General features: G+C 58.6%; 54 protein-coding genes (2 of these 54 cut by a window edge). 27 read left to right on the top strand and 27 right to left on the bottom strand.

The features are described 5' to 3' along the window. Positions 1-340: the 5' portion of a peroxiredoxin gene (locus K1W69_RS21735; protein WP_220230534.1), read on the bottom strand. It extends 323 nt beyond the left edge of the window; only the first 340 of its 663 coding nucleotides appear in the window; its start codon is at positions 338-340; its stop codon lies beyond the left edge, outside the window. Between the two features lie 346 nt (positions 341-686). Between K1W69_RS21735 and K1W69_RS21730 the strand changes: the two genes are divergently transcribed. The 9 genes from K1W69_RS21730 to K1W69_RS21690 all read left to right on the top strand — a co-directional run bounded on the left by K1W69_RS21730 (position 687) and on the right by K1W69_RS21690 (position 9,822). Then, complete coding sequence (locus K1W69_RS21730; RefSeq protein WP_220230533.1) at positions 687-1,313, top strand: VOC family protein; 627 nt, start codon at positions 687-689, stop codon at positions 1,311-1,313. Positions 1,314-1,455: 142 nt separating this feature from the next. After that, positions 1,456-2,805 (top strand): ABC transporter substrate-binding protein, encoded by a 1,350-nt coding sequence (locus tag K1W69_RS21725; RefSeq protein WP_220230532.1) that lies wholly within the window; start codon positions 1,456-1,458, stop codon positions 2,803-2,805. 73 nt (positions 2,806-2,878) lie between these two features. Next, on the top strand, positions 2,879-3,778 hold the full coding sequence (locus tag K1W69_RS21720; RefSeq protein ID WP_220230531.1) for a carbohydrate ABC transporter permease: 900 nt from the start codon (positions 2,879-2,881) through the stop codon (positions 3,776-3,778). Next, a complete protein-coding gene (locus K1W69_RS21715) occupies positions 3,775-4,596 on the top strand; it encodes a carbohydrate ABC transporter permease (protein ID WP_220230530.1) in 822 nt (273 codons plus the stop codon). Before K1W69_RS21720 ends, K1W69_RS21715 begins: the two co-directional genes overlap by 4 nt. 12 nt (positions 4,597-4,608) lie before the next feature. Then, the gene (locus K1W69_RS21710; protein WP_220230529.1) at positions 4,609-5,739 is read left to right on the top strand and encodes an ABC transporter ATP-binding protein; all 1,131 of its coding nucleotides are present in this window, start codon (positions 4,609-4,611) and stop codon (positions 5,737-5,739) included. Positions 5,740-5,753: 14 nt separating this feature from the next. Next, positions 5,754-6,764 (top strand): quinone oxidoreductase family protein, encoded by a 1,011-nt coding sequence (locus K1W69_RS21705; RefSeq protein ID WP_220230528.1) that lies wholly within the window; start codon positions 5,754-5,756, stop codon positions 6,762-6,764. Positions 6,765-6,782: 18 nt separating this feature from the next. Further along, positions 6,783-8,273 carry a class I adenylate-forming enzyme family protein gene (locus tag K1W69_RS21700; RefSeq protein ID WP_220230527.1) on the top strand — a complete coding sequence of 497 codons (1,491 nt, stop codon included), beginning with the start codon at positions 6,783-6,785 and terminating at the stop codon, positions 8,271-8,273. Positions 8,274-8,304: 31 nt separating this feature from the next. Next, positions 8,305-9,282, top strand: a complete 978-nt coding sequence (locus tag K1W69_RS21695) for a TetR/AcrR family transcriptional regulator (RefSeq protein WP_220230526.1) — start codon at positions 8,305-8,307, stop codon at positions 9,280-9,282. 54 nt (positions 9,283-9,336) lie between these two features. Continuing rightward, complete coding sequence (locus K1W69_RS21690) at positions 9,337-9,822, top strand: GNAT family N-acetyltransferase (protein WP_220230525.1); 486 nt, start codon at positions 9,337-9,339, stop codon at positions 9,820-9,822. 9 nt (positions 9,823-9,831) lie between these two features. Here the strand turns inward: K1W69_RS21690 and K1W69_RS21685 are convergent, their stop codons facing one another. Further along, on the bottom strand, positions 9,832-11,058 hold the full coding sequence (locus K1W69_RS21685) for an MFS transporter (protein WP_220230524.1): 1,227 nt from the start codon (positions 11,056-11,058) through the stop codon (positions 9,832-9,834). 59 nt (positions 11,059-11,117) lie between these two features. Then, entirely contained in the window at positions 11,118-11,885 is a 768-nt protein-coding gene (locus K1W69_RS21680; RefSeq protein WP_220230523.1) for an SDR family oxidoreductase, read from the bottom strand. Between the two features lie 132 nt (positions 11,886-12,017). Between K1W69_RS21680 and K1W69_RS21675 the strand changes: the two genes are divergently transcribed. The 3 genes from K1W69_RS21675 (at position 12,018) to K1W69_RS21665 (ending at position 15,125) form a co-directional block, all read left to right on the top strand. After that, positions 12,018-12,914 carry a LysR family transcriptional regulator gene (locus K1W69_RS21675; protein WP_220230522.1) on the top strand — a complete coding sequence of 299 codons (897 nt, stop codon included), beginning with the start codon at positions 12,018-12,020 and terminating at the stop codon, positions 12,912-12,914. Positions 12,915-12,988: 74 nt separating this feature from the next. Further along, positions 12,989-13,624 (top strand): phosphoribosyltransferase family protein, encoded by a 636-nt coding sequence (locus tag K1W69_RS21670; RefSeq protein ID WP_220230521.1) that lies wholly within the window; start codon positions 12,989-12,991, stop codon positions 13,622-13,624. Between the two features lie 115 nt (positions 13,625-13,739). Then, on the top strand, positions 13,740-15,125 hold the full coding sequence (locus tag K1W69_RS21665) for an aminotransferase family protein (RefSeq protein ID WP_220230520.1): 1,386 nt from the start codon (positions 13,740-13,742) through the stop codon (positions 15,123-15,125). A gap of 325 nt (positions 15,126-15,450) precedes the next feature. Here the strand turns inward: K1W69_RS21665 and K1W69_RS21660 are convergent, their stop codons facing one another. From K1W69_RS21660 to K1W69_RS21635, 6 genes are all read right to left on the bottom strand, one after another. Then, the gene (locus tag K1W69_RS21660; protein ID WP_220230519.1) at positions 15,451-16,233 is read right to left on the bottom strand and encodes a 3-hydroxybutyrate dehydrogenase; all 783 of its coding nucleotides are present in this window, start codon (positions 16,231-16,233) and stop codon (positions 15,451-15,453) included. Positions 16,234-16,278: 45 nt separating this feature from the next. Beyond that, positions 16,279-17,016, bottom strand: a complete 738-nt coding sequence (locus K1W69_RS21655; RefSeq protein ID WP_220230518.1) for an acetoacetate decarboxylase — start codon at positions 17,014-17,016, stop codon at positions 16,279-16,281. 44 nt (positions 17,017-17,060) lie between these two features. Next, the gene (locus tag K1W69_RS21650) at positions 17,061-18,239 is read right to left on the bottom strand and encodes a patatin-like phospholipase family protein (RefSeq protein WP_220230517.1); all 1,179 of its coding nucleotides are present in this window, start codon (positions 18,237-18,239) and stop codon (positions 17,061-17,063) included. A 161-nt stretch (positions 18,240-18,400) separates the two neighbouring features. Further along, a complete protein-coding gene (locus K1W69_RS21645) occupies positions 18,401-19,189 on the bottom strand; it encodes an ATP-binding cassette domain-containing protein (protein WP_220230516.1) in 789 nt (262 codons plus the stop codon). A 2-nt stretch (positions 19,190-19,191) separates the two neighbouring features. Further along, a complete protein-coding gene (locus tag K1W69_RS21640) occupies positions 19,192-20,163 on the bottom strand; it encodes an ABC transporter permease (protein WP_220230515.1) in 972 nt (323 codons plus the stop codon). 126 nt (positions 20,164-20,289) lie between these two features. Then, positions 20,290-21,321, bottom strand: coding sequence for a sugar ABC transporter substrate-binding protein (locus tag K1W69_RS21635; RefSeq protein WP_220230514.1), 1,032 nt, complete (start codon positions 21,319-21,321; stop codon positions 20,290-20,292). Positions 21,322-21,642: 321 nt separating this feature from the next. On the opposite strand from K1W69_RS21635, the gene K1W69_RS21630 reads away from it, so the two are divergent. Continuing rightward, entirely contained in the window at positions 21,643-22,293 is a 651-nt protein-coding gene (locus K1W69_RS21630; RefSeq protein WP_220230513.1) for an SGNH/GDSL hydrolase family protein, read from the top strand. 82 nt (positions 22,294-22,375) lie between these two features. Beyond that, on the top strand, positions 22,376-23,530 hold the full coding sequence (locus tag K1W69_RS21625) for an ROK family transcriptional regulator (protein ID WP_220230512.1): 1,155 nt from the start codon (positions 22,376-22,378) through the stop codon (positions 23,528-23,530). A gap of 6 nt (positions 23,531-23,536) precedes the next feature. On the opposite strand, the gene K1W69_RS21620 is transcribed toward K1W69_RS21625, so the two are convergent. The 5 genes from K1W69_RS21620 to K1W69_RS21600 are packed head-to-tail and all read right to left on the bottom strand — an operon-like array spanning position 23,537 to position 27,968. After that, complete coding sequence (locus K1W69_RS21620; protein ID WP_220230511.1) at positions 23,537-24,061, bottom strand: DUF6790 family protein; 525 nt, start codon at positions 24,059-24,061, stop codon at positions 23,537-23,539. A gap of 9 nt (positions 24,062-24,070) precedes the next feature. Next, positions 24,071-24,808, bottom strand: a complete 738-nt coding sequence (locus tag K1W69_RS21615) for a proteasome-type protease (protein ID WP_220230510.1) — start codon at positions 24,806-24,808, stop codon at positions 24,071-24,073. 15 nt (positions 24,809-24,823) lie between these two features. After that, positions 24,824-25,636, bottom strand: a complete 813-nt coding sequence (locus tag K1W69_RS21610; protein WP_220230509.1) for a transglutaminase domain-containing protein — start codon at positions 25,634-25,636, stop codon at positions 24,824-24,826. Between the two features lie 12 nt (positions 25,637-25,648). Beyond that, positions 25,649-26,572: an alpha-E domain-containing protein gene (locus K1W69_RS21605; RefSeq protein ID WP_220230508.1), complete on the bottom strand. Its 924-nt coding sequence runs from the start codon at positions 26,570-26,572 to the stop codon at positions 25,649-25,651. A gap of 4 nt (positions 26,573-26,576) precedes the next feature. Continuing rightward, positions 26,577-27,968 carry a circularly permuted type 2 ATP-grasp protein gene (locus K1W69_RS21600; RefSeq protein ID WP_220230609.1) on the bottom strand — a complete coding sequence of 464 codons (1,392 nt, stop codon included), beginning with the start codon at positions 27,966-27,968 and terminating at the stop codon, positions 26,577-26,579. Between the two features lie 221 nt (positions 27,969-28,189). Here K1W69_RS21600 and K1W69_RS21595 point away from each other — a divergent pair, with 221 nt between their 5' ends. Next, positions 28,190-28,648, top strand: a complete 459-nt coding sequence (locus K1W69_RS21595) for a hypothetical protein (protein WP_220230507.1) — start codon at positions 28,190-28,192, stop codon at positions 28,646-28,648. A 4-nt stretch (positions 28,649-28,652) separates the two neighbouring features. Here the strand turns inward: K1W69_RS21595 and K1W69_RS21590 are convergent, their stop codons facing one another. After that, a complete protein-coding gene (locus tag K1W69_RS21590) occupies positions 28,653-29,285 on the bottom strand; it encodes a LysE family translocator (RefSeq protein WP_220230506.1) in 633 nt (210 codons plus the stop codon). A gap of 144 nt (positions 29,286-29,429) precedes the next feature. Between K1W69_RS21590 and K1W69_RS21585 the strand changes: the two genes are divergently transcribed. After that, complete coding sequence (locus tag K1W69_RS21585; RefSeq protein WP_220230505.1) at positions 29,430-30,413, top strand: 2-hydroxyacid dehydrogenase; 984 nt, start codon at positions 29,430-29,432, stop codon at positions 30,411-30,413. A gap of 437 nt (positions 30,414-30,850) precedes the next feature. On the opposite strand, the gene K1W69_RS21580 is transcribed toward K1W69_RS21585, so the two are convergent. The 4 genes from K1W69_RS21580 to K1W69_RS21565 form a co-directional block, all read right to left on the bottom strand. Further along, positions 30,851-31,489 carry a hypothetical protein gene (locus tag K1W69_RS21580; protein WP_220230504.1) on the bottom strand — a complete coding sequence of 213 codons (639 nt, stop codon included), beginning with the start codon at positions 31,487-31,489 and terminating at the stop codon, positions 30,851-30,853. A 1-nt stretch (position 31,490) separates the two neighbouring features. Continuing rightward, positions 31,491-32,075 carry a hypothetical protein gene (locus K1W69_RS21575; protein WP_220230503.1) on the bottom strand — a complete coding sequence of 195 codons (585 nt, stop codon included), beginning with the start codon at positions 32,073-32,075 and terminating at the stop codon, positions 31,491-31,493. Between the two features lie 127 nt (positions 32,076-32,202). After that, positions 32,203-33,003 carry an inositol monophosphatase family protein gene (locus K1W69_RS21570; RefSeq protein WP_220230502.1) on the bottom strand — a complete coding sequence of 267 codons (801 nt, stop codon included), beginning with the start codon at positions 33,001-33,003 and terminating at the stop codon, positions 32,203-32,205. A gap of 1 nt (position 33,004) precedes the next feature. After that, positions 33,005-33,805, bottom strand: a complete 801-nt coding sequence (locus K1W69_RS21565) for a DeoR/GlpR family DNA-binding transcription regulator (RefSeq protein WP_258571253.1) — start codon at positions 33,803-33,805, stop codon at positions 33,005-33,007. 177 nt (positions 33,806-33,982) lie between these two features. On the opposite strand from K1W69_RS21565, the gene K1W69_RS21560 reads away from it, so the two are divergent. The 6 genes from K1W69_RS21560 to K1W69_RS21535 all read left to right on the top strand — a co-directional run bounded on the left by K1W69_RS21560 (position 33,983) and on the right by K1W69_RS21535 (position 43,694). Then, positions 33,983-34,933, top strand: coding sequence for an ABC transporter substrate-binding protein (locus tag K1W69_RS21560; RefSeq protein WP_220230501.1), 951 nt, complete (start codon positions 33,983-33,985; stop codon positions 34,931-34,933). 102 nt (positions 34,934-35,035) lie between these two features. Beyond that, positions 35,036-36,061: a quaternary amine ABC transporter ATP-binding protein gene (locus K1W69_RS21555; protein WP_220230500.1), complete on the top strand. Its 1,026-nt coding sequence runs from the start codon at positions 35,036-35,038 to the stop codon at positions 36,059-36,061. 3 nt (positions 36,062-36,064) lie between these two features. After that, the gene (locus K1W69_RS21550) at positions 36,065-38,071 is read left to right on the top strand and encodes an ABC transporter permease (RefSeq protein ID WP_220230499.1); all 2,007 of its coding nucleotides are present in this window, start codon (positions 36,065-36,067) and stop codon (positions 38,069-38,071) included. Further along, positions 38,071-38,943, top strand: a complete 873-nt coding sequence (locus K1W69_RS21545; RefSeq protein WP_220230607.1) for a phosphotransferase — start codon at positions 38,071-38,073, stop codon at positions 38,941-38,943. Before K1W69_RS21550 ends, K1W69_RS21545 begins: the two co-directional genes overlap by 1 nt. Positions 38,944-38,956: 13 nt before the next feature. Then, positions 38,957-41,407 carry a GcvT family protein gene (locus K1W69_RS21540; protein ID WP_220230498.1) on the top strand — a complete coding sequence of 817 codons (2,451 nt, stop codon included), beginning with the start codon at positions 38,957-38,959 and terminating at the stop codon, positions 41,405-41,407. 556 nt (positions 41,408-41,963) lie between these two features. Beyond that, positions 41,964-43,694: a sensor histidine kinase gene (locus K1W69_RS21535; RefSeq protein WP_220230497.1), complete on the top strand. Its 1,731-nt coding sequence runs from the start codon at positions 41,964-41,966 to the stop codon at positions 43,692-43,694. 12 nt (positions 43,695-43,706) lie between these two features. Here K1W69_RS21535 and K1W69_RS21530 read toward each other — a convergent pair whose 3' ends face one another. Both K1W69_RS21530 and K1W69_RS21525 read right to left on the bottom strand, forming a co-directional pair. After that, entirely contained in the window at positions 43,707-44,363 is a 657-nt protein-coding gene (locus tag K1W69_RS21530; RefSeq protein ID WP_220230496.1) for a response regulator transcription factor, read from the bottom strand. A gap of 73 nt (positions 44,364-44,436) precedes the next feature. Continuing rightward, positions 44,437-46,014 (bottom strand): FMN-binding glutamate synthase family protein, encoded by a 1,578-nt coding sequence (locus K1W69_RS21525; protein ID WP_220230495.1) that lies wholly within the window; start codon positions 46,012-46,014, stop codon positions 44,437-44,439. 378 nt (positions 46,015-46,392) lie between these two features. On the opposite strand from K1W69_RS21525, the gene K1W69_RS21520 reads away from it, so the two are divergent. From K1W69_RS21520 to K1W69_RS21505, 4 genes are all read left to right on the top strand, one after another. Beyond that, complete coding sequence (locus tag K1W69_RS21520; RefSeq protein WP_220230494.1) at positions 46,393-46,830, top strand: DUF992 domain-containing protein; 438 nt, start codon at positions 46,393-46,395, stop codon at positions 46,828-46,830. Between the two features lie 317 nt (positions 46,831-47,147). After that, on the top strand, positions 47,148-47,579 hold the full coding sequence (locus K1W69_RS21515) for a hypothetical protein (protein ID WP_220230493.1): 432 nt from the start codon (positions 47,148-47,150) through the stop codon (positions 47,577-47,579). Positions 47,580-47,744: 165 nt separating this feature from the next. Continuing rightward, the gene (locus K1W69_RS21510; protein WP_220230492.1) at positions 47,745-49,778 is read left to right on the top strand and encodes an NADPH-dependent 2,4-dienoyl-CoA reductase; all 2,034 of its coding nucleotides are present in this window, start codon (positions 47,745-47,747) and stop codon (positions 49,776-49,778) included. Positions 49,779-49,854: 76 nt separating this feature from the next. After that, a complete protein-coding gene (locus K1W69_RS21505; protein WP_220230491.1) occupies positions 49,855-51,129 on the top strand; it encodes a glycosyltransferase in 1,275 nt (424 codons plus the stop codon). Between the two features lie 10 nt (positions 51,130-51,139). On the opposite strand, the gene K1W69_RS21500 is transcribed toward K1W69_RS21505, so the two are convergent. The 6 genes from K1W69_RS21500 to K1W69_RS21475 form a co-directional block, all read right to left on the bottom strand. Continuing rightward, the gene (locus K1W69_RS21500) at positions 51,140-52,894 is read right to left on the bottom strand and encodes an acyl-CoA thioesterase (protein ID WP_220230490.1); all 1,755 of its coding nucleotides are present in this window, start codon (positions 52,892-52,894) and stop codon (positions 51,140-51,142) included. A gap of 244 nt (positions 52,895-53,138) precedes the next feature. Next, complete coding sequence (locus K1W69_RS21495) at positions 53,139-53,501, bottom strand: VOC family protein (RefSeq protein ID WP_220230489.1); 363 nt, start codon at positions 53,499-53,501, stop codon at positions 53,139-53,141. A 76-nt stretch (positions 53,502-53,577) separates the two neighbouring features. Beyond that, positions 53,578-54,201 carry a TetR/AcrR family transcriptional regulator gene (locus K1W69_RS21490; RefSeq protein ID WP_220230488.1) on the bottom strand — a complete coding sequence of 208 codons (624 nt, stop codon included), beginning with the start codon at positions 54,199-54,201 and terminating at the stop codon, positions 53,578-53,580. 269 nt (positions 54,202-54,470) lie between these two features. Next, on the bottom strand, positions 54,471-54,914 hold the full coding sequence (locus tag K1W69_RS21485) for a hypothetical protein (protein WP_220230487.1): 444 nt from the start codon (positions 54,912-54,914) through the stop codon (positions 54,471-54,473). A 142-nt stretch (positions 54,915-55,056) separates the two neighbouring features. After that, positions 55,057-56,493 carry an ATP-binding protein gene (locus K1W69_RS21480; RefSeq protein WP_220230486.1) on the bottom strand — a complete coding sequence of 479 codons (1,437 nt, stop codon included), beginning with the start codon at positions 56,491-56,493 and terminating at the stop codon, positions 55,057-55,059. Then, positions 56,490-57,218: a response regulator gene (locus K1W69_RS21475; RefSeq protein WP_220230485.1), complete on the bottom strand. Its 729-nt coding sequence runs from the start codon at positions 57,216-57,218 to the stop codon at positions 56,490-56,492. The genes K1W69_RS21480 and K1W69_RS21475 overlap by 4 nt, the downstream gene beginning before the upstream one ends. Before the next feature lie 197 nt (positions 57,219-57,415). On the opposite strand from K1W69_RS21475, the gene K1W69_RS21470 reads away from it, so the two are divergent. After that, positions 57,416-57,671 carry the beginning of an EF-hand domain-containing protein gene (locus K1W69_RS21470; protein ID WP_220230484.1) on the top strand. The gene runs 803 nt beyond the window's last position, so only the first 256 of its 1,059 coding nucleotides appear in the window; the start codon lies at positions 57,416-57,418; its stop codon lies beyond the right edge, outside the window.

The raw sequence follows: 57,671 nt of genomic DNA, 5'->3' as shown, positions 1-57,671 counted from the left end.
CCGGCAACATGCCGTAGAGTTTTGCGACCTTCAGTTCCGGATCTCCGATCATCGGAAACTGCGGCATGAAGCCTTGCGTTTCCTCGATGTCTTCCGCCCATTTCGCATGGTTGTCGACCGGATCGACGCTGAGGCCGATCACCTTGACGTTGCGCTTTTCGAATTCCGGCGCGATACGCGCCATCTGGCCGAGTTCGGTCGTGCAGACCGGCGTAAAATCCTTTGGGTGCGAGAAAAGAACGCCCCAGGAATCTCCAAGCCATTCGTGAAACCGGATCGCGCCTTTTGTGGTCTGGGCCTCGAAATCGGGGGCTTCTTCGCCAATTTTCAAATTCGTCATACTCGTTGCTCCTCTTTCAGAATGCTGGACCTTGCGGACAGGCCGACGTTTCGCCGTCCGGGTCTTGGCAAAGCCATAGTCGCACACTCGTGTGAATGCGAGTAGGAAAGCGCTGCCTCTTGCGACCCCGATTGCGAAATTCTTTTTCTGTCACCGTTGTTCCGACGCGCCTTATGGCTGTTTTCCGTACCGGATGGACGCTTCGATTTACAGTGGAATCCGACCGCTTGCACAATATTTAGCCACCGCCAGTGGCGATAGCGCAAATTAGGCACTTGACACGTTTAGCTCAAAAATGACACCGTACTGAACGTTCAGTAATACGACGTTTACGGAAAGCGTATCTTTGCTCCACCACCCTCTAGACCATGTCCTGTGGGCTTGCGCCGACATTGACAGCGGCAACGAGACTTTCGAACACGCCACTGGCGTCAAGCCGGGCAATGGCGGCAGCCACGACGGAAACGGCACCCGCAATACGCTGGTTTCTCTTGGCGTGAATTGCTACTTTGAAATAATCTCGATCGATCCGGCTCAAGGCACGCTTGGCCCGCGGGCGAAACATATTTCCGCGATCACGACACCCGCCCTGCACGCGTTTGGCGTATCGGGAAACGATCTCGACGCCTATTTCGAAACCGCAAGCGAACTCGGACTTTCGGTATCCGCGCCGACATCGATGCAACGCGTCAGAAAAGACGGCGTGCTCGTGCGCTGGCGCGCAATCTATATCGAAGATCCGACCTGGGGTTACATGATCCCGTTTCTCATCGACTGGATGGACAGCGAGCATCCCTGGAAAACCACGCCGACCGGATGTTCGCTGGTCGAATTTCAGGCGCTTCACCCCGAGGCGGAGCGGCTTCGGCATATCTATGAGGCCCTGGGCGTCGACGTCCCCGTCATCCGTTCGAACACCGCCGGCTTTCTCTGTCGGCTGAACACGCCCAAAGGCGAGGTGTTGCTCACGTGAACGCCTCCGTCGCGCCCGCAATCGACATCGAAGCCCATGACCTGTCCGGGAAGCCGGTCGCAACGGGCCGCAGCGCGCGCAAATTTTCTTCCCCGATCAAATCCGTTCGAAATTCCAGCAACCACGTACAGGAGAAAATGCGATGACCAAGAAGACAGAATTACCGGGAGTTTTTCGCCAATTGAAAACGTCGCGTCGCAGCGTCTTGCGCAGCAGCGCCTATCTTGGGCTGGGTTTGGCAGCGCCCTCGATCATATCGCGGGCGGCCTGGGCGCAGGATGCGAAGAAAATCACGTTTGTCAGCGAGGAATCCAATCCGAAGGCGCAGGCCGTCTACGACAAGATCAACGCCGACTTCGAAGCCGAAACCGGCATATCAGTCACCATGGAGTATCCGGGATTTGAGAACATCGCCCAGCGCGTTGCGACGCTGATCGCCTCGGGAACGCCAGCCGAACTTGTCTGGTACGGCGCCGGTTCGGCAATGGAGGTCGCGCTTCAGGGTCAGCTTGCGGATGTCAGCGATCTCGTGACGGATCTTGGAATTCCCGACAATCTGCGCCTCGTGGTCGACGGCGCCGATCGATCCGTCGCCACCAGCCAGCAATTCGTCTACGGCTGGTATCGTTCCGACCTTTACGACGAGGCTGGTCTGGACCCCTATGCTGATTGGGACAGCTACCTCGCGGTCAGCGAAAAACTGAACAATCCGCCCGCCATGTACGGCAATATCGTCCCCTCCGCCCAGAGCGGCGCGTCTCACCTGCTCATGGAGACCATGATGCAGAAGAACGACGCTCACTGGTTCAAAATGGGCGATGACGGCGAGTATGAAGTCTACCTCGACCAGGGCGACAATATGGGCAAGGTGGTCGAGACGCTTGAGTTCCTGAACAAGGCTCACAAGTTTGCGCCGGAAGGCTCGAACTACAGCTGGGGCGACCTGATGAGTCAGTATTTCACCGGACGCGTCGCCAACAGCTACTACGTCGGCGCGCGCCTGCTGGAGCAGACCATGTCGAACGCGCCTGATCTCGCGCCGTTGACGAAGCCGATTTCGCTGCCCGCGAAGGCGACGGACAACTACTATCTGTCGGTTCAGGGTTTCCACGTCGGCAAAGGCTCGAACGAAGACGGCGCAAAGCAGTATGTGAAGTTCTTCATGAACCACCCCGCCTATATCGAGTGGCTGCACTCCGTGCCGCTGCACATCATCCCCGCCAAGCAGGAAGTGCTGAATTCGGAAGCCTATATGGATAACGACGTCATCCAGCAGCGAATGGACGTGCTCGAGTTCCTCGACAGCATCTGGGGCAAAGGCCGGGCGCCATACTACTGGGATGGCGACAAGCTGAACAAATATGTCGGTCTTTACCAGAATGACAGTCTCGGCGGCTGGATGCTCGCGGCGATGAATATCGGCGGTCAGGATGCTGAATCCGTCGTCAAGGAAGCAGCCGACAAGATTCGTGAAAAGATGAGCGACCTCTGATCGCGACACGACGCAACGGGATGGCGGGTCACAAGCCGCCGTCCCCATTATTCAGACAATGCAGGCAGCCCAAATGTCGACTTCAGATAGCCCCCGCGAAGGTGGATGGGTCGCCGCCGCGATCGGCCCGGCGCTTATACTGCTTCTGCTGACGGCCTATATTCCGATCATCTACGCACTGACGCTCGCGTTTTACAACAAGACCGCCTTCAACCCGGATATGGATTTCGTCGGCCTGAAGAATTTCTTTTGGCTGCTCAAGCGCGACGATCTCTGGGCGGCGCTTGGCAAATCCATCGTGTTCACCCTTGGCTCCGTCGGGTTCCAGCTCGCCTTCGGTCTGTTCTTCGGGCTTTTGCTCAACGAAGCGATACGCGGCCGGGCGATCATGCGCAGCCTGGTCATACTGCCCTATCTTCTTCCGACGATCGTCATCGGGCTGGTATTTCGCTGGATCCTCAATCCGGAATTCGGGGTCGTGAACCAGATCCTGCTTTCCTGGGGCGTCGTGGAGCGTCCCATCAACTTCTTCGGCGGCCTGGACGTGGCGATGACATCGATCATCGTGACCACCGGATGGCAGTACGGATCCTTCGCCGTCCTGCTGATCCTCGCCAGGCTGCAGTCCATCAATCCGCGCCTTTACGAAGCAGCCCGAAGCTGCGGCGCCGGAACCTGGCGCTGTTTCGTGGACGTCACCCTGCCAAATCTTCGGACCACGCTGCTGCTTATCGCGTTGTTGCGCGGCATCTGGATGTTCAACAAGTTCGACCTGATCTGGATCATCACCAAGGGCGGCCCCCTGCAGGCGACGGAAACCCTTCCGATCTACGTCTACAAGATCGCGTTCCAGGATTTCAATTTCGGGCGGGCGGCGGCTGGCTGCTTCGTCATGTTTGTCATTCTGCTGGTCGTATCGTTGATCTACTTCAAGTATTTCAATCCGACGAAGGAAATCGAGGTGAACCGATGACAGCGCATTTTGTCGTGCGATGGATGCGGTTCATGTGGCTGTCCGTCGGCATGATATTCGTCGTCTTTCCGCTCTACTGGATGGCGACGACGGCCCTGACGCCGCGGGCGGAACTGTTCAAGCCGCCCTACCCGTTGCTTCGCACGAGCTACTCGCTCGAGAACCTGATCGAACTGCTTTCCGCAACGCAGTTTCTGACGTTTCTCAAAAACAGCCTGATCGTGGCCGCCGGCGCTGTCTGCATCAATGTCGTGGCGGCGACGCTGGCGGGCTATGCGCTCAGTCGTTTTGCCTTCAGAGGCAAGAACCTGTTCGCCGCGGCGACCTTGTGGACCTACATGTTCCCGCCGATCCTGCTCGCCATCCCGCTCTATCTGATGTTCTCGACGCTCGGGATGAGAAACTCCTATTCCGGGCTGATACTCGCGCACGTCTCGATATCACTGCCTCTCAATATCTGGATCATGTGGCAGTACTTCCAGGTCGTGCCGCGTTCCCTGGAAGAAGCAGCCTGGACATCCGGCGCCAGCCGGTTTCGGGCGCTGTGTGAAGTTCTCCTGCCAAGCGCGATGCCCGGAATCATATCGGCTGCAATTTTCGCCTTCGCGCTGTCGTGGAACGACTTCGCATTCGCGTTCATCCTGCAAACCGATATCAGCATGTTCACGCTTCCGGTGGGCCTCGCCACGTTCGTCGAGCAATCGGCCATCCACTGGGGCTTGATCATGGCCTCTTCGCTGATCGTGTCGCTTCCCACCTTTGCCCTCGTGTTCCTGATGCAGCGCTACCTGATGCGCGGCTTCGCAATCGGCAAATAACAAAGGTTAGAAATGTCTGTCGGACTTACCCTTGAACATGTAACCAAGACCTTCTCCCAAGGCGCAAAGTCGATAAACGCCGTCGATGACCTGTCCCTCGAGATCGGCCCTGGCGAATTTTTCACATTTGTCGGGGCGTCGGGATGCGGCAAGACGACGACGCTCCGCATGATCGCCGGCCTTGAAAGCGTCAGCAGCGGTCGAATCCTTTTCGACAAGGAGGACGTCACCGGAATTCCGACGCAAGGCCGCGATATCGGCATGGTCTTCCAGGACATCGCGCTGTTTCCCTATATGTCGATCCGGGAGAATATCGGATATTCACTCAAGGTCGCGCGCGTGCCCAAAAAGGAAATCGACGAGAGGGTCGAACGCACGGCGGAATTGCTGTCCATCAGCGACAAGCTGGCGATGAAGCCGGTGCAACTGTCCGGCGGGCAGCAGCAACGCGTCGCCATCGGCCGCGCAATCGTGCGGGAACCGAAGGTTCTGCTGCTTGACGAGCCGCTTTCGGCGCTCGACGCACGGCTTCGCACCGAGATGCGCAGCGAGATATTGCGCCTTCACCGCAGGATCAACTCGACGATCATTTACGTGACGCACGACCAGGTCGAAGCAATGACGATGTCGTCGCGCATCGCCGTCATGGAAGGCGGAAAAGCCGTCCAAGTCGACCAGCCAAGGAGCGTATTTCGCTATCCGGCGCGCGAAAGCGTGGCGACCTTTATCGGCACGCCGGCGATGAACGTATGGGACGCCAGCCTCGAGGGGCCGACCGACGCGCCGCGTCTGAGCTGGTCGGGAGTATCCGTTCCGATCTCACGGGAAGACGCACAGGCTCTGTCAGGACTGACAACGGTGAGACTGGGCGCACGACCTCAGGCCTTGAAGCTCGTTCCGGCCGATGAAGCGCTGCTGGAAGCCACACTCAGCTTGAAGGAACCACTGGGGCTCGAAGACGAATGCCATCTGCAGGTGGCGGACGGGCTTGAGCTCAGGCTGGTCGGACGGGTCCCGGACAGCGTCGCTGAAGGCAGCCTCGTCCATGTCAATATCGACCCGTCGGATTTCTGCGTGTTTCACCCGGAAACCGGGGAAGTCTTGAGACACGGCCTGAACAAAGAACAAATCAAAACCATTTAGGGAGAAGATAAACCATGCGCGCAATTGTCTTCAACGAACACGGACCGTTCGAAAACCTTCAGGAAGCCGAAATTCCGCAGCCCGAAGCCGGTCCGGGACAATTGCTGCTTCGCGTCAAGGCGGTTTCCCTCAATGGATTCGATCCGATGGTGATGCGCGGGATTCCGGGACTTCGCACCCCTCTTCCGATGATTCCGGGCGCAGACATATCAGCGGAAGTCGTCGAATTCGGACCGGACGTCGATCAAAGCAAATTCTCTCTCGGGCAGCGCGTGGCGATCAATCCAAGCAATGATCGCGGCATGATGGGCGAAACGCTGAGAGGCGGAATGTGCGAGTTCATCGCCGTCGACCAGAGCCAGATCCTGCCGATACCCGACGACGTGACCGACGTTCAGGCGGCATGCCTGCCAACGGCCTATGCGACCGCCTATCGCATGCTGTTTTCAAGGGGCGGCGTCAAAAGCGGGGAGAGCATACTGATACTCGGCGCAAGCGGCGGCGTCGGCACGTGCTGCATCCAGTTGGCCAAGGCGGCTGGTTGCCACGTGATCGCGGTGACGAGCAGCAAGGACAAGGCGGAAAAGCTCAAAGCCATAGGCGCGGACGACGTGGTGGACGCCAGCGAGACCAGCTATGTCGACTTTGTAATAGACAAGTTCGGGAAACCGCGCACCAAAGGACCGACAGGCGGCGTAGACGTGTGCGTCAACTATTCCGGCGGCGACAGTTGGGCGGAGTGTTTCAAGGTCGTTAAGCGCGATGGACGCATTCTCACCTGCGGCGCGACGGCGGGCTATGATCCCAAAACAGATATTCGCTATATCTGGTCTTTCGAGCAAACGATCATCGGGTCGAATGGCTGGCGGCAATCCGATCATGAAAGGATGCTGGACATGATCGCCAAAGGGGAACTGGATCCGGTGATCGATCGCGTCGTTCCGATGTCCGACGTTCAATCCGCCATGCGCGACCTGCACGATCGCAAGGTGACGGGCAAGGTCGTCCTCACGGTACCACAGTAAGTAGAAAGGCATTCAGCTATGTCGTCCGGGAATCTTGGAAAATGCTTTGACGCCGGCGCGTTCGGCGAGAAGATTGCCTTGATAGAACCTGCAAAACCTGCCGGGCAACGCGAAACCAGCTACATCGAGCTCGATCGCGAGGCCGACGCCGTAGCCCGGGGCCTGATCAAGAAAGGTCTGGTCGCCGGAGACAGCGTCGGTCTGATCGGCCAGAACAGCCGGGAATTCCTGAGCGCGTATTTCGGCGTGATGCGCGCCGGAATGATCGCAGTTCCAATGTCATTCAAGCTTGCGCAGAGAGTGATTGACCACATTTTCCAGGATTCGGAGATAAAGGCGGCCTTTGTCCAGGCCGATTTCGCAGGGATGGTTCCCGAAGGCGTTCAGGCGTTCAGCCTTCACCGGGATGATGGCTTCGAGACGTTGCTCGACCACGGACCGTTCGAAACGTTCGAACCCCAGGGGCGGGAACTGGCCATGATCCTGTACACGTCCGGCTCCACAGGGTTGCCCAAGGGCGTGTTGCTGTCGCACGCCTCACAGCGGTGGTCAATCGACCACGTCGCAAAGGCCGGCGACGACAAACAGCATCATCGTTACATTGTGGCCGCGCCGATGTTCCACATGAACGCCACCATCAGCGCCAAATCGGCTCTGGCGGTGGGCGCCAGCGTCGTCCTTCTGCCGACTTTCGATGCTCTCGAATATGCCAAAGCGATCGGCGATCATCGCGTGACCTGGCTGACCTCCGTTCCGACGATGCTGGCGATGGTGGCCAGGGAATCCGAACGATTGGGCAATATCGATCTCAGCAGCGTCACCAATGTAACGATGGGGTCCGCCCCGCTGACGCAAGCGTTAATCGACAAAGTGCAGGCAATGTTTCCGGCTTCAGTAATCAACAACAGCTACGGCACGACCGAAGGAGGCCCTTCTCCATTCGGCCCGCATCCTGACGGCGTCCCGCGCCCGGCGCTTTCGCTTGGATACCCTTTAAGCGGCGTGGAAACGAAACTCCTCGAAAGCGACGAACCCAACCAGGGCGTGTTTTACGTAAGAAGCCCCATGGTGATGGAAGGGTATCGCAATCTTTCCGAAAAAACCGGCGAAGTTCTGCAGGACGGCTGGTACAGAAGCGGCGACCTGATGCGCCGCGACGATGACGGCTTTTACTACTTTCTCGGTCGCGCGGACGACATGTTCAACGTTGGCGGAGAGAATGTCTGGCCGGGAGAGGTCGAGAAACTGATAGAAATGATGGACGGCGTCCATCAGGCAAGCGTCGTGCCCGCTCCACACGAATTGAAGGGCCAGGCGCCGTTCGCGTTCGTTGTTTTGCGTGAGGGCGCAAACCTCACCGAGGATGACATAAAGGCCTTTACGATCGCGAATGGACCTGCTTTCTCCCATCCGCGCAATGTCCGGTTTGTCGACTCGATTCCTCTTGCCGGAACAAACAAGCCGGACAGGAAACTGCTCATCGAAAGGGCGGCGCGCGAATTGAGTTGAGCGAATTATCCGCCAAAGTGGAGGAAAAGACATGAACTTGCTTAGCACCGCCGGAACGCGCATCAAGCAAACCTATCGTGTCTCCGACTACCAATCGTCCGAGACGATCATGACCTCCACCATCGTCGCCTGCGCCGAAGATCTCGTCAGCACAGCTGAATGCATGCACGGATTCGCGGTACTGGATTTCGTGCTTCACAACTCCTGTGTTGCAACAAGTGAGCAATTTGACATTACCGCGCGTCTCATGGATCGACGCGGCAGCGTGGCGACCTGGGAGTTGCACGCCGAAACACGGGACGCTCGCCAAATCGCGCGAATGTCTGTGTCGATGACCAGCGACGACGAACCTGCCGTGAAAATATTGAAGGTTTCCGAGCCGGAAGAGGCTCCGGCGTCCGCGCCAGCAGCCGAGAAAGCGGCGCCAGGCGACAAGCGGGAACTGATCGCCGAAGCGGCTTGCCGCGTTATGGCCAAAAAGGGCTTTGCAGCTTCCACCATGCGGGAAATCGCCCGCGAAGCTTCGATGCACGTCCCGACAATGTATCAATATGTCAGGAGCAAGGAAGAAGTTCTTGAACTGATATATCATCACCTTTGTCAACGTATCCGGATTTCCACGAGGCCGGTTTTCGAAGCTCAGTTGCCGCCGACGGAGAAGCTGAAGGCTGTGATCAATTGCCTGATTCACGTCAACGGATCCGTGAGGAAGGGATCCGGCGTCATGAACCGCGAGCTGAAATCGCTATCTCCGTCGGCGCGGCGGCGCGTTCTGGACGACTACGCCGAGATTGTAGACAAGATCGCGAATATCATCTCCGAAGGCATTGCAATCGGCGAATTCAGGCCGACAAACAAGCTGATCGCTGCTAATTTCATCGACTCGATGTGCGATATCTGGGTTCTGCGTCCTTTCGCAATGCAGGGCGTTTGCGAGCAAGACTATATCGATCAGGTGGTTGACTTCACCTTGAGCGGTCTTGTCGACACGGCTTCCGCCGCCAGATAGCGAGCCCTGCCGGGCATTGCAAAGGAGGCTGGCTCTCCGCTAAAGCTGTCCGCCATGCAGATACGCCCTGAAGAACCGATCGATGAGCCAGCCGTCCGAGCCATTCTCCTGCAATGCTTTCCTGGGCCCGACGAGGCGCGTCTTGTCGACCAACTGCGGTCCCGTGGCGACGCGGAAATCATGCTTGTTGCGCTGGAGGATGGAAAACCTGTCGCATTTGTCGCGCTGTCACGGATGCGCGCGCCGTTCAAGGCTTTGGGACTTGCGCCCGTCGCCGTGCTGCCGGAATACCGAAATCGCGGCTTAGCCGCCGAATTGATCCTGCGTGCGCTTGCAGACGCAAGAAGCGCCGACTGGAAGGGAGTGTTTGTGCTGGGCGACCCCGAATATTACAATCGCTTCGGATTCTCCATCGAAGCCGCGCACGGTTTCAAATCCCCCTATGCAGGCCCGCATTTCATGGCGTTGGCGCTTGACGGAGACCGTCTTCCGGCGACATCCGGCGCGGTGGAATACGCGCCGGCTTTCTCCAACCTTTGACCGACTTGATCAAGCTCCCGCCGGCTCAGGCATTCCGCTTCTGGCGGACCGATACCAAAGCAGGATCGCGACGATCACAAGATTGATGACGCCAGCGGCCGCGGCGTAAGCGTAGGAGTAGCTGTACGTGCCGAGCTGGTCGTAGAAATATCCCGCCTGGAAGCCGCCAATTCCCATGCCAAGCCAGCCCGCCATACCCACGATGGCGACTGCGAAACCTGTGATGCGCAGAGGCGCAGCCTCCCTGGCGCAGATCAGCAAACAGGTCATGACTCCGGAGAAGAAGAACCCGAAAACGATGGAAAGCAGGTAGAGCAGCGGAAGCGAGGCCGTCTGGGTGAACCAGAAAACAGACGCCGTCTGGCCGATCGAGGCGACAAAATAGGCGCGAAGACCGCCGACCCGGTCAGCGATGGTTCCAAACAATATCCGTCCGACCACACCGGACGCCATAAGCGCAAGCAGCAGGCCGGCCGCCGTTTGCGGAGACAGACCCAAATCCGTGCCGAGCGGCACGAGGTGCATGAGCGGCGCCGCCATGCAGATACAACAAAACACCCCGGCGATGGACAGCCATGGAATGGTGATCGTATGCGGCATTCCCCAGAGATTGTCATTTGATTTTCGCACCTGCGCGCCGGATTGCACGAGAACCGGCGGCGGCCGGAGCAGGAACATGGCGGGCAACAGCAGTACGAGATAGCAGACGCCGAGGGCGAGCATGGCCGTTCGCCAGTCCCAGGTCGAGATCATATATCGCGCCACGTAGGGTACGAGCCCCTGCCCCAGCGCGCCGCCGGCCGTGGCGATGCCGATCGCCATGCCTTTTCTCCGGCTGAACCACAGACCGGTCAGAGCGAGCAGCGGGGTAAAGAGTCCCGCGAAGCCGACCCCGCCGATCAGCAGATAGAGAAGATATATCGCATAGAGATTGGACTGATAGCCGACAGCCGCCACGGCGCCGGCCAGCGTGACGCTGGCGAGTATCGCAATCTGCCTGGCGCCGATGCGATCCGAAAGACTGCCCCAGACCAGACCGCCGAAAGCAGCGCCAACGGTGACCATGGTGTAGGCCATGGATATTTCAGCGCGTGACCAGCCGAATTCGGTTTGAAAGGGATCGATCAGGACCGTGACCGAGAGATTCGCGCCAAAGCCCAGGGCGAGGCTCAATGTGGCGACCGCCACGATGACCCAGCCGTAAGGCTGTTCCTGGATATTTTCCTGAGCCGCCAACAGTCTTCCTCCTGCTTCCCGAAAGCCGAACGCTGGCTCGCGGGAGAACAAGGATATCTTTATTCGACCAGACCGACCAGTCTGCGGTTTTCTTCATCTCTCAGGGAAAAGTCGCCTCCGGCAAATCCGGCAGCCGCTTCTGTGCAGAGCCAGACGGTGGCGCGTCCCGCCCAGCTTGCAGGAATATGGACTGTTGGATCCAATTGACTGACCGGATTGATGCCGGAGGCTTTGATGGCGACCTGCATATCGGTCGCCACCGTTCCGGGGCTGAGTCCGACGACACGAATACCCTTGTCGCGGTATTCCATGTCGCCGCAGCGCGTGAGGGAAAGAGCCGCCGCCTTGGAGGAGCAATAATGGCTCCAGCCTTCCAGCGCGGAGACGGCGGCGCCGGAACTGACATTGACGATTACGCCGCCGCCTTGTTCAAGCATGACAGGGATGGCGGCGCGCATGCCGTAATAGACGCCCTTGTAGTTGACGTCGGCGACCTTGGTCCATTGTTCGGGGTCGGAATCCGCCAGCCGCGCTATCGGTTCGATCTGGCCGGCATTGTTGATCAGAATGTCGAGACCGCCGAAGCGATCGACGCAGGCTTTCACCAGAGCGCTGACGCTGTCATAACTGGCGACGTCGCATTGCATGGCTTGCGCCGAACCGCCGGACTGACGGATTTCCTCGGCAATTTTCTCGATTGCATCCAGGTTGCGCGCCGCCAGAAGCACCTGAACTCCGAGATTGGCAAGTTCGCGGGCGCAGGCTTCGCCGATGCCCTTGCTTGCCCCGGTGACAATCGCCCTTTTCCCAGATAATTCCGACGTCATACAGTTATCGCAGCAGTTGCTATTCAAATCGTTGCTTCAGGCGATGCAGAACACTATTCGAAAATGTTTAGACACGGTTTGAAACTTGATAAACAGTTCGACGCGCACGACATTCATGTGTATTATGCATGAATGGAAGTCGACACGCTGAGAATATTCACCTCGGTTGCGAAACTCGGCAGCTTCGCGGCGGCCGCCCGATTGCATAGCACCGACCCATCGACCGTGTCGCGAACGATCTCGAACCTGGAGGAAGAACTCGGCATCCGCCTTTTCCAGCGGACCACGCGCAGCATGACGCTGACGGAAAGCGGAGACGCCTATCTCGGGCGCATAGCAACAATACTGGAAGACATCGACATCGCCCGCGAAGACGCGATGGCGGTCAGCAAACGGCCCACAGGCACGATCCGCATTACGACGACCTACGCCTATGGCCAGATCCGGATACTTCCGCTGCTTGCAAAATTTCGCGACAGGTTTCCCGGTCTGAAACTCGATCTCATACTCAGCGACTCCACGGTCGACCTTGTGACAGATGAAATCGACATCGCGATCAGACTGGCGCCGCGCATCCGGGGAAACGTGATTGCGAGCAAGATCCAGGATCTGCGCTACCATGTCTACGCAAGCCCGGACTATGTGGCGAAACACGGCCCCATAGACCGTCCGGCAGACCTTGAGAGACATCCTTGCATTCTTTTTCGTCTTCCGGCGTTCGGAAGCGTCTGGATGGCGCAGGACAGGAACGGAATCGAACGCGAAATCCGCATCCAGGGCGACATGAGCATCTCATCAATCCTCGCGCTCAAGCAAGGAGCCATCAACGGGCTGGGGCCTGCATTGCTGGCCGACTGGGTGGTCGAAGACGATCTCGACGCAGGCCGGCTCATCAAACTGTTGCCCGATTACACCTTCTCTGCAATGCACGTTCAATCCGCTGTCTGGCTGGTTTATCCGAGTCGACGATATCTTCCGACAAAGGTGCGCGTGGTGGTGGATTTTCTCAGGGAAAACCTGACACTCTAGGGCATGTGAACGGATCAGGCGGCGAGCGGCTGGCTGATTTTTTCGGAACACCGCCTGCCAGGGATTGAAACGCCATGACCACCCCGCCCTCCAACGTATCCGACCAGTCCTGGACCGTCGATGTCGCCGGTCTTCTTGTCGATTTGCCCATCGTTGCGATCAAGCCGGATTTCGCGATCTCGCTCATGATGGTCATCGATCTTGGCGTCGGCTTCATTTCACATGTCGGCGCGGAGTTGGCCCAAAAACTGGCGCCTCTCAAACCCGATGTGATCGTGGGAGCGGCGACGCTGGGAATTCCGGTGGCGATCGAGGTCACGCGGGCCCTGGGGCTGGACACCTACGTCATCCTGCAGAAATCACCGAAGATCCATCTCGGAGACGCGCTGACGCAAACCATCGCCTCGATCACGTCGAAAGGCGACCAGCGCCTTCTGCTCGACCGTCGCGCCGTCCCCTTGCTTGCAGGCAAGCGCGTGGTCGTGGTTGACGACGTGGTCGCCTCGGGATCGAGCCTGAAGGGATCTCTGGAGTTGGTGCGCGCCGCCGGCGGCGACGTCGTCGGCGTCGGCGTGATCCTGACCGAAGCCAAAGACTGGCGGGACGCGCTGGGGCCGGACGCGGATCTGATCCTCAGCCTCGCCCATATCCCGCAATTTACCCGAACTGAAGACGGACAGTGGACGCCGATTGCGGGAACCTTCCTTTAGAGCCGCCCTCGCCCGGATCTGGCTTCATGGAGCGTTTTCAACTGGGACTACTGGCCTTTGGCGATGTCGTGAGATGATATAGGGTAGGCAATTCCGTTCACTGCTGGAGCAGCAAATGAATTTTACACCCGGCGCCAATGATTTCAGCGAAGCCGTCGAAAGCGACCGCGCCCATGTGTGGCACCATCTGAGTCAGCACAAGCGCTACGAGACCACCGATCCGATGGTGATGATCGAGGGCAAGGGCCTGCGGCTCTGGGACGCCCAGGGACGGGAATTCCTTGATGCGGTTTCAGGCGGCGTCTGGACCGTGAACGTCGGCTACGGACGCACGAGCATCGCCGACGCCGTGCGCGACCAGCTCGTCAAGCTCAACTTCTTCGCCAATTCGGCCGGCAACATACCGGGAGCGCTGTTCGCCCAAAAGCTGATCGAGAAGATGCCGGGCATGAGCCGCGTCTATTTTTCGAACTCCGGATCAGAGGCCAACGAAAAGGCCTACAAGATCATCCGCCAGATCGCCCACAACAAGTATGGCGGCAAGAAGCACAAGATCCTGTATCGCGAACGCGACTATCACGGCACGACGATCACAGCGCTCAGCACGACATCCCAGAACCAGCGACGGGACCAGTACGGTCCGTTTACGCCGGGTTTTGTCGAAGTTCCGCATTGTCTGGAATATCGATCGCAATTCGGCCCATGCGAGGATTACGGCGTTCGCGCCGCAAAGGCCATCGAAGACGTTATCCTGCGCGAAGGCCCAGACACGGTCGGCGGCATCGTACTGGAGCCGGTGACGGCCGGCGGCGGCGTCATAACGCCGCCCGAGGGCTACTGGGAAACCGTTCAGGAGATCTGCCGCAAGTACGACATCCTGCTCCACATCGACGAAGTGGTGTGCGGCATGGGGCGCACCGGCAAGTGGTTCGGCTACCAGCACTACGGCGTCAAGCCGGACATCGTGACCATGGCGAAGGGCGTCGCGTCCGGCTACGCGGCGATATCCTGCACCGTGACCACGGAAGCGGTCTTCGACGAATTCAAATCCGACCCGTCGGACCCGATGAGCTATTTCCGCGACATCTCGACCTTCGGCGGCTGCGCCGCCGGCCCGGCCGCGGCGCTGGAAAACCTGCGCATCATCGAGGACGAGAATCTGCTCGAAAACACGACGCAGATGGGCGACTACCTGATGGGGCGGCTCGAGGAGCTCAAGCAGAAGCACGATATTATCGGAGACGTTCGCGGCAAGGGCCTGTTCTGCGGCGCTGAACTGGTCAGTGACCGGGAGACGAAGGAACCCGCCCCGGAACACATCGTTCAGGCGGTGACGGCGGACTGCATGGCGCAGGGCGTCATCATCGGCGCCACCAATCGCAGCTTCGACAGCTTCAACAATACGCTGTGCCTGAGTCCGGCTCTGATCTGCACCCGCAACGATATTGACGCAATCGTCAACGCTGTCGATGGGGCCCTGGAACGCGCGACGGCTTCATAGGTCAAAATCACAGCTTATTACGAGCCTATTTCGCCTGAAAATTGCAAAATAGTCGCCAAACTCTATTGGCTTGTATCACAGACCCCCTTAAACAAGGGGTCTGAACTGCAATTCGTTCCGCCATTACTGTAGTTGCCGAATTCCCTCCAAGGAGACTTGTTCGGCTGACTGCCATGGAACGGAAGCCTTGTTTCCGGGGTCTTTTGTTGTGCACCGGTATAGTTGCAAATTCCTTGCGTGAATCACCCATCCCATCACTCGCAAGGATTGTCGGACGGGGACCACCCGGTCCCCGTCTGTACCGGAACCGGCGGGCCGAGACGTGTTATTCCGCCGTCCAGCCGCCGTCTATCGGCAGAAGAGAACCGGTGATGGATGCTGCTGCGTCCGAGCACAGGAAAACCGCCAGAGCCGCGACCTGATCGACAGTGACGAATTGCTTGGTGGGTTGGGCCGCCAGAAGCACGTCGCGTTTGACCTGTTCTTCCGTCATGTTGCGGGCCTTCATCGTATCCGGGATCTGGTGCTCGACAAGCGGCGTCCACACATAGCCCGGACAGATGGCGTTGACCGTCACGCCGTTCTGCGCGACTTCGAGCGCAACCGTTTTCGTCAGACCGGCAATGCCGTGTTTCGCCGAAACATAGGCCGCCTTGTCGGGCGAAGCCACCAGCGCATGCGCCGAAGCGGTGTTGATGATGCGCCCCCAGCCGCGCTTCTTCATGCCGGGCACGGCGGTTCGTATCGTATGGAACGCCGACGAGAGGTTGATTGCGATGATCGCGTCCCATTTGGCGATCGGGAAATCCTCAATCGGCGCAACATGCTGGATGCCGGCGTTGTTGATGAGGATATCGACGGAGCCGTATTCGTTTTCGGCGTCCGTGATCATGGAAGCGATCTCGTCCGGCTTAAGCATGTTTGCGGGCGAATAGGAGCATTTTACGCCGTGTTCCGACGCGATGCCGCTGCGCGTCTTTTCTATTTCGCCGGCGTCGCCAAGGCCGTTGATGACGATGTTGGCGCCTTGTGCGGCGAGCGCATTGGCGTAGGCAAGTCCAATTCCGGACGTCGAACCGGTTATCACGGCAGTCTTGTTGGTCAGCATCTTTGTCTCCGATTGTTCGGGTTAAGGGCGATCGGCCGTTATGGGTCAGGCCAGATAGTCATAGACCACCTTGCCGAGACCGAGGGTCAGATCGGCCTTGAGATGTACGGCGGAAAGAACTTCCAGCACCGGCAGGTCGGCGACCGGCGCCAGCGCGTGGGGAAACAGCGACAACGCGGCCGGACCGGTCCATGCGCCTTTCAATGTCACGTCCTCGAGCCCGTATTCAACGATTTCGCAAATGCGGGGCGACCCGTCGACATGCGGGATGATCTTCAAAAGATAGTTCGGCGCGTCGAGGCTTTTGCGCACCGCGTCCAGATCGGCTTCGCGATGTTTGAAGCCCATGGTTCCCGTCGCCACGCGCACGCGGCCATAGTCCAGGGTTCCAACCAGCGTATCGATCTCGGCTTTCAGGCTTGGCGAGGCGAGCTTCTTGGGAAAGCCCCAGAGCTCACGACCGCCGGCGATGGGCGGATGATCGTTGAGAAACATGCAATGGGTGTAGTTGCCCGCCCTGCCCTCGAACGTGACCGGTATGACCTGGCCGGTTTCGGTATAATCGCCGAAGCCGGTCGAATCCGGCATGCGGATGAACTCGTATTTGACTACCGGCTCCGTCATCGCCAGCGGTTCGGGGACAACCGCCCGCAGACGCTCGGGATCCGTCCGATAGGTGATCGTGAAGAACTCGCGATCAACGAACCTGTATGGTCCGGGCGGATAGGCCGGGCTTGTGAGCGGCATTGAAAAGGCGGATTTTCGCACATCGTCCAGTTTCATGAGCCGATTTCCTCATCGTGGCGGTTGGCAGCAGGCACGCGTCGTCAGGCGGTGTCCGACAGATAGTCGAACGTTTTCACGCAGGACACATTTTCGGGCCTTTCGAATATCTCCGGATGACGAAGGGAGTGGACGGCGTCGATATATCCGGATTCCCAGTGATCCTCGACGCTGAGGCGCGAGAACTCGTAATCCCTCGATGACCCTTCATAGTGTTTCGAACGGTAGATGAGGTGCACGATGTTGTAGACATGGTGATCCATGCTGTCCTTCAGGCGCCGCGCTTCCTCGGTGTCGGCGAGCTCGGCGGGAAGCTGGGACAGGAGCTTGGCGATATCAGCCTGGAGTTCGTGTTCGCGGCTGAATTCGTTCGTGCAGTGGCGCGTCCGGCTTGAGAACTGGATTTCCTTCTGCCGCTCTGAAACGTCGGCGAGGTTTTTCGGGAATTCGCCTTTCGCGCTCCAGAGATCGACCTGGAACGCCAGCGTGTCCTGACGGGTGCCGCTGTCGCGCAGCACCCATTGGAGCGGCGTGTTGGAGACGAGCCCGCCGTCCCAGTAGAACTCGCCCTCGATCTCCACGGCGGGGAAGCCCGGCGGCAAGGCGCCGCTCGCCATGACATGCTCCGGCCCGATCGTGTGGGTTTCCGTATCGAAATAGGTGAAGTTTCCGGTTCTCACATTGACGGTTCCAAGCGACAGGCGATTGCCGTCATTATTGATCCGGTCGAAATCGATCAGGTCCTCGAGGGTCTTCTTCAAGGGGTCTGTGTCATAGAAACTGGTGGCGGCGAGCGAACCCGCCGGCTCGAAAAACGGCGCCGGAAAACGCGGCGCAAAGAAACCCTCGGCTCCATTGAGAAGCGCAAGTCCGGCGCTCATCTCGTTAAACCAGGTCCGCGCCTGATCGCCCTGCGTCGCCGCGCGGAAATACTCGCGATAGGGCGTCAGGAAGGAACGGTCGGATATGAGATGCCAGAACTGGTCGAGTTTTTCGACGCGGTCTTCCGGCGCGTTACCGACGATGATGGCGGCGTTGATCGCGCCAATGGAAATGCCGGCGACCCAGTCCGGTTCGATCGCCGCCTCGTTCAGAGCCTTGTAGACGCCGGCCTGATAGGCGCCCAGCGCGCCGCCTCCCTGAAGTAGCAATGCTATGCACTCGAATGGAGGGCGTTCGAGACCGTGGTGATCCTTGTACAGTCTGGGGGCTTCACTGACCATGGCGCGACCGGTTGACCGAGGAAAAGAAACGCGGCGTACTGCTGCACCGCAACAAGATAGCGCAAGTTCTACGCAACGCAACATCGTTACTGCGAAAGATACGGTGGCGTGCTTAACAGTGTGCTTACGGCGCCCGGCGTTCCGGCAATAAAACCGTCATTTCAGTGAATATTTTCGAGGTCTTCCTCAAGCTCCGACATCTGCTCCCCTCCCGCCATGAGGTTCAGCACCTCTTCTCGGGTCTTTTCGCCGCGGGAGAACCGCGCCGCCACCTTGCCGTGGATCAGGACCGCGAAGGCGTCTCCAACGGCCATGGCGTGGCGGGCGTTGTGCGTGATGAAGACGATCGCCACCCCTTCCGCCCTCGCTTGACGCATAAAGCGCAGAACAACCGAAGCTTCCTTGACGCCGAGGGCCGAGGTGGGCTCGTCGAGGATCAGCACCTTCGCCCCGAAATACATCGCACGGCCGATCGCAAGAACCTGACGTTCGCCGCCGGACATTGTGCCGACGAGCTGATTTCCGTCGGATATCCGGGTGATGCCGAAACGGGCGATCTGTTCAAGCGCAATCTCATTCGCCTTCGCCTCATCGAACCATCGAAAAGGACCAACGCCCTTTGTCGGTTCGGCGCCGAGGAAGAAATTGCGGCCAACGCTCATGAGCGGGATGCTGCCGACGTCCTGATGGACGGTCGCAATGCCACGCTGACGCGCTTCGCGCGGGCTGGCGAACGCTATCTCGTCGCCTTCCAGCCGGATCGTGCCCGCCGTCGGCTCGTGATATCCGGACATGACCTTGATCAGGGTCGATTTGCCCGCGCCGTTGTCGCCGAGGAGGCAGAGGATCTCGCCGGGCCGAACTTCGAGGGAGACGTCTTCGAGCGCACGGGTGCCGGCAAAGGATTTCGAGATATGCTGTAGTTCGAGGATGGGTTGCTTGCGTTCCATAATCAACGCCTCGCCATCAGCGCAAAGCGCCGGACATAATTGTTTGCAAGTACGGCGAGCGCCAGCAGCACACCCAGAAAGAGCTGGATCCAGTCGGTGTTCCAGCCCGTGTAGAATATGCCGGTCGAGATAACCCCGAACAGGGCTGTTCCCAAGAAGATGCCGGCGACCGAGCCGTAACCGCCGCCCAACAAAACGCCGCCGATAACCGCGACGATCGGCGCCTGAAAGACATAACCCTGACCGTAGGTGGAGTTGCCGGAATTCCACTGGACGCCCTGGAGCACCCCGACGAAGGCTGCCGCAACGCCGGTCGCGATAAACAGGATAATCTTGACCCGCTCCACCGGCACGCCTGCGCCGCGCGCAGCCTGCATATTGCCTCCGGTCGCATAGACCCAGTTGCCGAATGTTGTTTTAGACAACACCCAGCCTCCGACGATCGCGGCGCCAAGCCACCAAAGGATCGAGATGTTGGCCTGCCCCCAGCGTGCGGCGAAGACCGCGTGTGCGGTGTCAGAGGAGACGATGGAGCTCGAAGTGACATTGGCGATCAACCGCGAAAAGCCCATTGTCGCCCCGATGACGATGAAGTTCGTCGCAAGCGTGACGATAAAGGACGGCAGATTGGTGCGCACGACGGCCATACCATTGGCCAGACCCACCAAACCGCCAATCAGCAGGGCCAGACCGATCGCCGGCCAGATCGGCATGCCGTAGAAGCTCGTTGCAATGGCGACTACCATGGAGGCGGCGCCGACGGTCGACCCGATCGACAAGTCGAACTCGCCGGAAATCATCAACATTCCGACCGGAATCGCAACGATGCCCAGTTCGGCGGCCAGATTGAGCCAGCCCGCCGTTCCATTGATGGAGACGAATCCGGCGCCATGGGTCGCGATGGCGAAAAACACATAGGTCAGAATGAAGGCGGCGAATGCGCCAAGTTCGGGTCTGCGCAAAAGGCTCGTCATGAACCGGATTTCCATTCCTCGAATTTCACGGAAAACATTCTATGCAGCTGGCCGGGTCCATGCCAACGGATCGCTCAAAAGATCGGGACGCAACGCGCCCCGACCTCCATCGTAAGTCTCTGGCGGTCACGATGCGCCGCGAACGCCCGAGAACTCCTTGTTGACTTCAAGCGTCTTGTCGACGTTGGACTTGTCAATGACCAGCGGCCCGGTTGTGACGGCGCCGATCGGGTGCAGTCCGTAATCGAGATACTGCTTGGCGGTCTGGATCGACAGGAAACCCTGCAGATAGGGCTGCTGATCCATGGCGAAGGCGATGTCGCCGGCCTTGATCGCCTCGAGAACCTCATTCGAGAGATCGGCTGTTCCGATCATAACCTCGCCTGCTCTTCCCACTTCCTGCACGGCGCGAAGCGCGCTCATCGCAGGCACGGCGTTCAAGGTGTAGACGCCGTCGATCGTATTGTTGGCCTGAAGCGTGCCCTTGATCGCCTGGAGCATAGCCTGCGGGTTGGTGGCGTCGCCCGTACCGATGGTCTGGTAGGTGGTTTCCAGACCAGCTTCCTTCATGGCGTCGACATAACCGGTGCATCGCGCCTCAACTGTCGGATTGCCCGGAACCTGGTTGAAGCACAATCCATGTTTGACGCCGCCCTCAGCGTGAATCTGTCCGGCCTTGAAGCCCATCTGGTAAGGATCTTCGCCTATGAACCCGATCGATCCGTTCTGTTCCCAGAGCGTCTGGCCGGAATTGTGAATAAGCACCGGAATGCCGGCGGCCGTCGCTTCCTTGATCAGCGGGTCCATGCCGTCCGGAAAGAACTCGCCGACGAGCAACATGCGTGGATTTCGGCTGATCGCCTGCTGCAGAAGCCGCGGATAGTCACTGGTCATGTTCGCGGTGTCGGTTACGGCGACGTACTGGAAGTCGACATCGAAAATTTCCGCCGCGTCATCGAAGCCCTGCTTGACTGCTGCAAAAAACGGCCAGGACAACGGTCCGCTGACAACGATGATCGGTCCGTCATCGTCAGCCCTTGCATGCATATCGACGAACGGGACTGCGCCAAGCGCCAAGGCCCCGGTGAGCATTGCAACGCCCAACCCGCGCCTGCTGATGCGGGCGGCGGAATTCAAATAGTCCAAAATGCCTCTCATGGCGATCTCCTCCTGATGTTTCAAACTGCGCCTGTCGAGCAGGCGCCCTCTACCCCTGAACCGATCGAAATTACACTTCCCGACCGATTTCGATCGTCAGAAAACACTGCAAAACAGGCCATGTCAATAATTATTCATCTTGAATTATTAATTGACAGCGCTCACGCAGCTTTCTAGTTTATCGCGGATGGCGTTTGTGAGGAGGCTGTCGGACCGTCATCCGACACTAGGAATAAATCAGTCAATTCATTATGTTGCATGACAATCTTCAAAGCCTGCCGCATCTGGCGTTTTGAAGTCTGCGTCATGTCAGAGGGAAGAATGAAAACCGTATTGTGTTATGGCGATTCAAACACCTGGGGGCAAACGGCGGCCGACCGCCCGGATGACCGCTACGGACCGCATGAACGCTGGCCCGGCGTTCTGCGCGACCTTCTCGGCTCCGAATGGCTTGTCATCGAGGAAGGCCTGAGCGGTCGCACGACGGTGAGCGACGATCCGGTTGAAGGTCACGAGAAAAACGGCAGAACCTACTTCAAACCGTGTCTGCAGAGCCACAAGCCGCTGGACCTCGTCATCGTCATGCTTGGCACGAACGATCTCAAGGTGCGGTTCAACAAACCCGCGTCCGAGATCGCGATGGGAGTTGGCGCGCTCATCCTGGACATCAAGGCGCTTGCGCCTGGCCACGGGGGCGGCCTGCCATCGATCCTGGTGATTTCCCCTCCGCCAATACGCCGGGACCTCAAAGGATGGGAAAGCGTCTTCGACGGCGCCTATGAGAAGTCGCATCTGCTCGCGACTGAATTTGAACGCATCGCGGATGCGCACGGCGCCTATTTTCTCGACGCCGGATCGGTGGTGACATCAAGCGAAGCGGACGGTTTTCACCTCGATATCCCGGCGCACAAGAAGCTGGGACAAGCCGTCGCTGACTGGGTCACGAATTCGGACTGGCCGGCGCGAACTTGACGGAGGAAGACCGGATACGTGACGCGCTCCCGAAATGATATAATGAAGTTCAATACGGGAAGGAGTGTTCCGATTGCCTGACATGCGATTTGCACCGCCGTCGGCCATGCGCGTTGTGGACCGCGGCGGCGGCCTCAACCAGACAAGCGTGCGGACTTACAACGAACGGCTTGTGATGTCGCTCCTGCGGCGGCACGGCCATCTCTCGCGCATGGAAATCGGCCAGCACAGCGGCCTGTCGGCGCAAACCGTTTCCGTTATCGTGCGATCTCTTGAACGCGATGTCCTCGTTCAGGCGGGAGAAGCCCAACGCGGACGTGTCGGACCACCCTCCATACCCATGTCGCTCAACCCGGAGGGCGCGTTTGCAATAGGCATCAAGATCGGACGCCGCAGCATCGACGCCGTTCTCATGGATTTTGTTGGCGGCGTTCGCACGCAGACGCATCACAATTACCCCGAGCCTGACCCCGACACGGTTTTCTCGCTGATCCAGGAGGATATCGAGGCCATACGGGCAGGAATGGAAACCGACCAGCGCGAGAGGCTTGTGGGCATCGGGATATCGCTGCCGGACGATGTCGAGATATGGTCCAATTTGAGTTCCGACGAAAACTGGACGGACATCAACGTCGAAGACAGGGTGGCGCGCTTCTCCGAACTGCCGGTTTATCTCCAGAACGACGTGACGGCCGCCGCCGGCGCGGAATTGCTGTTTGGCGCAGCGCGTGAGCTCAACGACTTCGCCTATTTCTACATCGGCTACAGATCCGCCTCGCGACTGGTTCTGAACCACCATGTCTACGCCGGCAGGAAGGGACGCGCTGCGTCGGCCGCCGAGCAGCTGGCGTCGATAGCCGATCTCGAGGTGTCCGTCGTTGCGGCAGGGCTGGACGCGGAGCCGCTGTCCGCCTCCCCTGGTTCCTGGCCTGACTACGGCGAGGCGCTAGACAAATGGATAGAGGCGACGGCCAGCGAACTGAGTTCCTCCATTATGTCGATGCTGACTTTCGTCGATGTCGACAGAGTGATTATCGACGGTCGCATGCCGGCAACCATCCGCAACCGTCTGGCCGAAACAGTCGGCCGCAAGGCCGCTGCAGCCGGACTGCAAAAGGATAACGCGCCATCGGTTGCGCCTGCGCTCACCGGGCCGTTTTCCAAGGCGCTCGGAGCGGCAAGCCTGCCATTCCATTCCCGGTTCATGGTGGAACAGGTCGGACTGACTGCCGACTGAAAGTCATTATGGCGCGACGGAAATCCCGGCCTTTTCCTGGCGTCGTTGCAAGATCAGAAATACAACGCCGATGACCGGAAGCAAAACGTCCGTCCAGAAGATGACGCCGGCGTTTCCGGGAGCGAAATTGTGTTTTGTCACCATCTGGTAGACATGCCCCCCGGCGGCGCCCCAGAGAAAAAACGCCGGACCGAGAATGGCCGCCAGGCGCATATCGAAGCTGCGCCAGACCGCGAGGAGTCCGACCACGGCGAAGCCCAGACTGGCGAAGCCAACCTCATATTGGAACGGGCTGTTGGCCCAGCCGATAAAGGAAGCCGCCGTCTCCGCGAAGACTGTATGCATGACGGCGTTGTAGAAACAGCTGACGCCAATGGAGAAGAACAGGAACCACTTGAAAAGGGCTTCGGTCACCAACGGCGCCGAAAGCGGCTTTTGAATACGCATCAACCTCCACGCCGATACCATCAGCCCGATTACGAAGAATGTCAGCGTGAAGTTGCCGAGAACGAACTGTATCAGTCCCGCCATTGCCGTTCGCTACAGGTTCAGGTGCGGCAGGTCGTGGAAGGCTGAATTCAGCGCCTTCGACCAGGCTTCCGACAGGGCGGTGAAATCCTCGTCGTCCTTCTCGATGCGACGCTGTTTGAAAAAGCAATATTCGTCGGCCTTGATGACGGCGAGATCGAGCGGCATGCCGACCGACAGATTGGATCGCAAGGTGGAGTCCATGGAAACACAGGCAGCCAGCGTCGCCTTTTCCAGTGGCGTCTCGGGCGTGATCACCCGGTCGAGTATCGGCTTGCCGTATTTGTGTTCTCCGATCTGGAAGAACGGCGTATCGGGTGTGGCTTCAATGAAATTGCCGGCGGAATAGATCAGGAAGAGCCGACACTGACCGCCTTTTCGCTGCCCGCCGACCAACACAGTGGCGTCGAAACTCGCGCCCTGCATCTCCATGCCTTCGCGATGTTGTTCCTGCATCTCGCGCATGGTGTCGCCCACAATCTGGGCGACCCTGAACATGCTGTCGGCGTTCAGTATCGTTTCCCGATCCGGATTGTCTCGCGACTTCTCGATCTGCTTGTCCAGCCGCGTGATGATGCCTTGCGTAATAGACAGATTGCCGGCCGACATCATCGCGATGGCGCGTTCTCCCGGAACCTCCCAGCAATGCAGCTTGCGGTAGCGCGAGATATTGTCCACACCAGCATTGGTTCTCGTGTCCGCCAACATCACCAGCCCGGCGTTCAGCCGGATAGCAACGCAGTATGTCACCCCCGTTTTACTCCATCATTGCTGCGTGCTGTCGACGACAGCGACTTCCGCAGCCAGAGATATATCTGATTCTCCCACGACGTGTCCCTTTATGGGCGTCGCGTCGTCTGCATCAAGTCCACAGGCAAGTCGTATATAATGGTCGGTCGGGCACACGGCGTTCGAGGCGTCGAAACCGACCCAGCCCAGACCGTCGATAAAGACCTCCGCCCAGGCGTGGGTTTCCAGCGTGTCTTCCTCTTCATCGGCCGCATTCAGATATCCGGTGACGTAACGCGCAGGAATATCGATGCTGCGACAGGCGGCGATCATGACATGCGCATGGTCCTGACAGACCCCTGCCCCGCCTGCCATCGCTTCGGCGGCCGTCGTTGCCGCGCTCGTTGCGTTTGGCCGGTAGGCGACGGCCTCGTGCACGGCGTCGCACACGCTGTGACAGGTCGCAAGCGGATTCTGCTTGTCGACGGCGGCCTCGGCCAATTCGCGTATTTCATCCGAAATCGCGGTCAGCGGCGTGCTGCGCAGAAAAACGCCTTTCGGCGGGCGACGCGGGAGATCGGCGACCACGCCGTTCCTGTTCTCGGTTTCCACGACGCCTTCAGCAAGAACGACGACGGACTTCGCTTTGTCTGTGCTCTGCCAGAGGGCGACGTCGTCGCCATAGCCGGACATGTAGATCGGATGAACCTCTTCACCGTTAACGCTGACATTCCAGGAGCGGATGTACTGGCCATCGAAGCGGGACGGAAACAGCTTTATACGCAAGGAAACCCGCAATGCTTCGGGTTCATAGGAATATTCCGATTTGTGGCGCACTTGCAGGTTCATCAGGCCCCTCCATCAGAAGTGATAGGCATCGGAAACCTCCTGGCTGATGCGGGATGTCCTGGCGATCTCCTCATTGATGAATTCATGCAAGCCATCATTGAAAATCCCGGAAATATCGATCCGGTTGAGCCTTTCGAGTTCCTGCCGCGCCGTTTTCTGACATTTGTGGCTGCCCCCGTGATCCGTCTCCATGTGAGAAAGACAAAGGTCGATCTGCGAGTAGCAGAAGGCGAGCGACCGCGGGAAAATCTTGTTCAACAGGAGGAAATCGGCGATGTTCCACGGCGCGTAATCGCTGCCGTAGTGATAATGGTAGGATCGCAACCCTGAAACGGCGTGCAGGACCGACATCCACTGATGATGATCGCGGCCTCCGCCGACCACTTCGGTTTCCGGCAAAAGCAGGAAATACTTGACGTTGAGCAGGCGCAACGTCATGTCGGCGCGTTCAATCGAACTTCCCAGGCGCAGGAAGTAATACCCTTCGTTGCGCAGCATCGCCGTATCGACGGCGCCGCGAAAATAGGCGGATTTCTTGCGCACCCATTCGAGCACCTTGGAGAGCTGCGATCGTGCTGTCAGCTCGTCCAGCGACTCCAGATAGCGCCAGTCCTCATTGAGACTTTCCCACATTTCCTGGGTCAGGCCCGTGCGCACAGCGCGGCCACTGTCGCGCGCCCGCAACAGGCACGCCTGGATGGAGGACGGCCCCTCCGGATCGAGGATCAGGCGTTTGACGACGTCGAGCTCGGAGGCCATTTCGTCCTCCGGCATCTCGGCGCCGGTGGTTTGCATGACCGAGGTCCATTCGGATCGTCCGGGCGTGCCGGGCAACATGGCCATCCGCTGCCCCATGGAAATGATGCGGGCCGTGGATTCGGCGCGCTCCATGTATCGACCAAGCCAGAACAAATTTTCGGCGGCGCGGCTTAACATGGCGTCACTCCTGTAGCACCCAGGTGTCCTTCACGCCTCCCCCCTGGCTGGAATTGACCACCAGGGATCCCTTCTTAAGGGCGACGCGCGTCAAACCTCCGGGCACCAGTCTTATTGTTCTGCCGACAAGACAGAAGGGGCGAAAATCGACGTGCCGGCCTTCGTAACCCGTCTCGACCAACGTCGGCGCCGTGGACAGATCCAGCGTCGGCTGCGCAATGAATTCGGAAGGATTGGCCTTGATCCGCTCGCCGTAGGCGGCGATTTCCTCTTTCGAACTCTTCGGCCCGATCAACATGCCGTAACCGCCGGAGCCGTGGACTTCCTTGACCACCAGATCCTGGATGTTTTCCAGCACATATTTGCACTCGTCCGGTTTGCCGCACTGCCAGGTCGGTATGTTTTCCAGCACCGGCTCCTGATCGAGATAGAAACGGATCATGTCCGGAACGTAGACGTAAATCGCCTTGTCGTCGGCGACGCCTGCGCCCGGCGCAGAACAAATCGTGACGTTGCCTGCGCGGTAAGCGTCAAAAACGCCTGGCACGCCAAGAACGCTGTCCGGCCTGAAGGTCAGCGGGTCCAGATAGGAGTCGTCTATTCTCCGATAGATCACATCGACCTGCTGAGGCCCGCTGATGGTGCGCATCCAGACTTTCGCTTCGTCGACGAACAGGTCCTGCGGCTCGACAAGTTCTATGCCCATCAGGTCTGCGAGGAAGGAGTGCTCGTAATAGGCCGAGTTCAGCGATCCCGGAGTGAGCAGAACCACCGTCGGATCACCGCTGTTTGCAGCGGGCGCCACCTCCTTGAGGGTGCGAAGCAATTCATTGGGATAGTGGTCGACGGGACGAACCGGACCGCCGGAAAAGATCTGCGGGAACATGCGCCCCATGATCTCGCGGTTTTCCAGCATGTAGCTGACGCCCGACGGCGTGCGGCAATTGTCTTCAAGGACCTGGAACTTGTCCGGCCCGGTGCGCACGATATCGATGCCGACGATGTGACTGTAGACGCGGCCCGGCGGTTCGAACCCGATCATTTCAGGCAGAAAGGCCTTGTTCTCGTAGACAAGCTCCGCCGGGATGACGCCGGCCTTGATGATCTCGCCGCGGTGATAAATATCGTAGAGGAAAGCGTTGAGCGCCCTAGCCCGCTGGCGGATCCCGGTGTCCAGGATTTTCCATTCATTGGCGGAAAACGCGCGGGGCACGAGATCAAACGGGATCAGCCGCTCGGGATCTCCGCCCTCGCCGTAGACTGCGAACGTGATGCCTATTTTTCGAAAGATCGCCTCGGCTTCTTCTCGCCGACGCAAAAGGAGTTCAGTCCCCGTCTCCTCAATCCACTGCGAGATATTCCTGTAAGGCGGACGTATACCGTCCTTGCTCTCCATTTCGTCGAATGGCACGCTTAACAACTTCCCTTCTGGCTGTTCCGGCCCTGTATTTTGTTGTGTTCCCCAACGCTAACATGATTATCCTGTCACAAACAAATATCACTTCGCAACGGGATTTTTCGCAGTGCGGCACGAAGACCGGACTTGATTTAGGTAACGGATCGAACAGGCGATCGTTCCAAAACAAAAGGCTCGACGTTCGAAGGAAGGATGTAGAATTGTCTCTGAAACATCTTTCCCTGAATGCGGAAGAGCCGCAACGGGTCGCAATGCTGCTTGCGACGCTTCTCGGCGGCGAGGCCTTGCCCTTTCCACCATTTCCGGATTCCTGGATCGCATTTTCGGGCGCGGACGACGGCTCGGCAATCGAGGTCTATCCAAACGGACACCGCCTCAAAGCCGGTCCAGACCGGATTGAATGCTATTCGGGCCAGCCGGATCGAAACCATTCCTTCGTTCATGCAGCGTTCGGCTCACCGCTTACCGCCGACGAGATCCTTGCTGCGGCGAAGCGCGAAGGCTGGCTGTCGCGCCTGTGCGATCGCGGGCCGTTCCGGTGTATCGAGATATGGCTGGAAAACCGGATCCTGGTGGAAGTCCTCGACCCCGACATGCAGAAGGACTACCGCGAGGGCATGACGATCGGGAACTGGAAGGCCATGTTCGGCCTCGAATGACCGCTCAAACAGACACCGGGCTGCGAGCATCGCCGAGAATACGCCCGCCGATCGCAACGAAACATACCCCCGCGGCGCGTTCGATCCAATGACGAGAGCGGCGGAAACCGCTGATCACCGGCAGTGACGACATGAACAGGCTGACGATCGAGTACCAGATCAATGCGCTGGCGAAGACGAGACCGACCATCAACGCCATCGCCCAGTCAGGCGTTTGCGCGGTGACTGCCGTTGCGAACACGCTGGTAAAAAGCACCACGGCCTTGGGATTGGTCATCGTGACCAGAAAACCGAAAAGCAACGGATTGGTGCGCTTCTCGTCCGGGCGGTCAGCCACCTCCAGGTCCTGCGGACGGGCGAACAACAGCCGGATGCCGAGATAGATCAGATAACAGGCGCCGAGAACCCTGACAGTCCAGGCGAACCACTGGTATTCGACGAGGATGGCCGACAGGCCGACCAGGCTGAGCGTGGCGTATAGGCCAAGGCCGATCGAGACGCCGAGCGTGGTCAGCAGGCCAGACCGCGTACCGCCCGTCATGGACGAACGCACGACGGCGATAAAATCCGGCCCGGGCAGGATGAGCGCCGGAATAAAGATGGCGAAAACGCCTATGAGCATCATTGAAATTTGCATGAGCGCCATCCCTTCCCGATCCGGGTTAGCATAACGCTTGCGCCTCTGCATTAGAAGTGGCCCGAAAGCATGCGCCAGCACCTTTGACGCGGCGACGCTTGCCGCTATAAGCGGGTCTGTTGTCCAGCAGACGGAGATCCTCACATGCCGAAGCCTCAGATACTGGCGCTTGGAAAACTGATGCCGGTTGTCACGGAGGGCTTGCAGGCTGAATTCGATCTGCGCGAGATCCCGCCAGACGCCGATCGCGAAGCCTTTCTCCAGTCCGTGGCGACTGGCGTACGCGGCCTCGCCTGCGGCGGAGGACTGGTGGACAGCGCCTTACAGGACAGGTTTCCAAAGCTCGAGATCATCGCCAATTTCGGGGTCGGCTACGACAATGTCGATGCAGTTCACGCGGCCAGGCTGGGCGTCATGGTGACGAATACCCCGGATGTTCTGACCGACGAAGTCGCCGATCTGGCGATGGGCCTCATGATCGCTACTGTTCGCGAAATTGCTTCATCCGATCGCTGGGTCAGGGCCGGCAACTGGACGCAGTCTCCCTATCCGCTGTCGCACGGAACCCTGAGGGGAAAGAAGCTGGGCATTCTGGGTCTTGGACGCATCGGCAAGGCGGTCGCGAAGCGCGCGGAGGCATTTGGGCTCGGCATTTCCTATTATGGCCGAACCGAAAAGCCGGACCTGCCCTACACCTATTTCAGTTCACTGAAGGACATCGCCTCGCACAGCGATATTCTGCTGTCGGTGCTGCCTGCGACCGGCGCGACGCACAAGGCCGTCAACGCGGAAATTCTGGAAGCTCTCGGCAGCGACGGAACCTTCATCAATGTCGGCCGGGGCTCGACCGTCGACGAAGAAGCCCTGGTCAAGGCCTTGCAGGACGGAACGATCCATTCGGCGGGGCTCGACGTCTTCGCCGACGAACCCAATGTGCCGGCAGCGTTGAAGGCAATGGACAACGTCGTTTTGCTGCCGCACATCGGATCGGCTTCAAAGCACACCAGAAACGCCATGGGCCGCCTGCAACTTGAAAACCTCCGTCGGTGGTTCGACGGCACGGGTCCCGTAACGCCGGTCGCCGAGACGCCCTGGCCTGCTGAAAGATTATCCCTCAATAGAAATTGACCGATACATGATGCAATTTGGCATGATTTGACCGCTGTGGCGGTCATCGGTTTCAACATCCTCTAAGGCAACATCGACTCACGCCCGAAATCAAGCCGCTTTCTGGGACGACGAGCCTCTGAACGTGAGGCTTGATTATGATAAATGCCCAAAAACGTGATCAGCACAAGAATCCATCCAAGCCATTTTCTTCAACGAACAGAACAGGCTTGGCCGCATCCCTTTCTGTCTTGAAGCAGTGCGTTTTTCCTTGTTGAAAATAGAGAGAAGAAATCGGATTCGGCCGATGTATCTGTGTCTGCAATGCCCACAGCGCCGGACTCTTGCGAACCGAGTCCTATAAGCTTTCGGCCATCGCCTGCGATCCCACGCGCGGTTAAAAGCAAAATCAAATTAAAGGGTAGTCTCTAACCGTAGCGAGAACGGAGTATCCTCTCCTAAAGCCATCCGGACAGTTTCGCGACCTCGTCGATAGCCTGCCAAAGCGCTTCCCGTGAGACATGAACCGAAGGATTAAGCCAGGTAATTCCTGCAAGATCACTGTCCTGATACGCCCTTTGTTCCCATTCTGTGACAAAAAATAGGGAAGGATGTTTCTTCGTGTCGGCAGGCGCATAATCGACGTCCATTTTAGAAATCGTTTCAGGGTGTTGGTCGCGATTCCGCGCCAGAGTGACCTGTTCGAGGATATCGAGATCAGCAGGACATTTGTCCCAGTTCAGTCCAAGCACTTCCGTATACGCGTGTATATACCCCCAGAGGAAACCGTTTTTAAAGAGCTTCTTCCGCTCGCCATCTTGCCAGGTGATATCGAGTTCCACTTCCCAAGTCTTGAAGTATAGCTTCAAAGAAGCTGACAACATTGAAACACATGCGCGGCCTAATACATCCAGACCTGATTGCGCATTGATCCATTCGGACAAATAAGGAGGTTCTTCGTCCTCGCTGTATGGCGGTTCGTAGGGTGCCTCCCCCGCGCCGATCTTTTCCATTACGTCATTGAACGGAGCTGCAGCCGTATCGTAGAAGTCACGGATAAACTTTAGCCTGAGATCGAGGAAACCTTTAACGTCCATGTCATTTACCGCGAGCCACCGCCAAAGCCGCCTCCAGAGAATTCGTTCCAGTCTGACGCAAGACTTCGCTACGGTAATCAGGCGTCAACCGCGTTGAAATTCCGTTTTCTATCGCATCCTTGAGGTACGTGACGCCGTCTCGACCATCGTGACGGCCTGTTGCACTGGCTATTGCCAAACTTGCCAAGTCACGGGCGGTAAGCGGTTCAATTGTGGCGGCCAATCTAGTGTATAGAACCTCTTCAATCCCTTCAAAATCTATCAGTCGTGCAACTACGATCGTATTCCTGCCAGGGTCATCGCTGTGGACATAAGATTCTCCGCCACCAACAGCATTTTTCTCGCGCCGATACAGTCGATTTGCGGCCTCAGCCACACCGACGTTCAAGATAAAAATTTTTGCATTGACAGGCTGCCCGTCCTCGACCGGAACTAGCGTCGGCGCCCCTCTCCTTCCAACGCTTTTACGAGCGAATTCGACGTTAAAGGGCGTAACAACACCGTCCTTTACATCGACTGCGGCTTCTTCGATTTCCCTACCCGGATCAGGTATCAATGAACCATACGCAAGGATACCTGCTGTCATGTCTTGTCACTCCATCGGCTATAGAACACGAATTGCCAGGCTGTGATCTACACTCCTACAGCAAGACGCGCCGAACCAACTGGCACTATGGTTGCGCTCGCGGATGACATTCGCCGCGCGGCATAGCCTAAAGAAACGCCACCCTGTCGACTGACAGGACCTGCAGCAGTTCCTCATGCACGGCAGGACAGGAGGCCGCAGCGACCCTGCCGTCGGATTCGAGCGTCAGCGGCTTGCCCTGCCAGTCAGTGATTACGCCGCCGGCTTCCTCGACCAGCGGAACGGCCGCCATGTAGTCATAGGGTTTCAAACCATAATCGACCACGGCGTCGACATGTCCGCCGGCAAGCAGGCAGTAGGAATAGGCGTCGTAGGAAAACCGCATGACGCCGCAGTGCGCGTTCAGTCGGCTCAGGAGATCGTCTTCGCGCGCGAGAATCCGGTCGCCCTCGTTGACGTAGACCATCGCTTTGGAAAGCGGCTTGCTTTCGGCCGTATTCAGGCCATGCTCGCCGAACCAAGCGCCCTGCCCCACAGTTGAGGCATATTGCTCTCCGACTGCCGGAAAGGTCAGGACCCCGAGCACCGATTGCCCCTTCTTCTGGTCAAACAGCGCAACGAGCACGCTGAACAACGGCATGCCTGAAATAAAGGATTTGGTCCCGTCGATCGGGTCGACGATCCACAGCATCCGGCTGTCGCCCCTGACGGTCCCGAATTCCTCGCCCAGAATGCCGCAATCCGGAAACCTTTCCGAAAGCCTTTGACGGATCAGTTCCTCTGTCCGCCTGTCGGCGATCGTGACCGGGGAATCGTCCTCCTTCGAGATGACGTCCAGCGGTTTGCGGAAATAGGGCATGGCGCCCGCGCCCGCCTCTGACGAAATGCGCAGCGCCTCTTCAAGATAAAGAGAAAGGTCGTTTTTCACGTCAGTCGGCAATCTGGATATCTATCTCGTTTTCTCTCAAGGACGCCGCAAGATCACTTGGCGGGTCACGGTCGGTGACAAGCATGTCCATGCGCGACGGATCGGTGATGCGCACCGGAGCTGTCTTGCCGAACTTGGTCGCATCGGCTGCGACAATACGCATTTGCGCCCGCTGCATGATGACGCGGGTGAATTCCGCTTCCTGGAGATCCATAAGCATGAAACCCGTCGGCGCATTGATCGCCGCCGCGGAAAGGATGGCATATCGTACGGAGAATTGTCGAACGAAATTCATCGCCTCGATGCCAAAACTTCCGCCGTCATGGCCCCGCAACTCACCACCGGCCATGAAGACGCGGTTGTTGTTGCGCGTCGCCAGGGTATTCGCAACGCTGAGCGAATTGGTGACGACGAAGAGATCGCTGTGACGCTTGAGGGCCTGGGCGACATAGGCCGTGGTGGAGCCGATGTCGAGCATCAGCGAATCGCCATTGCCGATCATGTTGGCGATGTGGCGGGCGATGCGCTGCTTCGCTTCCCGCTGCTCGCCCATGCGCTGCTGGAAACTGGGCTCCTGCAGCGCGTCCTCCTGAAGATGGACGCCGCCATGCACCTTGCGCACCACGCCGGAGGCCGCCATCTGGCGCACATTGCGGCGGATCGTTTCCTCGGAAACGTCGAGACGGCGCGCCAGATCCTGAATACGGATCGAGCCAGAGAGCCGCAGCTCCTCCAATATCTCCATCTGTCGCTGTGTCGAATGGTTGGCCATGGCTACCGCGTTTCTACCGATATCCCACATTATCCAATTTTTCTGAACGCAATTACAACAAAAAACCACATATTCCCACATTAACGCACAAATTCAGTTGACTCGTCTCCCATTTTGACCAAGCTTGAGCGGGTCGGACGCACGACCGGCCGTTGACGAGGCCGACGGCGGCGCCCCGACTTCCAGGGGAACAGGAAAGGGAATTCGATGCTCAAGACGCATTTTCTCGGTGCCGCATTCGCAGGCGCGCTGGCAATCGGCCTTTCGGCCAGTCCGGCGCTTGCAGCGGAATCCGAAGAGCCGATCAAGTTGACGCTCCACGACTGGACCGGCCAGTTGATCACGACAAACATCATGGGCGAAGTGCTCAAGAAGGCCGGCTACAATGTCGACTACGTCCAGGCGGATTACATCGCACAGTTTGCGGGTCTGAAGACCGGCGACCTGCATGTCGCCATGGAAATCTGGGAAACCACCGGCCGCGAGGCTATGGACGAAGCCACCGCCACCGGCAATGTCGAGAATCTCGGCGAGACCGGCATGCAGGCGATCGAGGAATGGTGGTTCCCGGCCTATATGAAAGACGTCTGCCCGGGACTGCCCAACTGGGAAGCGCTCAATGATTGCGCGGAAGACTTCTCGACGCCGGAAACCGCGCCAAGCGGACGTTATCTCGGCGGCCCGGTCACCTGGGGCGGGTTCGACGACGAACGCGCCGAAGCGCTGGACCTCGACTACGAAGTGGTTCACGCCGGAACCGACGCCGCGCTGTTCGCTGAACTGGAGTCCGCCTATCAGCGCCAGGCGCCGATCCTGCTCTGGGTCTACGCCCCGCACTGGGCTCCGGTGAAATTCGCAGGCGAGTGGGTCGAGTTCCCGAAATATGAAGCCGCCTGCTATGACGACCCGTCCTGGGGCGTCAATCCGGACATGGCCTATGACTGCGGCAAGCCGCGCGGCCCGATCTGGAAAGTCGCGTGGTCGGGCGTCAAGGACAAGTGGCCGGGCGCGCATGACGCCATCACGAAGTTCAAGATTTCCAATGAGGACATGGGCGCGATGGTCGCCGCTGTCGATCTCGAAGGCAAGGATCTCGACGCTGTTGTCGCCGAATGGATGAACAACAACGAAGACACCTGGAAAGCCTGGATAGAGTAAAAAGCCGAGCCGCCGGGCGGTACAGACTGAGAGTTTCCGCCCGGCGGCGCTTTTCCGCTATTATCGCCTCACTGAAACCACTGCGTTGTCCGAAAGTGCGCAATGAGCGACGAAGCTGTCAAACTCTCCGCCCGCAATGTGTGGAAGCTCTTCGGTGACGGCGCCGAAACCTTTCTGAAAAATCATCCGAAACCGGACTCATCCAAGCTGAACGAGGCGGGGCTCGTCGGCGCTGTGCGCGAAGCCTCGATCGACGTGCGCCAGGGCGAGATTTTCGTCATCATGGGCTTGTCGGGATCCGGCAAGTCAACGCTCGTGCGGTGCCTTTCCAGACTGATCGAGCCCACAGCCGGCGAAGTGCTGTTTGAAGGCATGGATCTGCTGCAGGCCAGCGAACGCAAAATGATCGACATACGCCGTCACAAGATGGGTATGGTGTTTCAGCATTTCGCCCTGCTGCCGCATCTCAACGTCCTTCGAAACGTCGCCTTTCCGCTGGAAGTCCAGGGCGTGAACCGCGAAAAACGCGAAAAACGCGCGCGCGAGGTGATCGATCTCGTCGGACTGGCGGGCCGAGAATCCTACTTCCCCCGCGAATTGTCGGGCGGGCAGCAGCAGCGCGTGGGCATCGCCCGTTCGCTCGCCGTCGAACCCGAGATCTGGTTTCTCGACGAACCGTTTTCCGCGCTTGATCCACTGATCCGGCGCGAAATGCAGGACGAATTCCTGCGCCTTCAGTCGGTTCTGAAGAAAACGATCGTGTTCATCACCCATGACTTCGACGAAGCGATCCGGCTTGCCGACCGGATCGCCATCATGAAGGATGGCCTGATCATCCAGACCGCGACGCCTGAACAACTCGTGCTCGAGCCGGCGTCTGAATATGTTCGGGAATTCACCAGACACATTCCGCGCGCCAAAGTGCTGACCGCGGGTTCGATCGCGCAGCCGGCGGCCGACGGGACGGAACTGGCCGGCGAGGTTCCCGCCGGCGCCGGTATCGAGGACATCGCCGACCGCGTTGAATCAGCGGGCCTGCCTTTTGCGGTGGTCGATGCGAACGGCGACCGGATCGGCGTCATCGATGGGCGCGCCATTGTAGACGTCCTGATTGGACGGGAGCGCTGAGCGATGCGGCTCTTGCGCGCCATCAGTCCTTCCGGCTGGTTCTGGATCGGGGCCTTCGCCATATCGCTGTTTCTGGCCGAACACGCAAAGAGCTGGTCGCGCGCCCATGACATGCGATGGCTCATGGACACGCCGCGTGCAATCCGCTTTCCGATCAAGGACGATATTTCGGATTTCATGGATTGGCTTGTCAACAGCGCCACATTCGGCCTGTTCACCTTCACCCAGTTCACGCGCGCGATCTCCTGGCTGATCGAGCAGCCCTATCTGCTCGTCAAATCCATGCTGGTGACGGGCTGGGTCGAGGGATTCGGCGACAACGCCGTGCAACTCCTGCCGCCTTTCAGCTGGATCGCCGTCATCGTCACGGTGTTCGCCATGGGGTACTATGCGCGCAATCTGTGGCTCGGTCTGTTCGTTGCGGCGTGTTTCCTTTACCTGGCGATTTTCGGCCAGTGGGAAAGCGCAATGGTGACGCTGTCATCCATCCTGATCGCCGTGCCGATCGGGGTCGCTGGCGGCCTCCTCCTCGGGATCCTCGCCTATCGCTGGCGCTGGTTCAATCTGGCGATTTCGCCGGTGCTCGACCTCATGCAGACGGTGCCGATCTTCGCCTATCTGGTGCCAATCCTGTTCCTATTCGGTTTCGGCCCGGTAGCCGCCCTGCTCGCAACCATCATCTACGCCATGCCGCCCATGGTTCGCATCACGACGCTGGCGCTGAAATCGGTTCCGGAGGAAATCCGCGAATTCGGACTGATGGCCGGCTGCACGAACCGGCAAATGACGTGGAAAGTCCTGGTTCCCGCCGCAAACCGCAGCCTGATGGTCGGCGTCAACCAGGTCATCATGCTCTCGCTCAACATGGTGATCATCGCGTCGATGATCGGCGCTGGCGGCCTGGGCTACGACGTGCTGACGTCGCTGCGCCGGCTCGATATCGGCGGCGGCCTTGAGGCAGGCGTCGCCATTGTTGTCCTGGCGATCGCGCTCGACCGTCTGAGCCAGGCCTTCGCAGACCGCAATCCACCCGATCATTCCGCCCTGCCCGCCAGTCCGGTCCGTCGTCATCCGTGGATCACGACATGTCTCCTCGTGGCGCTTGGAACAGGCCTGGCAGGTCTCTTTCTGCCGGCGCTGCAAACCTATCCGCGGGAATTGTGGCTCACGACCGGAGACTTCTGGTCGAAGCTCGTGGAATATATCAACGTCAATTTCTTCGATCAGATCGAAGCCGTGAAGACCTTCATGCTGGTGACTTTCCTCGTGCCTGTGAAGCGTTTTCTGCTCGGCCTTCCCTGGCCCTGGGTGATTGCGTTGCTGACATTCGCGGGTTGGCGGCTCGGCCGCTGGCGGCTGGCTCTCCTGGTTTTTCTGATGTCGCTCTTCATCCTGGTCAACGATCTCTGGGACAAGGCGATGGTGACCGTCTACCTGGTTGGCGTGTCGGTTATCATCGCAAGCCTGATCGGCATTCCGATCGGCATCTGGTCGGCCCAGCACAAACGCGCCGACCGCATCGTGGCCGCCGTCATCGACACGCTGCAGACATTGCCGAGCTTCGTCTACCTCATCCCTGTCGTCATGCTGTTTCGCGTCGGGGACTTTTCGGCGATGATAGCGGTCGTTCTCTACGCGCTCGCGCCGGCCGTCCGGTACGCCTCGCACGGCATCAAGTCAGTCGATCCGCAACTGATCGAGGCCGGTATCGTCTCCGGCTGCACGCGGCGACAATTGCTGTGGCGCATCCGGTTGCCGCTGGCGCTGCCGGAAATCATGCTCGGCATTAACCAGACGCTCATGCTTGCGATTTCCATGCTGGTTATCACCGCGCTCGTCGGCACGCGCGAACTCGGCCAGGAAGTCTATATCGCGCTGACCAAGGCCGACACCGGCCGCGGCATCGTCGCCGGCCTGTCGATCGCCTTCATCGCCATCATCGCCGACCGGATGATCGCCGCCGGCGCCGCGCGGGCAAGGAAGCGGCTCGGACTGGAGGAGGCCCGATGATTTCTCCCAGAGACCGCGCAGCATCGCTTGCCTGCTGGAGCGGACCGGTTGACCCGACGCCGCTCGACGGCGGCATTACCAACACCAATTTCGTCGTCGAAGACGCAGGCCGCCGGTTTGTCGTTCGCATCGGCGAGGACATTCCCATCCACCAGGTAATGCGTTTCAACGAGCTGGCGGCCAGCCGCGCCGCGCATGCTGCGGGCATTTCGCCGGCGGTTCATCATGCCGAGGCGGGCGCCCTTGTACTTGACTTCGTCGAGGGCAAAACACTGTCGGAAGAAGACGTGCGCCGGCAACCCGTGCTCGAGCGCATCGTTCCGGTGATCGCACAATGCCACCGCGAAATCCCCAAACATCTGCGCGGCCCGGCGCTCGCATTCTGGGTCTTTCACGTTCTACGCGATTATGCGGCGACGATCGCCGAAGGCGAAAGTCCCCACACGGATCTGCTGCCGATGTTGATGAAACGCGCAGAGCGTCTGGAGGAACGGGTTGGCCCTGTGACGCTCGTCTATGGTCATAATGACCTCCTGCCCGCGAATTTCATCGACGACGGCGACCGTATCTGGCTGATCGACTGGGATTACGCCGGGTTCAATTCACCGCTGTTCGACCTTGGCGGCCTGGCTTCGAACAACGGGCTATCGCCCATGCAGGAAGACTGGCTGCTCGAAACCTATTTCGAAGCGGCTGTGACAGACGCGCTTCGCGACAGCTACCAGGCCATGAAATGCGCCTCGCTGCTTCGCGAGACAATGTGGTCGATGGTCTCGGAAATCCATTCGAGCATCGATTTCGACTATGCGGCCTACACCCATGAAAATCTTGCCCGTTTCGAAGCAAGTTGGGCTGAGACAGAAACAAGATGAGGAACGACTGACAATGGCTGACTTTCCAACTTCGGCCAGGGCCGTGATCATTGGCGGCGGCATCGTGGGATGTTCGACAGCCTATCATCTGGGGAAACTCGGCTGGACCGACACCGTTCTGCTGGAGCGCAAGAAGCTGACTTCCGGCACGACCTTCCACGCCGCGGGCCTCGTCGGCCAGTTGCGCTCGAGCGCCAACATCACCCAGATGCTGGGCAATTCCGTGGAACTCTACAAGTCTCTGGAGGCCGAAACCGGACAGGCCACGGGGTGGAAGATGAATGGCGGCCTGCGTCTTGCCTGCAACAAGGAACGCTGGACGGAAGTCAAACGACAGGCGACGACCGCGCATTCCTTCGGCCTGGAAATGCAGCTTCTCACACCGCGCGAAGCGCAGGACCTGTGGCCGATCATGGACATTTCCGATGTCGTCGGCGCCGCTTTCCTGCCGACTGACGGCCAGGCGAATCCGTACGACATAACCCAGGCGCTGGCCAAGGGCGCGCGCATGTCCGGCGTTTCGATCTTCGAGGACACGAAGGTTCTGAAGATCCTGACGCGCGACGGCAAGGTTGTCGGCGTGGAGACCGATAAAGGCGCGATCGCGTGCGAAAAGGTGATCTGCTGCGCCGGACAGTGGACGCGCACCTTGGCTGCCACCGTCGGCGTCAACGTGCCCCTGGTGTCGGTCGAGCACCAGTACATGGTGACCGAACCGATCGAGGGCGTAACGAACAGCCTGCCGACTTTGCGCGACCCGGACAGACTGACCTATTACAAGGAGGAAGTCGGCGGGCTCGTCATGGGCGGATATGAGTCCAATCCAATCCCCTGGGCGATAGACGGCATCCCCGAGGATTTCCACTACACGCTGCTCGATTCGAATTTCGACCATTTCGAGCCGATGGTGGAACTGGCGCTCGGACGCGTTCCGGCTCTGGAAACGGCGGGCGTCAAGGAACTTGTCAACGGGCCGGAGAGCTTTACCCCGGACGGCAATTTCATTCTCGGCGAAGCCCCCGAGCTGGGGAACTTCTTCGTCGGCGCGGGTTTCAACGCTTTCGGCATCGCCGCCGGTGGCGGCGCCGGGCAAGCCCTGGCCGAATGGGTGACGATGGGAGAGCCGCCCTACGACCTGTGGCCGGTCGATATCCGACGCTTTGGACGACCGCATTTCGACACGGACTGGGTGCGCACGCGAACACTCGAGGCCTATGGCAAGCACTACACCATGGCCTGGCCCCACGAGGAGAACAGTTCGGGACGGCCGTGTCGTCGATCGCCGCTCTACAGCCAGATGAAAGACGCAGGCGCGTGTTTCGGAGAAAAGCTTGGATGGGAGCGGCCAAACTGGTTCGCCGACCTCGCCGCGGGCGAAGAACCGCGAGACGTTTACAGTTTCGGTCGCCAGAACTGGTTTGGCGCCGTCGCCAGGGAACATGAAGCCGCGCGCACGGATGCGGTGCTCTTCGACCAGAGTTCGTTCGCGAAATTCAAGCTGGTCGGCCCCGATGCGGAGGCGGCGCTTTCCTGGATCTGCGCCAATGACGTCGCAAAGCCCGTCGGTTCGTTGACCTATACCCAGATGCTCAATGATCACGGCGGCATAGAATGCGACCTTACGGTTGCGCGCATCGCTCAGGACGAATTCTATATCGTCACCGGCACGGGCTTCGCCACCCGCGACTTCGACTGGATCAGGCGCAATATCCCCGACGGAGTGAACGCGCAGCTCGTTGACGTGACGTCGGCCTATGCGGTGCTGTCGCTGATGGGACCTAAATCGAGGGATATCCTGCAAGCCGTCACCAAAGCCGATATCGGCAACGACGCCTTCCCCTTCGGCAAGGTTCGGTCAATCGGAATTGCAGGCGCGATCGTCATGGCGCTGCGCGTGACCTATGTCGGAGAACTCGGATGGGAGCTGCACATTCCGTCAGAATACGCTATCGCCGTATTCGAGGCGCTGCAGGGGGAAGGCAAACCTCATGGTCTGCGCAATGCCGGATACAGGGCGATCGAATCACTGCGCCTGGAAAAGGGATACCGTGCATGGGGTTCGGATATCGGCCCCGATCACACTCCGCTGGAAGCTGGTCTCGGGTGGGCCGTCAAACTCAGGAAGAACATTGACTTCAAAGGTCGCCGGGCAATCGAGAAACAGCGTTCGGAAGGTGTTCGCAAAATGCTGGCCTGTTTCACCGTCGATGACCCCGAAATTATCCTGCTCGGACGCGAGACGATTTTCCGAAATGGCGAACGCGTCGGCTGGCTGACGTCCGGCGGTTTCGGCCATCACCTGCAAACGCCGATCGGATATGGCTATGTCCGCAATCCCGAGGGCGTCGACGCCGACTTTGTGCTTTCGGGCGAATACGAACTGGAAATCGCAACGGAGCGGGTTCCATGCGCAGTCACGCTCGATGTGCTCTATGACCCCCAAATGCTCAGGGTCAAATCCTGAGCATTTCCCGGCTGAACGTACAGAATTGACATTCGCCGGCGACGCAGTGCGGAAAATCGATTCGGTGATGAAAGAAGAGGGGGAAAGCGGCAGCCATCCGTTGAGGCGGAACTTCTGGCCCCGCTTTCCCTTTTGATGCAACCCGGGCGACATGGGTCACACTCAAAACATTTTTCCCCGATGCGTTGTATTCCGCTATCAGGGACAGATCACGTTTCCTTCAACCATACGAAGAAATTTTGGTAACCGGCTAATCAGAAAAATCCGCATCCAATTTCGCCGAAAACCTTTCCTCCCAAGGTCTCAAGCAGCCCGGAGATTATGCAACCATTGCGACTGACGCAATCACCCGAACGGGTGATGGGATCTCTGTCGCCACATCTATAGTGTTGGTTTCACACAATATATTAGGACAACCATGCATAGGCAGGTTGATTGTTTGGTAAAAAAAAATTGACAAAACAGGTGTTTCGGTTGAATCGCTAGTAAGAATATTTTTTTGCTTACGATTTTGATTGTCTAGTCGCATTGTTTGTAGTCACGATTTGGAATCAGCTTGCAAAATTCGATTGATGAAATACAGGTTAAAATTGCGATCATGGAGCAGCTGGCCCGGCGCGCTCCGATATCCGTCGCGACATCCATCGTGTTCGCTTCTATTGCAGCGATTTTTTTTGCATTCTCGAATACGGTTCCGGAAATCATAACCTGGTGGCTGGTCATCTTCCTGTGCTGCATTCCCCCGATGCTCTACGTGCTTGCACAGCGCACGTTTCCATTCAACAGCGGGAATATCGAAAGTTACCAATTTCTACACACTTGCAATGCAGGCATTTCGGGGTTCGCCTGGGGCGTTGGCATCGCGATATTGGCCGATCCCACATCGAATTATTCCCTGACATCATCGTTTCTGCTGCTTTCCTGCTACGTCATTGCAGCGATTCTTGTTCTCGGAGACTTCTACCGCTCATATATTGTGTTGCTCGCCACGGGGCTCGCGCCTTTCGGTTTTGCCATGCTGATGCACGGAAGCATCCAGTCATCGGCGGTCGCCGCAGTCGCGCTGCTGCTGATCCTGATTATCAGTTATTCCGTCAGGGTGATCAGTCAAAACCGCTACAGGAAAATACGGGCGCAACTCGAGAACCAGCTTTTTCTCTCACAGCTGCAGCAACAACGCGACGCCATCCAGCGTGTCAACGAGTATAAAAGCAGCTTTCTCGCCGCGACCAGCCACGACATGGCGCAGCCGCTCGAAGCGCAGGGCAATTTCATCGCTTCCCTTCGACGTCTGCTCAAGAACCGGGAAGAGCGTGAATTGCTGGCGAAGATCGAAGACAGCTGGAGAAGCATGAAAAATCTGCTTGAAGGCCTGACCGACATTTCAAGCATAGACGCAGCCACCATCATGCCACGGCCAACGGAGATCGACCTGAGCGATCTGATCGAACGTCTTGTCGATGAAATCAGCATCAAAGCGCGCAGGAAATCCCTGAATTTGAACACCGAACTCGAACCATGCACCGTTTATACCGACGCAACGTTGCTTGAAAGGATCCTGCGCAATGTACTGTCCAACGCCGTCAAGTTCACGCCTTCGCGCGGCCGGATAGACATCGGCGTGGAGTGCTTCGGAAACCAGGCCGTGATTTCGATCGCCGACACAGGCCCGGGCGTCCCGTCGGACAAGCATGTGGCTATTTTCAAGGACTATGTGCAACTCGGCGCCCCGGGCCGCGGGAGCGATATGGGGCTGGGGCTCGGACTTTCCATTGTCAAACGGCTGTGCGAACTGCTGGATATCGAGATGGATTTCCGATCCGCGCCCGGCGCGGGCACACGCTTCAGTTTCCGGCTGCCCCCGAATCACGCCGAAACCGCGAGACTGCCGGCGCCCTACCCAAGTCTTGAACCTTTGCGAAAGCGTCTGCTCGTCATCACCCCGGACAAGATGCTGCGCGAAGACATCTCCAGAACGCTGTCGGAATGGCAATGCGAGGTCTATTGCAGCGGCAACGCAGAAGAGGCGTTCCGTATCATTCGAACGACCGGATCGATGCCCGATGTCGCTATCGTCAGTCTGGACGGCCCGGAGAAAACCGGTGAAACCGTGGTCAGCCTGCGCTCTGAAATGTCGTCGACGATTCCTGCGATCGTCCTGCGCCATGAAGGCGACGGACCGCCGCCTGACCTGGACCGCACGACCGTGCTCGATGCGCCCCATTCCAACAGAAAACTGCACGAGGCCGTGCTTGCCGCATCGGCTTCGAGCCTTGCGGCGGAATAGCCGGTCGTTACATCATGATATGAGGCCGGTCTGCTGCGCGCGCCGGATACAGGCCGCCCTCGTCCCGACATTCAAGACCTTGAAAATGTGCTTGAGATGCGATTTTACCGTATTCTCGCTGATGTTCAGCGCGTAGGCGACTTCCCTGTTGGAATGGCCGTCGGCAATCAGGTTCAGGACTTCGATCTGGCGCTCGCTCAACTGTGAATCGGGCTGTACGGCGTTGCCGCCACGCATGGCATAGCGGTCCTGCTCGAAAAGATCCCATAATTGCGGCGGCAAGTAAGTCTCTCCGGCGAATACCGTATCGAGCGCATCCGACAACATTGCCTGGGTCGCGGTTTTTGGAATGAAGCCCTGGGCGCCCAGCCGTAGCGCCTCCTCCACCGGCGGGGCAGTGTGGACCCCCGACACGATAAGCACCGGCATCTTGAACCCTCGCGACCTGAGCGCCTTGACGAAGGCGATTCCGTTCAGGTTTTCCATGATGAGATCTGAAATGATCAGATCGAACAATCCGCCGTCGGCCAGAACCTCGATTGCGTCCAGCGGCGAGTTGAAAACGGTGCAGCGATACGTATCGTCCATGTCGGCGAGCAAGTGCGACAAACCGTCGGCGAACATCTCATGGTCGTCGATAATCGCGATCTCGACTGTTTTTTCAGCCATCGCACCTTGTCCGTGCGTCGGCCATTCGCTCTGCGCCCAGGGACCACTTTCGCCGCAACACCAAATACACTCCTCAGAAAGCTTCGGCGCTGGCGCGCCGCCAGTGATCCGCGAACGCCGGCCGCACATTGTCGCCCAGAAGCTCATCCGGATCCAGGGTTTCCTGTATCTGGGTGATTGTGCGCTCTGTCTCGTCGGCGACGCGCCGGTGGATTGCCGACGCATCGAGATCAGATGGTTTTTCGAGCCCCATCGCGCCAATCAGGTCAAGGAAACTCTCGATCGTCGCCTTGTGGAAACTGGCGACCCTGTGTTGGCGCAAATTGATATCGACGGCCTGGGCGCGCTTGCGATCCTGGGTGGCTACCCCCGATGGACAGGTGTTGGTGTTGCAGCGCACGGCCTGAATGCAACCCAGGGCGAACATCATCGGACGCGCCATGTTGCACATGTCGGCGCCGAGCGCGATCTTTTCGATCATGTCAAATCCTGTGACTATCTTGCCGCTGGCGATGATGCGGATCTTGTCGCGCACACCCGCTCCGACGAGGCAGGAATGGACAAAGTGAAGCCCCTCGTCGATAGGCACGCCCAACCGGTCGGTAAACTCGACCGGCGCAGCGCCAGTGCCGCCCTCCGCGCCATCAACCGTGATGAAGTCCGGGAGGTTGCCCGTCTTCAGCATCGCCTTGACGATCCCCATAAATTCGTGTTTGCGACCAATGCACAATTTGAAACCGACCGGCTTGCCGCCGCTGAGCTCGCGCAGTTGCACCACGAAATCCAGCAAACCCTCCGGTGTCGAGAATGTCTTGTGCGCGGGAGGCGAGATCACGTCCTTGCCCATCGGAACGCCGCGAATTTCCGAAATTTCCTTGTCGACCTTTGGCGCCGGGAGCACGCCGCCGTGCGCCGGTTTTGCACCCTGTGAAAGCTTGATCTCGATCATCTTTACAACATCGAGCTTCGCCTTTTCCGCAAATTTGTCCGGATCGAAATCACCATCTACTGTACGGCATCCGAAGTAACCGGTCCCGACCTGGAAAAAGATGTCTCCGCCGCCCGCCAGATGATATGGGCTCAATCCACCTTCCCCGGTGTTGTGCGCGAAGTTGCCAAGGCGGGCGCCGGCGTTCAGCGCGTGGATGGCGTTCGGGCTGAGCGCTCCGAAACTCATTGCGGATATGTTCAGGCGAGACGCTGAATAGGGTTTCTGGCATTGCGGCCCGCCAACAAGCACCCGAGCGGATTCGGGATCGGCCTTCTTGGGCGCAAGGGAATGGCTCGCCCTTCTGAATCCCACATCCAGTATGTCGTATTGGGTGCCGAAGGGCTGCGTTTCAATCGTGCCGTCGGCGCGCGCGTACACCAGACGTCTCTGCAGCCTGTTGTAGGGTCTTCCGCTCTCATTGCTTTCGATGAAATATTGCTGGATCTCGGGGCTGATGAACTCGAACGCGTAACGAAGATGCCCGATGACCGGATAGTTGCGCAGAACATTGTGTTGCGCCCAGTGGATATCGAATATTCCGAGCGCCACGAACGGAACGACGATCACGAGAAGCCACCAGAACGGCGCCCACAGTTGCGCCAGAAGAGCAACAATGACGAGCGCCGCCACGGCCGTTATATAGAATATGTTGCGAACCACGAATTTCCTCCCGTCGGTTTTGCTTCGGCTGGATTGACACCGGCTCTGTATGGCGTGACCAAAATGTCTTTCCCCAATCCTGAAACGGTCGCCGACCCTGCAAATCTAAAAAGCACATATCGCATTTATCGGCATGGACCGTGAGTGTTGCATAAGTGTATCAACAATCAGTTTCTTTGGAACAGGTGTATTGAACTGCGAGTTGAACACAATCCGGCCCAAGTTTAGAGCAAAACCCAAGCCACCCTGAAAACCGGTAATGCGTCCGAGAATCATGCCAACAAGGAGCTCATGATGAAACCAGGCAAAACAGCCGCAGCAATCGCGCTTGCAATCACAACAGCATTTTCATCTGCGCCGATTGTTTCGGCAGCAGACATGACCAGAGGAGCCCCCGCCCCTGCGCCAGCCTACAAGGAACGATTCGTCAAGATCGGTGTCCTGAGCTGCCTCAACGACGGCAGTTTCGGCTGGATCATTGGATCCCACAAGGACCTTCAGTGCCGGTTCGAAGGTCAGGGAAGCCGTGAACTTTATGCGGGCTCGATGACCAAGGTCGGCGCCGATATCGGCTTCACCGCCAAGGAAAAGCTCGTATGGGCGGTCTACGCGCCAAGCCATCAGGTGCGCCCCGGCACATTGTCCGGCACCTATGTCGGCCTGTCGGCGAACGCCGAAGTCGGACTGGGCCTCGGCGCGAATGTGCTCGGCGGCAACTTCCGGGACAATATCAATCTTGTTCCGCTTAGCGTCAGCGGCAGCATTGGATTGAGAGCCACCGCTGCGATCGGCGCGCTGACGCTGACCCGGTTCTGATCCAGGAAACGATCTGAATATTGAAGCGTCCGCTGTTTTCAGCGGGCGCTTTTTTTGTCTGACGCCGCCATTTGAAACAGTCGATAACTTACTCAATCGTAATGAAATGCAGGTTGATATCGCCGCTGCTGACTCCGATATCGAATAAAGGAAGTGAGTAAGGACCAAGACATGAACAACCGACTTGCAAGGGGAAAGGAGACGCTCCCGGACATCTAGAACATCAACCAACCGACGGAAACTGGTCGTTTCCCACCGCCGGCAAACTGCAGCCTCCGATTGCTGTCGCAATCGCGCCGCTCAAGTGAGGCAATGCCATGTTGTACGCAAACTCATACAAGGACCCAGAGGACTACATCGCCATCAATCCCAACTTTCGGGCAGTCGACGTAAGCCGCAAAAAGGTGCTGCTGCGCGGAAAGCGCAAATCGGTCAAACTGCCCGGAGAACTTAATGTCGAACTCGTCTCTCTGATGGACGGCTCATTGCGGCGGGACGAAATCAAGAACCTGCTGAGCGCGACATTCGATCAGGCGTTGGTGGAAGAGTCCATCAGCCAAATGATCGACAGCGGTTACGCCATCTACTCGCCGTCTGCGCAGAACGCATCGGACACCGCGCGGCGAATGCTAAGCGCACTTATCGCAAACAGGGAAAGATGGTCAGAATCGCCGAGGATCCGCTATACTGCGGACGGCGTGATGAGACCCGCTTCCGGCAGCCGCCGGCGGCGCCGCGCAACGAAGTGATATCGGTGGGAGGATCATCGAAGTTCAGATCCTGGAGCGCCCGGCCAGCGGATGGACAATCCCGGCCGGGACTATTGCACAGCGGCAAGCCCCAGACAGGAAGCCGCCGGCAACGAACGAACAATCATTCAAATCGCAAGCAAAAAGCCAGCAGGAAACGTCTTAATGTCGCACTATCCGCATATCTTCAGGCCGCTCCCTCTCGGTTTCACAACATTGCCGAACCGCATCCTCATGGGATCGATGCACACCGGGCTTGAAGACCGTGGCGCGCATGATCGTGTCGCCGCCTACTTCGCGGAGCGCGCCCGGGGCGGCGTCGGCCTGATCGTCACCGGAGGCGTGGCGCCGAATGTCGAAGGTTCGGCGTTCCCGAATGCCGGCAAACTCTCGGAAACAGTCGAAATCGCCCATCACCTGCCCGTGACGCGCGCCGTCCACGACGAAGGCGGCAGAATAGCCATGCAGATCCTCCATACCGGGCGCTACGCCTACCATCCCGGCGCGGTGTCGGCGTCCGGCGTCAAGTCGCCGATCTCTCCCTTCGCGCCGATTGAGCTAGATGAGGCGGGGATCGAGAAGCAGATCGCCGATTTCGCAAATTGCGCGACGCTTGCCCGCGAAGCCGGCTATGACGGCGTCGAAATCATGGGGTCGGAAGGCTACTTCATCAACCAGTTCCTGGTTACCCATACCAACAAACGGGAGGATGACTGGGGCGGATCCTATGCCAACCGGATGCGGCTGCCGATCGAAATCGTCAAACGCGTCCGCGCCGCCGTCGGCGACGATTTTATCATCATATACCGCCTTTCAATGATCGATCTCGTGCCGGACGGCTCGACGTGGGAGGAAGTTGTTCAGCTCGCAAAGGCGATAGAGGCGGCCGGCGCCTCCATCATCAACACCGGCATCGGCTGGCATGAGGCGCGCATTCCAACCATCGCCACCTCGGTGCCGCGCCGCGCCTTCGCCTGGGTCACCAAACGCATGATGGGCGAAGTGAACATTCCGCTTGTCACCTCCAACCGCATCAACACGCCGGAGGTCGCAGAAGAGGTCCTGGCGGACGGCTGCGCCGATATGGTCTCCATGGCCCGTCCATTTCTCGCCGACGCATATTTTGTCAAAAAGGCGCAGGAAGGCCGGGCCGACGAAATCGCGCCATGCATCGCCTGCAACCAGGCCTGCCTCGACCATACATTCCAGCTCAAGACATCAACCTGCCTGGTCAATCCGCGGGCCTGTAACGAGACCGAACTTGTCTACGAAAAAACGGGCGATCCAAAATCGATAGCAATCATCGGCGCCGGTCCGGCGGGACTGTCCACGGCGATTGTCGCGGCGGAACGAGGCCACCGGGTGACGCTGTTCGACAAGGCCGCTGAAATAGGCGGGCAGTTGAACATGGCCAAGAAGGTCCCCGGCAAGGAGGAGTTTTACGGCCTTATCGACTATTACAGGCGACAGCTTGAACTCAAACAGGTGAAGGTGGTTCTCGGCGCCACGGTCGACGCCAACATGCTACGCGAGCAGGGATATGACGAGATCATCATCGCGACCGGCGTGCTTCCCCGCGTCCCCGAGATTTCAGGCCTCGATCATCCTAAAGTGCTGACCTATGTCGACGTGCTCGCAGGCAATGCGAAGGTCGGCGGCAAGGTGGCCGTTATCGGCGCCGGCGGCATCGGCTTCGACGTCTGTGAGTTTCTCGCCCATGAAGGCGCATCGCCGACAGAGGATCTGGACCTCTGGAAACACGAATGGGGCGTCAGCGATCCTGCGGTCGATCGCAGCGGCTTGTCTCCGGAGGGGCCGCAACCGGCTCCCTCCCCGCGCGAAATCACACTGCTTCAGAGAAAATCGAAAAAGCACGGCGCCAGTCTTGGAAAGACGACGGGTTGGATTCACCGCGCATCGTTGCTGATGAAACACGTGAAGATGGTGGGCAACGTCAATTACGAGGAGATTGGCGACCGCGGCCTGAAGATTTCATTCGGGGAAGACCGCCGTGACCCGCAATGGCTGGACGTCGATACGGTCGTGATCTGCGCCGGTCAATTGTCCGACAACGGCCTGGCTGACGGGCTTGCCGCTGTCGGGATTTCCAGCCATGTCATCGGCGGCGCCGATGTGGCGGCGGAACTGGACGCGAAACGGGCAATCGACCAGGGCAGCCGGCTGGCCGCCGCGCTATAGCATCGCGGCCGTTCACAGCTGCGCCTTGCGCGGCGACGGCCAATTTCCTACCTGACTCCGGTCAGGGACAGGAAACATGAAGATTTTCATCGCATCCATCGGCACCCGCGGCGATGTCCAGCCCTATGTGGCTCTTGGCAAAGGGTTGCAAGCCGCCGGTCACACCGTAACGCTGGCGACCTGCGAGCGCTTTCGTGGCTTTGTGGAGGGGCACGGCCTCCGATACGGCTATGTCAACGACGAGATCATGCAGCTCATCGACAGCGATCTCGGCAGGGAATTGATGGAGGACACCAACGGCCTACTGCGCGTGGTCGCAGCCAATTTCCGCCTTATGCGCCAGGTGGGGCCGATGCAGGAGCGCCTTCTCGACGACACATGGAAGGCGGCGCTCAAGGCCGATCCCGATCTGATCCTGTTCCATCCCAAGGCGATCCTGGGACCGGCCATGGCTGAAAAACTCGGCATACCCGCCGTTCTGGCAAGCCCCATTCCGTTCATCGTGCCGACGGGCGATTTTCCATGCGTCGGATTTCCCGCATTGCCTTTGGGTCGGGCCTACAACCGGCTCACCTATGGCCTCGTCAACTTCATCATGAGGCTGATCGCCGGCCGCTATGTGAAAAAGTGGAGAAAGCAGAGCGGAACTCCCGCGAAACGGCGCAATCTGGACCTTCTGCACGATCCGGAAGGCAATATCGCGCCCGCCCTCTTCGGGTACTCCAACCACGTCATTCCAAGGCCGTCCGACTGGCCCGACAATGTTGTGGCGACCGGCTACTGGTTTCTTGACACAGAAGAAGAGTGGCGGCCGCCCGCAGACCTGCTGGACTTTCTCGCTGCCGGCGAACCGCCGATCTATGTCGGTTTCGGCTCCATGTCCGGGCGCAGACCGGAACGCAAGGCGCGTATGATCGTGGAGGCACTGATCAAAAGCGGGCATCGCGGCATACTGGCCCGCGGCTGGGGCGGGCTGGACGCGACCGATCTGCCGGACACCATCATGGCGATCGACGAGGCGCCGCATGACTGGCTGTTTCCGCGCATGGCGGCCGTCGTCCATCATGGCGGCGCCGGAACGACGGCGGCGGGCTTGCGCGCGGGAAGACCGACATTGATATGTCCCTTCTTCGCCGATCAGCCGTTCTGGGGCCGAAAGGTCAACAGGATTGGCGCCGGGCCAGAGCCGATCTGGCAAAAAAAGATGACCGTGGACAGGCTGACGGTCGCATTCGACCGACTCGTCAATGATCAGGCGATGAGAAAAAGGGCCGAGGAGATCGGCGCTCTTATCAGGACGGAAGACGGGATTGGAAACGCCGTAACGTTCATAGGAAATTCGAAACGCTGACGGGGCCGCCCTACACATGCGGCGTGAAGGCGACCACCACGTCGGATGGAATATCCGTCAGGCTGTAATTGTCGGTCGTGACGAACATCAGAGACTGTTCCCCCTCGCCAAGCAGTTCGCGTGAACTGTTGAAGAGCTGGTGTTCGAGTTTCACGAATTTTCGATTGTAGGTCTTGATCCGCAGCCGGACGATGATTTCCTCGAATTCGCGGGCTTCGCGAATAAACTTGTGATTGAAGCTTCGCGTCAGGATGTAGAACGGCGTCTGCTTGAGATCGAAATTCGGCATGCAGCGGCGAAAGAACAGCTCCCGCGCCTTGCCGACCCAGGACACGTAGTTCGCAAAATAGACATTGCCGACGGAATTCGTGTCGGAATAGGTCGCCGTCAGCCTGATCTCGAACCACTTGCCGTCGAACCGCCCGTCGGGATCGAATGCAGGAAGAACGTCGCGGGGCTGCAGGATAACCTGTTCCTTCCGCGAACCTTGCAGAACCTCCATCGCGTCCAGCTTTGGCGCGGGCACGATCTCTTTGCCATCCGTCGATACGGCGCGGCGTCTTTCTATGAGCAGCGGCGATAGCGCTATCAGTCCGGCGATCGTCATCAGCAGAGGAATATCATTGAGATATCCGGCGCTCATGACGAGCAGCGACGCGAGGCCTGCGAACTGGGTCTTCGTGGTAATTTCAGTCCGCTTCGATCCGTCCCAAAGATCATGCAGCAGTATCGCGCTGTAGGGCACGAAGAGAGTCGCATAGACGATCATGAAATATTCCAGGTGACCGCCAACCGACCAGACCAGGACCGCAGCGCCCGAGGCCAGAACAAAGGCGGGCAGCGTCGAATTCAACACACCCTGCGGCATCATGCGCAGCAACGGGTTGTCGCTGGCGTTGACGACCGTCGGCAGGAACCATGAAAGCGCCGACTGGGCGCTGTCGAAGGTCGCCAGAAGGCAAAGCAGAACCCAGACGCAATAGAGGAAAAGCGGCCATCCGCCGACCTGCGACAAAGCCTGCGTTACGGCCGACTGCGCGTGGACGAAACCATCCTTGCCAATGAACATCCCGGCTTCCAGCCCGCCTGTCACCTGCAAGGCGAGAGCGCCATTGAGCATGAGAAGGCAGAAAAAGATGACGCCGCCTAAGGCGAAACTCCGCGCAACCGGAACGTTGCGCTTCTGCATTTCGACGGCTCGTTGCCATTGCTGTATGTCATAGGCCGGCCCGAGGAGGAGACCGACTATCATCGGAAACAGCAGGCCTACAAAAAATGGCAGATCGCCCGTCTGAGTAGACGAAACGGCGGCCGGCCCATTTGCTATCAGCAAGATTGCAGCGGCGACCGCGACGGCAAGATAGACTGCATGCAGCTTGACGAGACGACCTATGCCCGCGAGTTCGCCGGTGAAAACACCGATTGCGAGAATGGAGAGCGCCATGAAAACTGCAGGCGTTGAGGCGAGCGGCACAAGGAAGTAGGAGATCAGGGCAAAAAGGGTGAGTGCGACAGCGGCGATCTGATACAGCGAGAACAGGCTTGCATGGTGTGCAAACGCACTTTCGATCCAGGTCTTGAGAGACGTATTTCTGCCACGGCGACCCGCAATCCATCCAAAGACAACCAGGCTCAACGCGTTGGGGATGGCGAAGCTCAGCAGGCCCGTCCAACCATACAGAAAGGTGAAATGTACGGAAAAAAATAGTCCGAGCCCCCACATCCAGGACAAGGCTACGGACGCACCCCATACAACGCTATTCATACGATACAAACCTCAATACAATACGCCCTACGACATATCCCTATGCCCTCCCCTTTCGAATTTGTTACACTGAAGGATTGTATTTGTACAATTTAATATTTGTATACGTATTTTATTTTAAGTATATTATTGTTTTATTACTTGTTGAATAAAATACAGAAATAAATAATTTAGAATATTATTAAAATATGATGCAATAACGACGCTATCACTGCTGTCGCATTTCATAGAATGATACGACGCATCATTTTCTGAATTCAGGATTGTATATGAGTCCGATGCAGTTGCCCCAGGGGTCCAGCACCGAGGCCGTAACGATCTCGCCTCCAACATTGGTGGGTTCCTCGTGCAGCGTCGCTCCGAGCTTAATGAGACGCGCGACCTCCGCCTCGATGTTCTCGACGCCCCAATAGGTCATGACATTGTCCGATCTGGCTTTGTTTCGGGAATCTGGCAAAAGACCGAGTTCGTACCCGCCAATGTTGAATCCGACATAGAATGGTTCATCAAAATACGGATGGGTCTCGAAGGCTTCCGTGAACCATTTCTTCGCGGCGGCGATGTCATCGACCTTGTAAATACAGGTTCTGAGACCGAGTGCGGGCATGGGGCGACGTTCTCCAAAACAGCATCGAGGAATATATTCCTATATGCACGTCATGGCAACAGTCTGAAGGCGTAAATCAATCCTTGAGCGGGAAAAGGTGGTCCACCATATCGTCGATCAACTCATCCGCGTCCAGCGCAGGCAAGGTCTCGACATAGAGCGGATCTGTCAGCACCGAGGCGGCGCCAACGACGCTGACGATCATGTTCAGATACACGAACTCGACCGGCCTCTCGGGATTCCTGCTCTGGCCCTGGGCGCCCAGTATAGCGCGGGAACTGTGGATATAGAAGGCGGCCAGAACTTCCTTGACGTTGCGTCCCGCCGTGCGACTGACGTCCGGATTGCGAATGACTTCGCTCAACGCCCTGTTGTCGACATGCCAGCGCATGCAGGCGCGCGCCATCGCGCGCAGGCGATGGGCCGGATTGTCGCCAGCCAGATATCCGGCGTCGACGGTCGTCGTCAGCATGTCCTCGTAGGCCTCTTCCATGATCGCGGACAGCAGATCGGCCTTGTTCTTGAAATGGCGGGTGGGCGCCGAATGGGATACATCGAGATCCCGGGCAAGAGCGCGCAGGCTGAGGGCCGCGACCCCTTCGCGGCCGATCACGTCGACGGCGGCGGCGATCAGCTCATCACGCAGATTGCCGTGATGATAGTTCTCGTCGTCGTTCAGTACGTCATAAGCTACGGACATACAGCAATTCACTCAGTTAATGTGGATGCTGACAACATGCTATGCCAGCCCGGCAAGGGCAAGCTTTAGTCGAACACTTACCGTGTGCTGTGGAAAACATTCCGTTATGCGACATATGAAATTTTTAATAATTTCACAGAACACCAAGACAATACTGTCAAAACGGATCCGCCGGCCATCGCCCGGCCGACAAAATTCGGGGTGTGGAAAGACAGTGGTCTTTTGATCACAGTCCGACGGTCGTCAACAATACTTTGTAAACGCTGACATCAGACTCCGTTTTGCTGGTCCTGACGCGCCTTGTCGCGTTTCGCCTTTTTCTGGGCTTCCTTGTAGGCTTCCTCATCGCGGCGAATTTCGTCTTCAGAGAGGCAATTCTTGTCGATGGCTACCTTGGTGATCGCATCGTAACTGCCCTTGTAGCTCGCGAGTTCGGCCTCCTTGTCCTTGCCGACGGCCAGGAGAAACAGCGCCGGCCAGAAAAGCACTACGCCCACTCCGACAGCAACAGCGTCGCCGCCAGCCTTGTTGGCCTGCTGCTTGGTTATCACGCGTACATTGTCGACGATCGTCTGGCGTTCCGACAGGAGCTGATCACACGTGTAGTCCTTGTAGATGGCCGGCGACACATATGTTCCGTCGATTTGGCCGGGCCGCGAAGCGCAGCCGCTCACCAGAGCCAGGCACAGGCCCGACACTATTATCCTGTTCAAAATACATCCCCCGAAACAGTCAAAACAAGTCAATACTTGCGACTAGCCGAAAGGGATGCAGCGCGTCACCCTTCAATTTCTGCGATGAACATGATTTTGTTTATCATGTTGCTTGCGCGACACACCCTGATACGCCTGCAATTCAAGATGGCAGCATGATCTTTGCGGTCAACCCGCCGCCTTTATTGTTTGCAAGCGTTAGAGCGCCGCCATGGGCCTGGACAGAGGATCGGGCGATCGCAAGTCCAAGTCCGATACCGCCGGTTTCCTCGCTGCGAGACGTCTCCAGCCTGACGAAAGGCTCGAAAATGTCGTTCAGGCGTTCCTCTGGAATACCGGGCCCGCTGTCGGTCACGGTTATTTCGACGCCGTCGGTGCGCGGTGTGAAGCCAACCCTGGCCTCTTCGCCATAGCGCAGCGCGTTGTCGATCAGATTGCGAAGCGCGCGCCGGATGGCGATGGGGCGGCATGAAACGACAGTCCGGGCTACATGATCCGGTATGGCAAGGCTGACCGGCTGCCCCATATCCTGATAATCGGCGACGATTGCGTCCAGAAATTCAGCCAGATTGACCCGGCCGAGCGCTTCGCGTTGCGCTTCGTCGCGCGCAAAAGAGAGCGTCGCTTCGACCATGCGCTGCATTTCGTCAAGCGTGGCGATCATCTTGTCGCGATTTTCCTCGTCATCGATGAATTCGGCGCGGATGCGCAGCGAGGTAATCGGAGTCCTCAGATCGTGGCTGATCGCCGCCAGCATGGCTGTGCGATCAGTGATGAACCGGGTCAGCCGCTCCCGCATGACGTTGAAGGCGTAAATGGCGCTGCGCACCTCGGGCGGTCCGGCTTCCTTCAGTTCCTGCGGATCATCGCCCCGGCCGAGCGCGTCCGCGGCCTCGGCCAGTCGCCGCAACGGCTTCGTCAGGCGTCGCACCGTGAAGGCGATGACGAGAATCACGCCAACCGCCATCAAGCCGGCGGCCAGCATTGTCCTGAACAACGAGCCGCGCGGCATGCTGAGGTCGGCCGCCATGTTCAGCCAGTTTCCGTCGTCGAGCTGGATCGACATGGCGAATACAAGGGGGACATTACGCGAATATCGGGGCGGCGGTGGCCGGTCCAAGCGTTCGCGCGGCTTGACCCTGTCCTTTCCGCCTTCGCGGTCCTCACGGCGGTCGCGATGCGGTCTGTAGTGTGGAATCTCGATATCGCGGCCGGCGTCCGTCCGGATCTGCCGTCCGTCGCCGAGCAACCTCTGAAGGCTCTTCAGTATGCGCTCGTTGACGCGCTCCTTTCCGCTATGCTGTAGCAGAGGCTTTTCGGATATCCAGTAATAGAGCAAGGGACTGGAAGCTGCGTTGCGGATCTGCTCGTGAAGCTGCGGCGGCGACTCGTCCAGCAACTCGACAAGGGCCGCGGTGCGCGAGACAACGGTTCCGGCCGCCAATTCCATCAACGCAAGGCGACGCTCATCCGTAAACAGCCAGAGCGCGAAGGCCTGGGATATGATAATGGCCGCAAGCGTCAGCGAGATAAGCTGGGTAGCGAGACTTGGGGGCCACAGCCCGAACCGCCGTTTCATCTGTCCGGCTCCACGACGTCAGCTGTAAAAGAGTAGCCGCCACCCCAGACCGTCTTTATGAGAACCGGGTTCTTCGGATCCTGTTCGATCTTTCGCCTCAACCGGCTGACCTGATTGTCGATCGAACGGTCAAACATGTTGGCTGCGCGACCGGTCGTCAAATCAAGCAGTTGATCGCGCGACAGAACCATCCGGGGACGTTTGAGGAAGGCCACCAGCAATTGGAACTCACCGGTGGACAGCGGCGTGATGACGCCGTCTCCGCCGACCAGATGCCGTTGCGCCATGTCCAGAACCCAATCGCCGAAGCCGAGTTTCTCGCTGGAAACCGGATCGCGCTCCTTCGGCGCCAGGCTCGCCCGGCGCAGCACCGCCTTGATGCGCGCCAGCAATTCGCGGGGATTGAATGGTTTGGTGACATAATCGTCCGCGCCGATCTCCAGCCCGACAACCCTGTCCGTGTCCTCTGCCATTGCTGTCAGAAGGATGACGGGCGTTGCATCGCTTGCGACAAGGTGACGGCACAGCGACAGGCCGTCTTCGCCCGGCATCATGATGTCCAGGACCACGAGGTCTATCACCGCCGCCTTCATGACCTTGCGCGCCTGCGCCGCGCTGTCGGCTGTGCTGGCTCGCATGCCGCTTCTTTTCAGATAGCGGGCGAGAGACTCACGGATGTCGCGATGGTCGTCGACGACCAGTATGTGAGGGGCCATGTCGCTCATTCGGGCTGCCTGTCGTTGAATGTCCGGCCCTGTCTATTCCGGTTTTGCGCCGGACGCGAAGCAAAGTTGTAACAAGATGTATCACTGAGCCGATGTGCGACAAAGGCTGACACTAATGCCGGTTTGCCAACGTATTTCTGCGACAAGTCCATCCTAGATCTTGCGCTATCGCAACAACAACCGAAAGGACAGAAGCGATGAAGCCTATCGGAAAGACAGTCATAGCACTGATGGCCACCACATTCCTGAGCGCAAGCGTATTACCGGCGCTTGCTTCGCCCGGCGAACGCGGCCAAGGCGGACATGGATGGAGCCAGGGATTTGGCGGCGCCTTCAAACAGTTCTCCGGTCGCAAGGCCATAAGGGAGTTCGATGCAAACGGCGACGGAGTGGTGAGCCAGGCCGATGTCGACGCTGTCATGGCGGAGAAATTCGAAGCCATGTCGGGCGACG

Origin of the sequence: Flavimaribacter sediminis, assembly GCF_019492055.1 — a bacterium.
GTDB lineage: Bacteria > Pseudomonadota > Alphaproteobacteria > Rhizobiales > Rhizobiaceae > Flavimaribacter > Flavimaribacter sediminis.
The sequence above is the reverse complement of the archived record's forward strand: the minus strand, read 5'-3'. Positions and strand labels throughout refer to the sequence as shown.

Coding starts and splice junctions, on each gene's coding strand:
- K1W69_RS21725 (WP_220230532.1), top strand. CDS start 1,456: ATGACCAAGAAGACAGAATTACCGGGAGTTTTTCGCCAATTGAAAACG.
- K1W69_RS21720 (WP_220230531.1), top strand. CDS start 2,879: ATGTCGACTTCAGATAGCCCCCGCGAAGGTGGATGGGTCGCCGCCGCG.
- K1W69_RS21715 (WP_220230530.1), top strand. CDS start 3,775: ATGACAGCGCATTTTGTCGTGCGATGGATGCGGTTCATGTGGCTGTCC.
- K1W69_RS21710 (WP_220230529.1), top strand. CDS start 4,609: ATGTCTGTCGGACTTACCCTTGAACATGTAACCAAGACCTTCTCCCAA.
- K1W69_RS21705 (WP_220230528.1), top strand. CDS start 5,754: ATGCGCGCAATTGTCTTCAACGAACACGGACCGTTCGAAAACCTTCAG.
- K1W69_RS21700 (WP_220230527.1), top strand. CDS start 6,783: ATGTCGTCCGGGAATCTTGGAAAATGCTTTGACGCCGGCGCGTTCGGC.
- K1W69_RS21695 (WP_220230526.1), top strand. CDS start 8,305: ATGAACTTGCTTAGCACCGCCGGAACGCGCATCAAGCAAACCTATCGT.
- K1W69_RS21690 (WP_220230525.1), top strand. CDS start 9,337: ATGCAGATACGCCCTGAAGAACCGATCGATGAGCCAGCCGTCCGAGCC.
- K1W69_RS21680 (WP_220230523.1), bottom strand. CDS start 11,885: ATGACGTCGGAATTATCTGGGAAAAGGGCGATTGTCACCGGGGCAAGC.
- K1W69_RS21675 (WP_220230522.1), top strand. CDS start 12,018: ATGGAAGTCGACACGCTGAGAATATTCACCTCGGTTGCGAAACTCGGC.
- K1W69_RS21670 (WP_220230521.1), top strand. CDS start 12,989: ATGACCACCCCGCCCTCCAACGTATCCGACCAGTCCTGGACCGTCGAT.
- K1W69_RS21665 (WP_220230520.1), top strand. CDS start 13,740: ATGAATTTTACACCCGGCGCCAATGATTTCAGCGAAGCCGTCGAAAGC.
- K1W69_RS21660 (WP_220230519.1), bottom strand. CDS start 16,233: ATGCTGACCAACAAGACTGCCGTGATAACCGGTTCGACGTCCGGAATT.
- K1W69_RS21655 (WP_220230518.1), bottom strand. CDS start 17,016: ATGAAACTGGACGATGTGCGAAAATCCGCCTTTTCAATGCCGCTCACA.
- K1W69_RS21650 (WP_220230517.1), bottom strand. CDS start 18,239: ATGGTCAGTGAAGCCCCCAGACTGTACAAGGATCACCACGGTCTCGAA.
- K1W69_RS21645 (WP_220230516.1), bottom strand. CDS start 19,189: ATGGAACGCAAGCAACCCATCCTCGAACTACAGCATATCTCGAAATCC.
- K1W69_RS21640 (WP_220230515.1), bottom strand. CDS start 20,163: ATGACGAGCCTTTTGCGCAGACCCGAACTTGGCGCATTCGCCGCCTTC.
- K1W69_RS21635 (WP_220230514.1), bottom strand. CDS start 21,321: ATGAGAGGCATTTTGGACTATTTGAATTCCGCCGCCCGCATCAGCAGG.
- K1W69_RS21630 (WP_220230513.1), top strand. CDS start 21,643: ATGAAAACCGTATTGTGTTATGGCGATTCAAACACCTGGGGGCAAACG.
- K1W69_RS21625 (WP_220230512.1), top strand. CDS start 22,376: ATGCGATTTGCACCGCCGTCGGCCATGCGCGTTGTGGACCGCGGCGGC.
- K1W69_RS21620 (WP_220230511.1), bottom strand. CDS start 24,061: ATGGCGGGACTGATACAGTTCGTTCTCGGCAACTTCACGCTGACATTC.
- K1W69_RS21610 (WP_220230509.1), bottom strand. CDS start 25,636: ATGAACCTGCAAGTGCGCCACAAATCGGAATATTCCTATGAACCCGAA.
- K1W69_RS21605 (WP_220230508.1), bottom strand. CDS start 26,572: ATGTTAAGCCGCGCCGCCGAAAATTTGTTCTGGCTTGGTCGATACATG.
- K1W69_RS21600 (WP_220230609.1), bottom strand. CDS start 27,968: ATGGAGAGCAAGGACGGTATACGTCCGCCTTACAGGAATATCTCGCAG.
- K1W69_RS21590 (WP_220230506.1), bottom strand. CDS start 29,285: ATGCAAATTTCAATGATGCTCATAGGCGTTTTCGCCATCTTTATTCCG.
- K1W69_RS21585 (WP_220230505.1), top strand. CDS start 29,430: ATGCCGAAGCCTCAGATACTGGCGCTTGGAAAACTGATGCCGGTTGTC.
- K1W69_RS21580 (WP_220230504.1), bottom strand. CDS start 31,489: ATGGACGTTAAAGGTTTCCTCGATCTCAGGCTAAAGTTTATCCGTGAC.
- K1W69_RS21575 (WP_220230503.1), bottom strand. CDS start 32,075: ATGACAGCAGGTATCCTTGCGTATGGTTCATTGATACCTGATCCGGGT.
- K1W69_RS21565 (WP_258571253.1), bottom strand. CDS start 33,805: ATGTGGGATATCGGTAGAAACGCGGTAGCCATGGCCAACCATTCGACA.
- K1W69_RS21560 (WP_220230501.1), top strand. CDS start 33,983: ATGCTCAAGACGCATTTTCTCGGTGCCGCATTCGCAGGCGCGCTGGCA.
- K1W69_RS21555 (WP_220230500.1), top strand. CDS start 35,036: ATGAGCGACGAAGCTGTCAAACTCTCCGCCCGCAATGTGTGGAAGCTC.
- K1W69_RS21550 (WP_220230499.1), top strand. CDS start 36,065: ATGCGGCTCTTGCGCGCCATCAGTCCTTCCGGCTGGTTCTGGATCGGG.
- K1W69_RS21540 (WP_220230498.1), top strand. CDS start 38,957: ATGGCTGACTTTCCAACTTCGGCCAGGGCCGTGATCATTGGCGGCGGC.
- K1W69_RS21530 (WP_220230496.1), bottom strand. CDS start 44,363: ATGGCTGAAAAAACAGTCGAGATCGCGATTATCGACGACCATGAGATG.
- K1W69_RS21520 (WP_220230494.1), top strand. CDS start 46,393: ATGACCAGAGGAGCCCCCGCCCCTGCGCCAGCCTACAAGGAACGATTC.
- K1W69_RS21515 (WP_220230493.1), top strand. CDS start 47,148: ATGTTGTACGCAAACTCATACAAGGACCCAGAGGACTACATCGCCATC.
- K1W69_RS21510 (WP_220230492.1), top strand. CDS start 47,745: ATGTCGCACTATCCGCATATCTTCAGGCCGCTCCCTCTCGGTTTCACA.
- K1W69_RS21505 (WP_220230491.1), top strand. CDS start 49,855: ATGAAGATTTTCATCGCATCCATCGGCACCCGCGGCGATGTCCAGCCC.
- K1W69_RS21500 (WP_220230490.1), bottom strand. CDS start 52,894: ATGAATAGCGTTGTATGGGGTGCGTCCGTAGCCTTGTCCTGGATGTGG.
- K1W69_RS21495 (WP_220230489.1), bottom strand. CDS start 53,501: ATGCCCGCACTCGGTCTCAGAACCTGTATTTACAAGGTCGATGACATC.
- K1W69_RS21490 (WP_220230488.1), bottom strand. CDS start 54,201: ATGTCCGTAGCTTATGACGTACTGAACGACGACGAGAACTATCATCAC.
- K1W69_RS21480 (WP_220230486.1), bottom strand. CDS start 56,493: ATGAAACGGCGGTTCGGGCTGTGGCCCCCAAGTCTCGCTACCCAGCTT.
- K1W69_RS21475 (WP_220230485.1), bottom strand. CDS start 57,218: ATGAGCGACATGGCCCCTCACATACTGGTCGTCGACGACCATCGCGAC.